The organism is Clostridium beijerinckii (assembly GCF_018223745.1).
GTDB lineage: Bacteria > Bacillota > Clostridia > Clostridiales > Clostridiaceae > Clostridium > Clostridium beijerinckii.
Genome location: NZ_CP073653.1, coordinates 1,059,387 through 1,117,057, shown reverse-complemented (window position 1 = coordinate 1,117,057; position 57,671 = coordinate 1,059,387). Strand labels below are relative to the sequence as shown.

The 57,671-nt window shown below is 29.4% G+C and carries 43 protein-coding genes and 1 riboswitch (2 of these 44 cut by a window edge); of the genes, 8 read left to right on the top strand and 35 right to left on the bottom strand.

The window, feature by feature from the left end; genetic code table 11:
- The 11 genes from KEC93_RS05175 to KEC93_RS05125 form a co-directional block, all read right to left on the bottom strand.
- Nucleotides 1–95, bottom strand: partial view of an SIS domain-containing protein gene (locus KEC93_RS05175; RefSeq protein WP_011968302.1) — the 5' portion only. The gene continues 904 nt to the left of window position 1, outside the view; the window shows 95 of its 999 coding nt (coding positions 1–95); the start codon lies at nt 93–95; the stop codon falls past the left edge of the window.
- Nucleotides 96–162: 67 nt separating this feature from the next.
- A complete protein-coding gene (locus tag KEC93_RS05170) occupies nt 163–1,002 on the bottom strand; it encodes a PTS system mannose/fructose/sorbose family transporter subunit IID (RefSeq protein WP_011968301.1) in 840 nt (279 codons plus the stop codon).
- A complete protein-coding gene (locus KEC93_RS05165) occupies nt 989–1,753 on the bottom strand; it encodes a PTS mannose/fructose/sorbose/N-acetylgalactosamine transporter subunit IIC (protein ID WP_011968300.1) in 765 nt (254 codons plus the stop codon). The genes KEC93_RS05170 and KEC93_RS05165 overlap by 14 nt, the downstream gene beginning before the upstream one ends.
- A gap of 14 nt (nt 1,754–1,767) precedes the next feature.
- The gene (locus tag KEC93_RS05160) at nt 1,768–2,238 is read right to left on the bottom strand and encodes a PTS sugar transporter subunit IIB (RefSeq protein WP_011968299.1); all 471 of its coding nucleotides are present in this window, start codon (nt 2,236–2,238) and stop codon (nt 1,768–1,770) included.
- A gap of 14 nt (nt 2,239–2,252) precedes the next feature.
- On the bottom strand, nt 2,253–2,675 hold the full coding sequence (locus KEC93_RS05155) for a PTS sugar transporter subunit IIA (protein ID WP_011968298.1): 423 nt from the start codon (nt 2,673–2,675) through the stop codon (nt 2,253–2,255).
- Nucleotides 2,676–2,797: 122 nt separating this feature from the next.
- Nucleotides 2,798–5,554, bottom strand: coding sequence for a sigma-54-dependent transcriptional regulator (locus tag KEC93_RS05150; protein ID WP_242997587.1), 2,757 nt, complete (start codon nt 5,552–5,554; stop codon nt 2,798–2,800).
- 172 nt (nt 5,555–5,726) lie between these two features.
- Complete coding sequence (locus tag KEC93_RS05145; RefSeq protein WP_011968296.1) at nt 5,727–8,426, bottom strand: sigma-54-dependent transcriptional regulator; 2,700 nt, start codon at nt 8,424–8,426, stop codon at nt 5,727–5,729.
- Between the two features lie 199 nt (nt 8,427–8,625).
- Nucleotides 8,626–8,964 (bottom strand): PTS lactose/cellobiose transporter subunit IIA, encoded by a 339-nt coding sequence (locus tag KEC93_RS05140; RefSeq protein WP_077868365.1) that lies wholly within the window; start codon nt 8,962–8,964, stop codon nt 8,626–8,628.
- Nucleotides 8,965–8,977: 13 nt separating this feature from the next.
- On the bottom strand, nt 8,978–9,286 hold the full coding sequence (locus tag KEC93_RS05135; RefSeq protein ID WP_011968294.1) for a PTS sugar transporter subunit IIB: 309 nt from the start codon (nt 9,284–9,286) through the stop codon (nt 8,978–8,980).
- A gap of 50 nt (nt 9,287–9,336) precedes the next feature.
- Complete coding sequence (locus KEC93_RS05130) at nt 9,337–10,593, bottom strand: PTS sugar transporter subunit IIC (protein WP_011968293.1); 1,257 nt, start codon at nt 10,591–10,593, stop codon at nt 9,337–9,339.
- Between the two features lie 1,079 nt (nt 10,594–11,672).
- Nucleotides 11,673–12,473, bottom strand: coding sequence for a chitosanase (locus KEC93_RS05125; protein ID WP_011968292.1), 801 nt, complete (start codon nt 12,471–12,473; stop codon nt 11,673–11,675).
- Nucleotides 12,474–12,933: 460 nt separating this feature from the next.
- Between KEC93_RS05125 and KEC93_RS05120 the strand changes: the two genes are divergently transcribed.
- Nucleotides 12,934–13,569: a hypothetical protein gene (locus KEC93_RS05120; protein WP_011968291.1), complete on the top strand. Its 636-nt coding sequence runs from the start codon at nt 12,934–12,936 to the stop codon at nt 13,567–13,569.
- 286 nt (nt 13,570–13,855) lie between these two features.
- Here the strand turns inward: KEC93_RS05120 and KEC93_RS05115 are convergent, their stop codons facing one another.
- The 4 genes from KEC93_RS05115 to zapA all read right to left on the bottom strand — a co-directional run bounded on the left by KEC93_RS05115 (nt 13,856) and on the right by zapA (nt 21,624).
- On the bottom strand, nt 13,856–14,584 hold the full coding sequence (locus tag KEC93_RS05115; RefSeq protein ID WP_077868366.1) for a 2-thiouracil desulfurase family protein: 729 nt from the start codon (nt 14,582–14,584) through the stop codon (nt 13,856–13,858).
- A 175-nt stretch (nt 14,585–14,759) separates the two neighbouring features.
- Complete coding sequence (locus tag KEC93_RS05110) at nt 14,760–17,120, bottom strand: endonuclease MutS2 (protein ID WP_077868367.1); 2,361 nt, start codon at nt 17,118–17,120, stop codon at nt 14,760–14,762.
- Nucleotides 17,121–17,282: 162 nt separating this feature from the next.
- On the bottom strand, nt 17,283–19,643 hold the full coding sequence (locus KEC93_RS05105; RefSeq protein WP_077868368.1) for a U32 family peptidase: 2,361 nt from the start codon (nt 19,641–19,643) through the stop codon (nt 17,283–17,285).
- 16 nt (nt 19,644–19,659) lie between these two features.
- Complete coding sequence (gene zapA / locus KEC93_RS05100; protein WP_039773905.1) at nt 19,660–21,624, bottom strand: cell division protein ZapA; 1,965 nt, start codon at nt 21,622–21,624, stop codon at nt 19,660–19,662.
- A gap of 274 nt (nt 21,625–21,898) precedes the next feature.
- Here zapA and KEC93_RS05095 point away from each other — a divergent pair, with 274 nt between their 5' ends.
- From KEC93_RS05095 to KEC93_RS05075, 5 genes are all read left to right on the top strand, one after another.
- On the top strand, nt 21,899–23,257 hold the full coding sequence (locus tag KEC93_RS05095; protein ID WP_039773906.1) for a Mur ligase family protein: 1,359 nt from the start codon (nt 21,899–21,901) through the stop codon (nt 23,255–23,257).
- 18 nt (nt 23,258–23,275) lie between these two features.
- A complete protein-coding gene (locus KEC93_RS05090; protein ID WP_011968285.1) occupies nt 23,276–23,998 on the top strand; it encodes a type 1 glutamine amidotransferase in 723 nt (240 codons plus the stop codon).
- A gap of 165 nt (nt 23,999–24,163) precedes the next feature.
- Nucleotides 24,164–25,486, top strand: a complete 1,323-nt coding sequence (locus tag KEC93_RS05085) for a D-alanyl-D-alanine carboxypeptidase family protein (protein ID WP_023975281.1) — start codon at nt 24,164–24,166, stop codon at nt 25,484–25,486.
- A 105-nt stretch (nt 25,487–25,591) separates the two neighbouring features.
- Complete coding sequence (locus KEC93_RS05080) at nt 25,592–26,176, top strand: flavin reductase family protein (RefSeq protein ID WP_017209861.1); 585 nt, start codon at nt 25,592–25,594, stop codon at nt 26,174–26,176.
- Between the two features lie 260 nt (nt 26,177–26,436).
- Complete coding sequence (locus KEC93_RS05075) at nt 26,437–27,486, top strand: galactose ABC transporter substrate-binding protein (RefSeq protein ID WP_077868369.1); 1,050 nt, start codon at nt 26,437–26,439, stop codon at nt 27,484–27,486.
- A gap of 167 nt (nt 27,487–27,653) precedes the next feature.
- Here KEC93_RS05075 and KEC93_RS05070 read toward each other — a convergent pair whose 3' ends face one another.
- From KEC93_RS05070 to KEC93_RS05045, 6 genes are all read right to left on the bottom strand, one after another.
- Nucleotides 27,654–28,790, bottom strand: coding sequence for a hypothetical protein (locus tag KEC93_RS05070; RefSeq protein WP_039773908.1), 1,137 nt, complete (start codon nt 28,788–28,790; stop codon nt 27,654–27,656).
- Nucleotides 28,791–29,125: 335 nt separating this feature from the next.
- Nucleotides 29,126–29,839 carry an LrgB family protein gene (locus KEC93_RS05065; protein WP_023975285.1) on the bottom strand — a complete coding sequence of 238 codons (714 nt, stop codon included), beginning with the start codon at nt 29,837–29,839 and terminating at the stop codon, nt 29,126–29,128.
- Between the two features lie 39 nt (nt 29,840–29,878).
- Nucleotides 29,879–30,235: a CidA/LrgA family protein gene (locus tag KEC93_RS05060; protein ID WP_077868370.1), complete on the bottom strand. Its 357-nt coding sequence runs from the start codon at nt 30,233–30,235 to the stop codon at nt 29,879–29,881.
- A 303-nt stretch (nt 30,236–30,538) separates the two neighbouring features.
- The gene (locus tag KEC93_RS05055; RefSeq protein WP_172462753.1) at nt 30,539–31,375 is read right to left on the bottom strand and encodes an ABC transporter permease; all 837 of its coding nucleotides are present in this window, start codon (nt 31,373–31,375) and stop codon (nt 30,539–30,541) included.
- A complete protein-coding gene (locus KEC93_RS05050; RefSeq protein WP_017209855.1) occupies nt 31,362–32,129 on the bottom strand; it encodes an ABC transporter ATP-binding protein in 768 nt (255 codons plus the stop codon). Before KEC93_RS05050 ends, KEC93_RS05055 begins: the two co-directional genes overlap by 14 nt.
- A 34-nt stretch (nt 32,130–32,163) precedes the next feature.
- Nucleotides 32,164–33,180, bottom strand: coding sequence for an ABC transporter substrate-binding protein (locus tag KEC93_RS05045; RefSeq protein WP_077868371.1), 1,017 nt, complete (start codon nt 33,178–33,180; stop codon nt 32,164–32,166).
- A 328-nt stretch (nt 33,181–33,508) separates the two neighbouring features.
- Between KEC93_RS05045 and putP the strand changes: the two genes are divergently transcribed.
- Nucleotides 33,509–34,984, top strand: coding sequence for a sodium/proline symporter PutP (gene putP / locus KEC93_RS05040; protein ID WP_023973980.1), 1,476 nt, complete (start codon nt 33,509–33,511; stop codon nt 34,982–34,984).
- A gap of 107 nt (nt 34,985–35,091) precedes the next feature.
- Here the strand turns inward: putP and KEC93_RS05035 are convergent, their stop codons facing one another.
- The 6 genes from KEC93_RS05035 to KEC93_RS05010 form a co-directional block, all read right to left on the bottom strand.
- Entirely contained in the window at nt 35,092–37,200 is a 2,109-nt protein-coding gene (locus tag KEC93_RS05035; RefSeq protein ID WP_023973981.1) for a methyl-accepting chemotaxis protein, read from the bottom strand.
- Nucleotides 37,201–37,235: 35 nt separating this feature from the next.
- Nucleotides 37,236–37,970, bottom strand: coding sequence for an acyltransferase (locus KEC93_RS05030; protein WP_023973982.1), 735 nt, complete (start codon nt 37,968–37,970; stop codon nt 37,236–37,238).
- Between the two features lie 343 nt (nt 37,971–38,313).
- Nucleotides 38,314–38,404, bottom strand: a riboswitch (cyclic di-GMP riboswitch).
- A gap of 281 nt (nt 38,405–38,685) precedes the next feature.
- Nucleotides 38,686–39,591, bottom strand: coding sequence for a metallophosphoesterase family protein (locus KEC93_RS05025; RefSeq protein WP_023973983.1), 906 nt, complete (start codon nt 39,589–39,591; stop codon nt 38,686–38,688).
- Nucleotides 39,592–39,849: 258 nt separating this feature from the next.
- Nucleotides 39,850–41,850, bottom strand: coding sequence for a methyl-accepting chemotaxis protein (locus KEC93_RS05020; RefSeq protein ID WP_077868372.1), 2,001 nt, complete (start codon nt 41,848–41,850; stop codon nt 39,850–39,852).
- A 473-nt stretch (nt 41,851–42,323) separates the two neighbouring features.
- Nucleotides 42,324–43,556 (bottom strand): ammonium transporter, encoded by a 1,233-nt coding sequence (locus KEC93_RS05015; RefSeq protein ID WP_023973985.1) that lies wholly within the window; start codon nt 43,554–43,556, stop codon nt 42,324–42,326.
- Nucleotides 43,557–44,140: 584 nt separating this feature from the next.
- On the bottom strand, nt 44,141–45,007 hold the full coding sequence (locus KEC93_RS05010; protein ID WP_077868373.1) for a DUF4261 domain-containing protein: 867 nt from the start codon (nt 45,005–45,007) through the stop codon (nt 44,141–44,143).
- A gap of 292 nt (nt 45,008–45,299) precedes the next feature.
- On the opposite strand from KEC93_RS05010, the gene KEC93_RS05005 reads away from it, so the two are divergent.
- Nucleotides 45,300–46,190, top strand: coding sequence for an SDR family oxidoreductase (locus KEC93_RS05005; protein WP_077868374.1), 891 nt, complete (start codon nt 45,300–45,302; stop codon nt 46,188–46,190).
- Nucleotides 46,191–46,253: 63 nt separating this feature from the next.
- Here the strand turns inward: KEC93_RS05005 and KEC93_RS05000 are convergent, their stop codons facing one another.
- From KEC93_RS05000 to KEC93_RS04965, 8 genes are all read right to left on the bottom strand, one after another.
- The gene (locus tag KEC93_RS05000; protein ID WP_017211802.1) at nt 46,254–48,422 is read right to left on the bottom strand and encodes a type IA DNA topoisomerase; all 2,169 of its coding nucleotides are present in this window, start codon (nt 48,420–48,422) and stop codon (nt 46,254–46,256) included.
- Nucleotides 48,423–48,732: 310 nt separating this feature from the next.
- Nucleotides 48,733–49,617 carry a beta/alpha barrel domain-containing protein gene (locus tag KEC93_RS04995; protein ID WP_077868375.1) on the bottom strand — a complete coding sequence of 295 codons (885 nt, stop codon included), beginning with the start codon at nt 49,615–49,617 and terminating at the stop codon, nt 48,733–48,735.
- A gap of 66 nt (nt 49,618–49,683) precedes the next feature.
- On the bottom strand, nt 49,684–50,643 hold the full coding sequence (locus KEC93_RS04990) for a D-2-hydroxyacid dehydrogenase (RefSeq protein ID WP_077868376.1): 960 nt from the start codon (nt 50,641–50,643) through the stop codon (nt 49,684–49,686).
- Between the two features lie 317 nt (nt 50,644–50,960).
- Nucleotides 50,961–53,321, bottom strand: coding sequence for a glycogen/starch/alpha-glucan phosphorylase (locus KEC93_RS04985; protein WP_077868377.1), 2,361 nt, complete (start codon nt 53,319–53,321; stop codon nt 50,961–50,963).
- Between the two features lie 2 nt (nt 53,322–53,323).
- The gene (gene malQ, locus KEC93_RS04980) at nt 53,324–54,811 is read right to left on the bottom strand and encodes a 4-alpha-glucanotransferase (RefSeq protein WP_077868378.1); all 1,488 of its coding nucleotides are present in this window, start codon (nt 54,809–54,811) and stop codon (nt 53,324–53,326) included.
- Nucleotides 54,812–54,903: 92 nt separating this feature from the next.
- Nucleotides 54,904–55,920: a LacI family DNA-binding transcriptional regulator gene (locus KEC93_RS04975; protein WP_077868379.1), complete on the bottom strand. Its 1,017-nt coding sequence runs from the start codon at nt 55,918–55,920 to the stop codon at nt 54,904–54,906.
- 410 nt (nt 55,921–56,330) lie between these two features.
- Nucleotides 56,331–57,275, bottom strand: a complete 945-nt coding sequence (locus tag KEC93_RS04970) for a PucR family transcriptional regulator (protein WP_011968205.1) — start codon at nt 57,273–57,275, stop codon at nt 56,331–56,333.
- Between the two features lie 30 nt (nt 57,276–57,305).
- Nucleotides 57,306–57,671, bottom strand: the 3' portion of a protein-coding gene (locus KEC93_RS04965) for an ABC transporter ATP-binding protein (RefSeq protein WP_011968204.1). It continues 744 nt past the right edge of the window; only the last 366 of its 1,110 coding nucleotides appear in the window; its start codon lies off the right edge, out of view; its stop codon occupies nt 57,306–57,308.

Below are 57,671 nucleotides of genomic sequence, written 5' to 3'. Positions count from 1 at the left end.
TCTGTTAGCTTGTCTGCTATTTCTTCAATAGCCTCCCTTTTACTATAGATATATTCTCCATTTTCTAGCATCTTTTTTTCATCAAATTTAATCATAATATCCTCCTAATTTTTATATATTGATATCTACGTAATAAATATTTATATAATTGCATCTCTAATATTAAGCTGCAAATATTCCTAAAAATGTGCCTAATATGCCTAATGCCATTAATCCTATTAGTATATATATAACTTTTAATTTCCTCTGCAATAATGAGTAAATTATAGTAGTAAGCCCAAGAGGAAGAATATATGGCATTATTCCATCTATTATCTTCTGTATTTCAACAGCACTATCTCCAGTTCCCATCATTCCAGCAATTTTAATGTTCACCATTCCAGGTATCATTGCTCCTATTATAATTAATCCAATTATTGAAGCCCCATATGTTAACTTAGGCATTAATCCAGAGTCTTCTATTTTTTCAAGAAACTTCGTTCCAAATTTATATCCACTTATCATACAGACATATCTAACAATAAATTGTGGTATATTAAATAATAGTAAAAACAATATTGGTCCTAAAATATTTCCTTGTAATGATAATGATGTTCCAACTCCTGTAGCTATTACCCTTAATGTTCCCCAAAAAAGCGAATCTCCTATTCCTGCTAAGGGACTCATTAGAGATGCCTTTACGCTGCTTATTGAAGATGTATCAAAATCTTCATTATTTGCGTTACTCTCCTCCATTGCTGTAGATATCCCTAATACTAAAGTTGATACATATGGTGTTGTATTGAAGAATTCCATATGCCTTTTTACGGCCTCTATTTGCTCTTCTTTTTTCTTATAAAGTTTCTTAATAATCGGCAGCATAGCATAGCAATACCCCATATTTTGTTGGCGTTCATAATTCCATGAATATTCTAAAGCAAGGCCTCTCAAAAACATCTTCTTAAGATCATTTTTAGTAACTTTAACATCATTTGATTGTTCTAAATTATTAGAAATCTTCATCTAGCATTACCTCCTGTTTCTTTACATTATTGTTTTGTAATCCCACAAGAACTATCGCAATGATAGTTGCAAAAATTGCAACACCTAGCATAGGTATTTTTAAATATGCACTAATTGCAAATCCTAATACAAAGAATATAACCAATTTTTTTGTCAAAATCATTTGTGCTAGAAGTGATATTCCTAAAGCTGGAATAAATCCTGCTGCAACTACTAGCCCATTTTGTACAAATTGTGGAATGCTATCTAGAACGGCGCTCATAAATGGGCTTCCTAAATATAATGCTAGTGCAACAAAAATTCCTCTTGGTAAGCTCTTTACTACAAATCCCCCTAAAAAGTGCATCCTACTTACACCGTTGAAATTTCCCTCTTCTACATATTTATCTGCTTTATGAAGAAAAAATGGCATTACAAAAAGTGTCATAACATTATCAACTAATAGAAATAGCGTTGCTATTGGAAATGCCAATGTCAATGCAACTTCTGCTCCTTGCCCTGTTGCTATCGCAAAAGCTGTACCTAAGATCCCTCCTGTTATAACATCTGGTGGAACTGCTGCACCTAATGTAACTGCTCCAATAAATGCCATTTCAAGAGTTGCTCCCATTATAATACCTGTTTGTAAATCGCCCATAACTAATCCTACAAGTACTCCTGTTACTATTGGCCTTGTTATTAAGCATGATCCTAAACACCATTCAAACGTAACAAACATTGCAATCAATCCTACTAAAATAGCTTGAGTCATACAATTTTACCTCCTTATAATACGTTTTTAACTAAAATTTTCTTATCACCTGGAACCTGTCTTATCTCTAATTCAATATCTCTATTTATTAGTTCTTGTAATATTCTTTCCTCCTCCTTTGATATTGGAACTGATTTAGTGATTGTTCTTGTCCCTTCTCTAGGCATAACACCTCCTATATTAATTGATTTTATATCAGGCAATTCATTGCTTAATTTTGCTGCATCTTCTATTGTTTCTACTATAATGAATAACTTATATTTATCTGTAACTCCACTTTTTATAGCCGCAATGGAATCCTCTATATTCTTAATTACTAATTTAACCCCATTAGGTTTAGCCAACTTTATTGTTGTCTTCTTTATCTCATCTTGCATAAGTTTATCATTTGCAATTAATATACAATCTGTGTTAATTTGTTGAGTCCATGCTAATGCCACTTGTCCATGTAACAAACGATAGTCTACTCTTAATAGTTTAATCATATAAAATCACTCCTTTAAAATTCTTCGTCTCTAATTGATTTAGCCGTATGAAATGTTTTATTACAATATCTTATATTCTCTTGCGTATTTTTAATTGTTTCTTCGATTAATTTTTCTGTACTCTCTTCTTGGCTTGTTATTAATTCAATTACAAGTGGTAAACACATACTCGAAATAATGTGTAAGTTTTCATAATTAATGTATTTCATAAACTCATTATTTACACTTCCTCCGAAGATATCCGTTATTACTATTAACTCTTCCCCATCTTCTAAATTATTTATGACCTCCTTTACTTGTTGGCTTAAATTTTTTTCGCTGCTTATGTATGCACAAAGTGTTGATATATTATCTTGTTTTCCTATTATTATCTTTACAGATTCATGCATTCCATCTGCAAGTCTTCCGTGACTTGCTAATAAAAATCTTCTCTTCAAAATTTATCATCTCCATCCAAACTCATGATATTATAAATCTTATTTCACTTCTCATAGCATTATAAAAGCAAGAAGCGTGCCAATGTCTGGCACGCTTCTTTATTCTTCACTATCTCTATCACTTAAAACTCAGTATTTTCAGTACTTTGATACATCAAAATATCATAAATAAATCCTATCTCTGGTAGATTAATTTTGACATTATATATTTTTTCAATGACACTAAATGAATTTTCTATAGTTTTTATCATATCTTTTTGACACTCTATAAAGTTTTCTAAGTTTGGATATGCATCTATTTCTTCGTGCCTTATCAGTCTTTCTACTAAACAACTTATGTGAACTAATAAAGCAATTTTTTTCTCATTATTTAATTTCTTTTTCATAGCTATTTCTAAGTTATCTAAGCATTCCTCTATATTTCTTAGCAATTTATCTGTGTCTAATATAGTTAATGTATCTATTACCCTTCTTAATGTAAAATTGTGAACTATATTATCATTAATAGTTTTCAAGTCATTTTCATCAGCTATTTTTTGGAGTATACGTCTTAATTGATTTTCCCCTCTTCCAGACATTAAATCTTCTAAGGAAATATAATTAATATGTTTAATTTCCGGATCTGCAGTACCTACTATAGTTAAAACATCATACAATTGGAATAATGCTTCATTCATTCCAAAAGTTTTTAGCCTCTCATAGTCATGTGCTATGACCTTAATCTTAAGTTTTTCTGGGATACTGTCCTGCAATAACTTCTGAAGTTGTAACGCAGTTCCCATCCCAGTAAAACAAGAAGTTACGATTACCTTTTTCTTATTTTCTTCAGGGTATAGAATTTTATAACTTGTTTCATTATGTTCTTTTAGATTTTCCACAAGTTCTTCAAGATAGATTTTATTTTTTAACATTTCACCAACAAATAGCGCCATTTGAGTAGACACATTATTAATAATTACTACTGGACCATTTATATAACTATTTATGCTTTTATATATATCATTTAGCGAACCCATATCAACAAGTATTACCAATCCTTTAGATACATCATTTTCTTCAATAAAATTTATTAACTTTTTTGCTATTTCATCCATTTTTATATCAATAGGCATATCAAAAGCTTCAAACATATTCATTTCTAACATTCTATTTGCTACATTTGCAATACTACTAGCTGTTGCATAACCATGAGCCAAAATTACAGTTTTAGTTCCGTTATTAGATTGCTGAATGTTTAAGCTTTTCAAATAAAAAGATAAAAAAATCTTATCATATATCGTAAACTTAATATCCATCTTGCTCTCAATAAGCTTAATTAATTTAATTGCAATCTCATGTTCTAGCTTATTGTTTTTTAAAATATAGTTATACAAACTATCTCTTAATTTTCTTTGTTCCTCATTCCATTCTAATGAATCTTCACTCTTTATATATAAAAAATATGATATTGCATAAACGCTATTACCATTAAATTTTATATTATAATTTATCTCCATGTATCTAAATATCTCTTGAATACTCGCTGTTATGTATTGAATCATAACATTTTTATTTTCTTCTTTTCTTTCAAATATTAATTTATCAAACAAAGCATATACTTCTTGAAAAACATTAGTCTCAAAATACTCAATGCTTACATTTTTCTTTTGAATATCATTAAAAAAACTCATTATTTGAATATAAGTATTCTTTATTAGTTGCTGCCAATTCCCATCTTTTTTTAATATCATTGGTACAGTAGTATCTGGTAAAATTAATATATATTCACTTTGTTTTATCTTTATATCAGATTTCTTAATTGAGTCTTCCAACAACTCTTCTGGAAAATCCAATACCCCTAACTGTATCATTTCTGAATTTATTTTTTTAGTATAAGATTTAGCACATACATATTTAACTGTGTTTTGCAGTTCACCTATATTCCCTTTAAAGCTATAATTCAACATTAGATCTATAGCCCTATTTGAAATTGAAATCTTTTTATTTAATATTTTCGCTTCTTTTATTAAAAATTGATATATAAATTGAAGTTTTTCATCGGTGCCACGCTTATCTAGATCTGGTATTGAGACTGATATAGGAATTCTTCTTAAAAAAGTTCTCAAAAAATTTTCTGATAGTGATTCTGTTGTAGCAAAAACTAGTCTAACGTTTGCTTTATGCCATCCTGAGCTTTCACCCATTCTTCTAAAAACCCCTTGATCCATAAATGTGAATAACTTCTCTTGTCCTTCCTCGTTTAGTCTATGCACTTCATCTAAAAAGAGTATTCCTCCATCAGCTTCCTTAAGCATCCCTTCTTTTACGCTTTCTGCCCCAGTGAAGGCACCTTTTATATATCCAAAAAGATTTGCCGATAATAATTCAGGGTTATTATAATATTGAGCACAATTAAATACAATAAATGGGGAATCTTTTGATATTACTTGTTTTTCTACCGAATAATTATATATATACTTTGCTAAAAGACTTTTACCAACTCCAGTTGGCCCACTAAGTATAATCGGTAATCCGTTATTAGGATAAAATATAGATGTTTTTATTTGTTCTAACGCTTTTTCTAGACTTCCTTTAAATCCAATTAGCTCTGAAAACTTGTCCTTTTCTTCATCTAATGGTTTTTGAAAAAATAATTCTTCAATGCTATTATATTTGTTGCCTTTTATTCCAAAAAAACACTTTTCAAATTGACTATAATGCAAAAAATAAACAGGTCTTGTATTAATTTTTATTATCTTACCTTCGTCAACCATTTGATTTAAATAATGGCTTACAGTATTTCTCTTAACATCAAACTTCTTTGCAATTTCGCTAGCTGTAAACCTAGAATTATCACCAGCTCTTCCAAAGTAGCATGTTTGCTCTTCCAAATATCCCATTATATAGTCTAACAACATATTTATCACCCTTATATATTATTTTTGAGAAATGAAACAAGAGTATATAAATAAAAAACTTTTTTATATTATACTATATTTTTCTACATTAGAACTATATCTTAACTTTATATTTAAATATTTTTACATGACCTGTACTTTCCTTTTTTATAACTTACAAGAAATATATAGTCTCAAGAATAATTAAGTACTCTTTTACAGATATTTCTATATTAAATGCTTCTTCCATTGGTTTTAATATTTCTCTAACAAAATTATATTTATCTTTATTCTCATCTAACATTTTCTCACTATACTTACGATATATAATTTTTTCGCCACTCAACATACGCTCTATTACACATGCAATGTGTAATATTAACCCTATTAATGCAGAACTATTAAGTTCAACTTTATTATTTACAAGACGTATGTAAAAGCTCCTAAAACACTCGATATACTTATATGAATCTATATTTACATTTTCTCCAATTACTTCTCTCATATCATATATCTCTTCTATTAGACTTAATCGTGATTTTAGTAGTTCTACTTTTTTCTTATCAAAAATATCTGATGTTGATATATACAACAAAGACTCATCATCTGGTTTTACTGCACTTACCACTGCCAATATATCCTTTTCTGCCTTTATTTTTTGTATATTATGATTGAATTTTTTCTTGTTTACTATGTCTATATTAAGTATGTCGATGTCATTGCTAGTGATTTCTAGTTTCTTTTCCACAATTGGCTTGAGTTTTATAGCAGTTCCTTGTCCTGTGATGCAAGCTGTTATAATTACTTTCTTTTTAAGTGTTGAATTTATACTAAAATTATCTGCATAACTTCGCACTATATGTGGATTCAAATTTATGCAGCAATCATAAATTTCCTCCAATGAGGCTTTTAATGTTGCTTTTCTTGTAGCTTCAAGAACAATAGGTGTAGACACCATTTCTATTGTTTTTACCGGTACCTTTGTCTTTTCGTAAATCATATCACCAAATAAAACAAGAGATCCCATATCTACTAACAGCAATACTCCTCTACCTTTATCTATTTCTTTTACTATTTCTGTTAAATTCTCTAGTGCAGTCTCTGGTTTCTGATCCAATGGCATATCATAGCCTATAGCATATTTCTCACCCAAAAGTCTATTAGCTACATCAGCCATTGAACTTGCTGTATACTCTCCGTGCATAGCAACAATAATTCCAACACTACTCTCATTTTCATAATCCTCTTTATCTATACATAAAAACATAGTTATAAATCCAACTTCATCTTCTGGAATTCTAATATGAAATGTGCTTTCAACTTTTTCTTTCAAATCATACGAAATTTCATATTCCCTGGAATGCATCTTTTTAATATCTTCAAGCTGATGATTTTTAATTTCTTTTCCATTTAAAATTCTTTCAACTGTACTTGCTACATGCATTGATAGTCCATATAAAATTTTACTATCAAACTGCATTAACAATTTTTCACTAGCCTTATTTAAAAATTCACTAACTAGATCTACAATTTTTCTATCAACTACTTTATATAATTCTTCTAAACTATCCTTATCTATATTCAGTATATATTTTTTAAAATACGTATCTATATCAAGACTCATTATAAGTTTTATGTCCTTTTCACTTATTCCATTAGACTCCAAAAGTTTTCTTTTTTCTTCTAATGCTCCATAAAAATCAACTATTTTTATATCTTCTTCTTCTCTTACATTATTTTCATCCAAACAAAACTTTATAACATCTTGATTTACAAACCTATCAATTTCACTTCTTTTCTCTTTATACTTAAATAATCCGCTAAGTACATACTGAGGCAAGTATTGACTATGAATGCATATATTCTTATCTCTTTTCATCATATTCTCAAGAAAAGCTTTTGAGCAGCTTAGTTTTATATCGCTTTTGAGTTGCCCAATATTATTAGAACAATTGTATAGTAAAAATGCTTTTAGCGCATTTGCTGTAATACTTATGCTCTGCTTAATGCAACTCACTTCTATCTTTAAAAAGTTTTTAATAAGTTCGTATCTTTCTTCTATAGTCCTATCTTTTAATGCTGGTAACCGTATAATCATAGGAATCCTTCTAGTAAATGTTTTCAATAATGCCGATTCAACATTTTCAGTAGTAGCACATATTATAAGTAGTTTAACTTTATACTCTTCCTCAGAATCTCCAAGTCTCCTATATATGCCCTTATCAATTATAGAAAATAGCATTTCTTGACCTTCCGATGGTAATCTATGAACCTCATCCAAAAATAATATTCCTTCATTAGCTTTTTCAACTAATCCTATGGTATCTCTGCTAGCACCAGTATATGCCCCTTTCTTAACACCAAAGATGTGACTCACTAGTAGCTGTGGATTATTTGCATAATCTGCACAGTTAAATGAAATAAATGGCGCATTGGCTTTTATTTTGCCAATTTCTTTAGCATACTTATACATAACTTCTGCAAACATTGATTTTCCTGTACCAGTTTCCCCTAAAAGAAGAGTATGAAGTCCATTGGGAGGATATATTATAGCAGCTCTGGCCTGTTGTGATGCGTTTTTCAGACTGAAGCTAGTTCCAATGATGTTATCAAAAGCATCTTTTAAAACTTTTTCTGTGCCTTGCCCTATCTGAATATCCTCCTCCTTTATTTTATATAGTACCGGCTTCTTCAATATCTTTTCTATTTTTCCATCTCTATAAAGTTTATTTAAATCACTAGATACGTTTGTCCTTTGAATATTCATTATTAATGAAATTTCTGTAGCTGAAAAACCGTTGATGCATCTACGTTCATTATATTCCTTACTACACAGATCCCTTAGAACTTTATAAATATTATCAATCCTTCTCATTGCTTTTCCCCTCATATCCTATTCGTATAACTCTCTTAACGTTAACACTCTAGGTACGTAAATTAAATTTAAATATCTTTAACTAATAAGCTTATTATACATGATTTACCATAGAATTTGAATAAACATATCAAAGAGTGGATTATTCAAGTTTTATTAAATAACCCACTCCATTTTTACTATTTGCTGTTTTTACTTATTATACATTGCATGCTATTTCTTTTTCTTTAAACTTTTCTTCATACATTTTAATAAGTTCACAGATAAGATCTTTAGCTAAAGATGCAGTCATTAAATGATCTTCTGCATGCATCAGTAATAAAGATAATTCTTGTTTATTACCTGCGGCCTCTTCTTGAATTAAGCCAGTCTGTATATTGTGAACTAATGAAAGTTCTTCTTTAGCTTGTTTCATACATAGATTGACTTTATCAAACTCACCATTTCTAGCTAAATTTAAAGCCTCAAAACAAGCTGATCGTGAATTACCTGCGTGACTAATTATAGTGAAAACTATTTCTTCTAATTCCATATTCATTTTAAATCCTCCATTATTTATCCATTAAGTTTAGTGCAAGTTCTAGAACACTTTTTCCATCTATTCTTCCATAAAGTTGTACTGGTATGCAGGCATAAGGCTTACCTTTTTCATCAACTATTTCTTTAACCCATTTTTCTTTATATTTAACTTGAGGCCCAAGTAAAAATACATCATAATCATCAACATTTTCATCCAAATCTTCTACTGGTTCAGCATTAATAACTAAGTCCTTGTGACCTATTTCCTCTGCATATTTTTGCATTTTTGTTACTAGCAAACTTGTTGACATACCTGCTGCACACATTAATAATATCTTCATGCTAAATTCCTCCTAAATTTCATTCTATAAATATTTTTCTAATTAATACACTAAGCTTGTACTGTATTTAAATTTTCTTCTTTCCCTTCAATTTCTAATTGTTGTTTTTCAGCAAATTTAAAGAATGGGTAGTAAATTATTGCTGCTATAACCATTTCTACAGCAGACCAAACTGCTGCTCTCCAATCTCCACCAGTTGCAATAAATGGTCCTATAATAGGGGGCATTGTCCACGGAACCATAGCTACTGGTCTACCAATTATGTCAAAATACATCATAAAATAAGACAAAGTAGTAAGTACTAAAGGTACCACTGTAAATGGAACTAGAATAACTGGATTTAAAACTACTGGAAAACCAAATATGACTGGCTCGTTTATTTCAAAACATGCAGATGGAAATGAAACCTTTCCAAGTGATTTATAAAGTTTGCTCTTTGAACGGATCATTAATAAAACTAAACAAAGAGTTGCACCTGTTCCTCCTACATTAACAAACAATGAGTAAAATCCTGATGCTGTAATGTATGGAATCTTTTCATGTGCTATAAAAGCTGCTGTATTAACAGTTAAAAATTGAATATATATTGGATCTGCTATACCTTCAAGCGTCATGTCTCCATGAATACCTGCTGACCAAAGTAATGTAACTAATGCGCTATATATTAATATTCCCGGAAGAGTATTAAGGGCAAAAACAACTGGACTAAATATCATAGTAATAAAATCAGTTATATTAAATCCTATAACTACTCTTATTAGCCAAACTGTAATCATAACTACAAGAGCTGGTATTAACGCAATAAATGAATTTCCAACTGCTGGCGGAACTCCCTCTGGTAATTTAATAACAATATTTCTCTTTACGAAAAATCTTAATACTTCTACTGCAAACATACAAACTATTATAGCAGTGAAAAGTCCTTCTGCTCCAAATTTACTAGTATCTAATTGAAAATCCTCTGTCACTTGTGTAAGTAAAAATGCTACAAAAGATATTACTGATCCTGTAATTGGATCTAATTTATAGCTTTTAGCTAAGTGATATCCTATTCCAAGGGCTGCTAAAACGCCTAGAACTCCAAATGATGAATTTACAACTACATTCATCTTTGGGCCAAGCTCTCCAATATAATCTGCCCACCAATCAAATGGAAGGTTACCTAAAATAAGAAATATACTTCCTACAATAATGAATGGAATTGTAATAGCTAATCCATTACGAATTGCCATTAGATGCCTTTGATTACCGACTTTAACTAATGGTGGTATCATCTTTTCTTGAAAAAAATCCATAAATCTTTCCATAATTTCTTCTCCTCCATAATTTTTTCGTTCTGTTAAGCTGCATAAACATCTTTCAATTCTATTTAAGTAGTAATCGCAAGCTTGCTAAGTATTGAATATCTCTGCTAAAGTATTAAATAATAGAACTGAAGAAAACAAACATAAAAATTTTCTATCTTACGATAAGTTATATAAAACTAATTTTAATAAACATTATATTCAAACAATGTATTATGAAAAATGAAATCCATAACTTTTGCATAATATTATTAATACTCAAAAATGAAAATAATTAAATCACATAATTATTTCAGCATACTAAAGTAATCGTTTTTATATGTTACAGTATAATTTTAATATTTATAAATGTATAAGACAAATATAATTGAATTATTGTTTATTATTACTATCACAATATAAATTTTCACTCAATATATAGGCAAAAGATTACGTTTATTTTTTATAAAATACAAGAGATTTGAGGTTTATGGTAAATAACTAAGTTTGTTTATTAAATTTATGCTTAAGTAGGATTAAACTAAAATTATATAATCGCTAAATAGTAAAATTTCTATGAAGTATTAAATTATTTCTTCTAGCAACTCACAGAATGAATTTATTTTTACATAGAATTATATAAGCAATTACCATGCCAATACTCTAAAATACTGATAAAACTCAGACTTAATTGATTCAGTATAAAATCAATACACATTTTACAGTTTTCTAAAGATATAATACACGTATGTGTATTATATCTTTTCTACATTTCGTTTTTCATAACTAAAAGGCTTAAAATACTGCCATATATAATTAAACGCCAGTATTATGCCATTAATTGATTACGTAGCCTACTAACGCTTTGAATATAAATTTGTTATCACAACATATATGCATACAAAATTAATATTTAAAAGTGCAAAAATCTGTATAAACTAAAAAACAATATTAATACTTGTCCATATTAATACTGTTTTTTATCTTTATTTATATAATTTTATTGCATAGCTAAAAATCTAATTACTATCCTGTTTACATTAATTTTAGTAGCTATCACAAATTAGTATAAGAAAAACCTGTTCTTAAACCATTAATTAATACTAATAAACATCACCATCTATATTGAAAGTATCTCCATAAACTGTAAAATTAAAGTCTGGTTTCAAATCTACATTACCTGCTTTTAATAATTTTCTGTATGCATTAACTCTATCCGAACCTTCTGGATCATCATCTTTAAGGAATGCATATCTATAATCCATTACACTAGAAAGAAATTTATTTTCATCTATACCATCCTTAGGTAATCCACCTAACTTTTTCTTAGCCGAATTAATATATTCTTTTGCTCCATCTTCTCCATGATTTACACACATATCATATATAAATGCTAAAGTTAGTTGATGTTTAGCGCCAATGGAAGTTGCTAGAGATACTGCTGGTTTCCAATACATTTCATCAAGTTCATATAATTGAGCTTTCTTAAATAATGAATCATTACATGCCTTTACATCTTTTATAAAATTATCTAGGCCTTTAATATCATCATTTTTTCCATCCTCATCATGTTCTTCCTTGTCTATTCTATCTAATGCTGGAATATACTTTGCCAAATTATTATTGGGATTTAGCTTAGTATAATAATGTATTAATATATTTCCATCGTAAGTTCCTGTAGTAAATCCTATACATCCAAATGTAATTCCTCGTCCATCAAATGAGCCAAGCTTCTCTGCATAATTATAAACAAACTTTGTTTTACTATTTTCACATACAGTCGTTAACTGAAGGTCCACTGCTTTTTGTTCAGAATTTGCAGTAATGGCTAATGCTGCTGAAGAGAATGAGAGACACATAGTCAAAGATACTGCTAAAGTAACTAATTTTCGTAAATTTTTCATATAAAAATTCCCCCTAATAATTATTTTATCTCAATTATATATAAAGCAAATATTATGCCAATTATAAAATACAAATAATGTATATTGAAAACAGATGCTTTATAGATAAATAATACATATTATTTAATGTGTATTCTAAAAATACATGTACAATACACATAAATGTATTAATTACATAATATGTAAATCGCATATAATCTTAAAAAGTAAAAGCTTTGTATTGAATTACTTGATCCTTTTAAATATTAATAATTCAATACAAAGCTTAATTATTATGAGAATATAATTTTCTAATCTTCAAGGATAGCAGCTACAATACTTGAATTTTTCAACATAAAGTTTTTTTATCTAAAATTAAAACATTATCGTAACGTTAACACTTTTGTTTACATATAATAATTCATGGTAATAGTTCAAGAATATATATCTTAAGATAAAATAATATTATGGAGGAAAACAAATGACTAAAATATATGAAGGAGACGCTATAAATCAATATACTGGCGTAAAACCAACTGAATTAATGCAGGAATCATCAAATCTTTTATTTAGAGTTCCTGTATTCCTAAGCCATCCAAGTAGATTGAATTCTATTCAACAAGAATTTGTTGATGCTATAATATCTAAAATAAGAGAGGCTTTATTATTTCCACGTACCCTACCAGTAACCGAACAATATCCCGAAACTCCATTAACAAATATCAGAAGAATGATGCTATCTAGTTATGGATTTATTTCACTTAATCTTAATCAACGACAGGTATATATAATTCAAAATAATCTTGGTCAACCTCAAAATCAGTTTGCTCTTGAGGGTAGTCCTTTTGCTCAAATTGAACCAGCTATGGCTTATCAATACGGTCTTCCTATTCTTCTTATAAGAGAAGCTGGAGTAGAACAAAGTGGGATTTGGTCATTTGGTATAGGTCCATTTCTAATTTTGGAGTGGGATCCTACAAGGCCACTTGAAGATTTCTTTACAAGCAATGCGTGGCTAGAAATATTTCAAAATTGGATATCACAGGTAAGAAACGGATTTTATCTTCAAACTCAACCTGAATTTAAATATTCTTGTAATAACACTGATGTAAGGTAAATTAAAAATATTTCTTAGTTTTTATACTCCATCTAAAAGATATAAAAAAGCTGTTACATCACAAAGAAATTCTTTATGTAACAGCTTAACTTTTCTTTTAACTGACATTAAAGTACTTTTTAAACACGATTCTTAATTGTTCATTATAATCCTTATTAAGCCTCCAAAACTTCCACACGCTAAAAATCCCCATGATAATTTAATCTATCATGGGGATTAAACAAATACTAGTAATATCTGAATTAACAAAATCAACATATATTAATTAATATCTATTTGCTTCTTATTATTCTTCCTCTAAAATTTCTTCTACTTCCTCTACACTAAGCCCTGTGGCTTCTGCAATTTCATCAATTTCTTCAAAGCCCATTAAATCACGAGCTAATGAAATCATAAGCTTTTTCACATTTTCTTCAACACTTGGTGGAAGCTCAGACATATCAGTTAAATTTTCTGTTAAATCAAAATATTCTTCTCCATAAGACTCGTCTTCTTCTCCTTGTTCAAAAAGTCTTCTTTTCTTAGCCTTTTCTCTATCAAACTCATTAAGGTATACTAACTTACTATTGTTTACTTCTAAGTCTTCATCTGAAAATACTGTTATACCTTCATTCTCCAATAAAAGAGCTGTAATTCCTTTGCCTTCTATCTTATTACCTGTAAAAGTACCATCATAGACAAAGTTAGCTCCACATGAAGGACTTCCTTCTTTTAATATAGCTTTTGTGGCTCCAAGTTCTTTCGCAATTTTTAATGTTTCATATGCACCATCTATAAATTGCTTAGTAAAATCCTCACCTTTATTACTTAATGCTTTTCCATTCCCATCTAACACTTCACTTGCTGCACTATTTAGCTCAACAGGATTTCTTGGAGTTGGTAATCCGCCTAATTGTTCTGGACAAACTAGAACCGCTCTTCCTTCTCTAAATAATTTTAAACATCTATCATTTAGATTATTTTTACCACTATATTTACAATTAACTCCACACAAGCATGCACTTATTATGTACATATTATCACCTCTTATCTAACGTACACTTAACACTATAAAACAAAAACTTAAGAGAAATTTAATTATAGCTTTACTTAATTATACATTAATATTTGTATAATATTCTTACTAACAATAATTTTAATGATATTTTTAACTTAAATAAGTAAAAATATTAGGTATATGAAAAAAATAACTACCCCTTAAGTTCTACCATAGTAACTCCGTCTCCACCTTCACCATATGCACCTAGCCTATATGATTTTACATGTGGATGTCTCTTAAGCATATCATTTATTGCTTTACGAAGTACTCCAGTTCCTTTACCATGAACTATTGTTACTTCCCCTAAATTAGCCATATATGCATCATCTAAATATTTATCTGCTTTGTAGCACGCTTCTTCTGCATCTAATCCCCTTAAGTCTACTCTAGATTCTACATTACTTAGATTAAGCTTTACTTCTCTTTTTCTTCTTACTTTTTCTTCTTTGGTAACTTGAGTTTTTCTTAAATCTTTAAGCTTAACATTTACTTTCATTATTCCAGCTTCAACTTGAACTTCGCCTCTGTTATCTGGCATAGAAACAATAATTACTTTTTGATTTAATGAAGGCAGGTAAGCTTCCATTCCAAGAGTTACATTAGTTATAGATTCCCCCTCATTTTCCTTCATCTTGTGAATTCCTTTTTCTCTTTCTTCTAAACTATCTTTAAGTTTCTTCCTCTCTTCTTCAAGTCTTTGCCTTCCGCCACCTGCTATTCCAAGCTTTTCAAGCTCTCTCATAGCTTTTAAAATATCATCAGCTTCATCTTTAGCATTTGCAATTATCTCTTTAGCCTCACGTCTAGCATCCATATAAGCTTTTTCCCTAGTATTTTCTAATTTTTCAAGCTTTTCTTCATACTTCTTTTTAAGATCTTCTGCTTGATCTCTAAGTATCTTAGCTTCCCTTGCTTCTTTTTTAGCTATTATACTTTTTTCTTGAAGTTCCCTGATTAGATTTTCAAATTGAAGATTTTCCTCGGACATATATTCTTTTGCGCGTTTAATGACACCTTCTACAAGTCCTAATCTCTTAGAAATCTCAAAGGCATTTGATTTACCTGGAACACCAATTAATAATCTATAAGTTGGCCTCAAGGTTTCTATATCAAATTCAACAGAAGCATTTTCTACACCATCTGTTTTTAATGCATAAGCTTTAAGTTCACTATAGTGAGTTGTTGCGATTAGCTTTGCGCCTCTATTTCTTAAAGTTTCTAATATTGATACTGCAAGAGCTGCTCCTTCTGCTGGATCTGTACCTGCACCAAGCTCATCAAATAAAGCTAAAGACTTGTCATCTACATGCTTCATGATATTAACTATATTAGTCATATGAGATGAGAAAGTAGACAAGCTTTGTTCAATACTTTGTTCATCACCTATATCTGCAAATATTTCTTTAAAGAAGGCTATAGATGAGTTATCTCTAGCAGGAATTAATAATCCGCTTAATCCCATAATATGAAGCAAACCAACAGTTTTTATTGTAACTGTCTTACCGCCGGTATTTGGTCCTGTTATCATCAAGGTTTGAAATTCTTCCCCTAGATATATATCTGATGGCACAACTTTATCGCTTTCTATTAATGGATGCCTTCCAGAGAATATGCTAAATGCTCCATCTTCTCTAACTATAGGCTTTACAGCATTTAATGCAGATGCATATCTTCCTTTTGCAAATATAAAGTCAAACTCAACAAGTACCTTTAGGTTACTTAAACATGAATCTCCATTAATTTTAACTTTCAATGAAAGATCAGAAAGTATCCTCTCTATTTCAGCTTTTTCTTTTAAAAACAACTCTCTTATTTCATTGTTTAAATTTACTAGACTCATAGGCTCTATAAAAAAAGTTGCTCCAGTTGAACTTTGATCGTGTACAAGTCCTGGAACTTGACTTTTATATTCTGATTTTACAGGAAGCACATATCTATCGCCTCTCATAGTATATAAATCATCCTGTAAGTATTTTGAATTACTTCTAACAATAGAACTTATTTTTTCCCTAACTGAAGAATTCTTTTCTTTTAAGCTTCGTCTGATATTATAAAGAGTTTGGCTAGCTTTATCACTAATTTCATCCTCTGATACTATAGCTCTTTCTATTTCGTCTTCTAATGCTTTTACTGGAGCTAATATGTAAGCTAAGTCTTCAAGTTTTGGATATGACTTTTCAACTTCTTCTCTTTTAAAGAATTCCTTCATATTTCTCGTAGCTTTAAGCATTCCACCAACTTTTAATAATTGTCCTGGTGATAAGGTTCCTCCCTTTTTAGCTCTTTCTATACCTTCATGTATATCAGCTAATCCTTCAAGTGGTGGATTCCCCTTTGATATTAAGATTTCAAGAGCCTCGTTTGTCTCTTCTAACTTATTATTTATTTCATATAAATTATCATAAGGCTCAAGAGCCTCAACTTTTACTTTAGCAGCATTTGTTCTTGCATATTTTTTAATTTTTTCTTTTATCTTATTAAACTCTAAAATTCTTAGAGATCTTTCATTCATTATCCCACATCCTAACAATCAATCGATCAATCAATAATTGACAGCATATAAGAGATAACTAAAACTTTATACTTATAAAACTTAAAATACTCTCTTTCTAATAAGTTTCAAAGTAATTTTCACCTTAATTATCAATTACAAACCGTCAACTATTCCTTGGTATTATTCTACTCCACGTTTATAGTGGCCCTTAGTATATTTATTATTTTCATTTTTTGCTTTACGAGTAATTTGATTTAAAACATCTTTTACTTCATCATAACTTTCATCTTTAAAGTCTACTCTAAAATTTGAAATATTAAAAGACTTAAGTTCTTCCATTTCATCAATTAAATTTGTAGATATTGAATTTAAAATATAACTTCTACAGCTATTATCACCCAAAACAGTAAAACTTTCGTTCATTCTATCTATTAACTTAAAGTTGTCCTTCATACACACACCACTACATTCTTTTTTAGATGACTTATTGCCAAAAGTACTTCCCATAGGACAATATTCACTAATCATAAGCTCAGTTTTTCCATAAATATTTATTCCCATGTTGCAGTTAGTGTGCTTCATTAATTCTTTTATTTCTTTTCGATTTAGTTCAAGACTTAAGAATGGAATGTCAACGTCTTGCGCATAAAATCCAGCCGCTTCTTTATTAAATATATTTAACTTATAATCTCCTATTATAAATAGTTTATCTTTATAGATTTTTATTATTCCAGCATTAGATGTAATTATTCCCTTTATATAAGATTTTAGTTCATCTATTATCTTTACTATGCTATTAAATTCCTGCTTAATAATACTTGGAACTTTTAAATATATATTTTTATCTTTTGAAGTTTCATATAAATTCTTTAAATCATTTTTATTCAACGCATGTTTTTGCCTGCTGAAAAATATATCTAACGCTATATTTTGAGCCTTATCATCCTCAAGTAGTGCCTTTAGTTGATCTTTTGTAATACAACTATAAATATAGCCTAAGTTTTCCTGACATTTTGCATTATATTCTTTAATAGTTCCTTCTGTTCTTTTCCTTCTATATGAACTTATTTCTTCTTTTAAAATCTTTTCAAATAATTCTCTTCTTAGATTATTTATAGATGAAATTCTTATAAATCCATCGTCAAAAACATCAAAAATTATCTTATCAAATTTATATGGAATTTCTCCTGATTTTCTTAAGGCTTCCTCTACTCTTTCTCTTGTTAATGGTTTATTCGTTGCTTCTTCAACCATTTCTCCATAAACTCTATATTCTTTTTTATTGTATTTTGCTTTAATACAAAGAGGTGCATTAACTTTAAATTCAATCTCTCCAGTTAAATTTATCTTCCTTTTATAAGGTTTTAAATCATCATTTAACTCATCATAAAGTTTTTTATCAGACATCTTATATAGCTTATAACCTTTTTTGTATCCCCCAGTTGGAAATAATTTTACTGTTTCACCCTTAAAAGCTTCCTTAACTTCATTATTATTATTTAAAATTTTACTTAAAGTAAATCCATCGTCATTAAACCTTATACCATCACCCAAAGATACACTTGATTCTAGTTTAACTTCTCCACTGTTAGACACCTGACCTATATATACACCAGTATTTTTAGGGTAATTATAACTCATCATATCTTTTCCTACATTTTTATATAGATATGCTTTAGCAAAACCTTCTCTATTAAATAGCTGTGCTAATTCTTGTCTTCCCCTTTGTAAATCAAACTTTGTATTTACTAATACCTTATCAATAGCTTTTCTATAATTCCTTGTAACTCCAGCAACATATTCTGGCTTTTTCATTCTTCCTTCAACTTTTAATGACGAAGTTCCACTCTTTATAATGGCGTCCATATCATCAATAAAACATGTATCCTTAGGACTTAAAAGATAAGCCTTTCTTTCTCCAAAATTTTCACCCTTTAAGGTATACTGCATTCTACAAGGTTGTGCACACCTTCCTCTATTTCCGCTTCTTCCGCCAATCATAGAACTCATTAAGCACTGTCCTGAATAACATACACACAAAGCACCATGCACAAATATTTCTGTCTCAATTCCTAAGTCTTTTGAAATATACTTAATTTCATCTACTGTAAGCTCTCTAGATAAAACTATTCTCTGCATTCCTTTTTCTCTAAAATATAAGGCTCCCTCTGCATTATGAATTGTCATTTGTGTAGATGCATGAAGTTCAAAATCAGGATACACATCTCTTATTAATTTTACTAGCCCTAAATCTTGTATTATTATTGCATCTACTCCAATTTCATAAAGGTATCCTGCATATTTTAAAGCTTCCTTTAATTCACTTTGTTTTAAAATTGTATTTATAGTTACATATACTTTTACATTATAGCTATGAGCATAATCAACAGCCTTCATCATTGTTTCATTATCAAAATTTGATGCATAAGCTCTAGCTGAAAATTTATTTCCACCAAGATATATTGCATCTGCTCCATTATTTATAGCAGCAATTAAACTCTCCATGCTTCCTGCTGGAGCCAGTAATTCTATCTTATTCATATTTCTCCTTCATTGATTATCTTTTCTTTTTTACAATAGGACCTACTTGTTCTTTTTTAGCTCTTGCAATTTCTATTTCTTTGTTTATTATTTCTGCTTGTAGCTCAAATAACCTATTGTGAAAAGTTCTTGCTTCTTGATTAAGTTTATCATTTTCATTAGCTAATTCTTCTTTTTCTTTAGCTAGTGTTGACATCTTTCCTTGTAAATCATCTATTGATACCTTACTTGTATTCAAATCTTTTTCCTTAGCTTCTATTTCTCTTTTTAATTTTAGGAAAATCCCTTCTTTATCTTCCAATTCCTTTTCTAATCTAGCTAAAGCTCTCTCTCTACTTGCTAATTCTTCTTTAATTCTTCTTAAGTCATTTTCTTTACACTCTAATGTATTGCTTACTTCCTCAATCTCTTTTACCTTAATGTTAACTTCTACTTCTTTTTCTTCATGAACTTCTTTAAGTTCACCTTTTAGCTTTTCATTATCATTTCTTGTTATTTTTAATTCCCCTTCTAATCTTTCTTTTTCTCTATCAGAATTCTCTATTTCTTGTGATAATTTATCGTTAGTATCATTGATATTTTTAATTTCATTATTTAAAATATCTTGTTTTTTATTTAATTTATTAATTTCGCTTACTAAAGTATCCTTTTCTTCATTTAATAAATCAATTTGACTTACTAACCCTTCATTTTCTTTATTCAGCTTGCTCAATTTTTGCTTACATTCCGTAATCTCTTTTTCTGATTCTTCAAATAGATCATTAAGCTGTTTATTAAGATCAGCTTTTTCCATATTATTATCTTGAATTTCTTTTGTTAATTTAACAGCATTATCTTTTTCAAGTTTTAAACTATCATTTAATTCCTGCTCTCTTTCAAGTAATTTTTTAATTTTTTTATTTAATTCTTCTTCACTTAGTAACAATTCTGTAATTTTATTTTTTAGTATTTCTTTTTCTTCTCTAGCTTTAGAAGTTATTGCATTATTAGTCGTAATTTGATTTTCTAACTTTTCCTTATACTCCGCAAGTTCTTTAGCACATTTATGATGCTCCTCATTTAATTTTTCTAAATTTGCTTTACATGAGGTATATTCTTTGTTTATAACCTCTTTATTACTAATTTCATATTTTAAGTTTTCGCTTGCTTTTTTTAATTCCTTACACACATTATTATAATCAGCTTCTAGCGAGATATTCTTTTCTTGTAATAGAAGCATCTTATTTTCTAAATTTAACTTAGTTTGAGTAAGTTCTTTTATTTGCTTATCTAACTCAAAATTTACAGCAGTCATTTCGTTTAGTTGTTCAGTCACCATATCTTTTTCTTTGCTAACTTTAGTAAGTTCGCTAGTTAAACTACTTACTTGTTCATTAGCTTGTTGCACTTGCTTATCTAATCTATGCTCTTTGTTTTTGGCCTCATCTATCTTCTTATAAAGAATCTTGCTCTTCTCTTTATAGTCGGAAATATCTTTTGTTAAGGCTTCATTACTATTCTTATTTCTCTTATTCTCATCAGTTATTAATTTATTTTCTTTTTTCAGCTTTTCATTTTCAATTTTCAGTTTATTAATTTCATCACTTAATGAACTAAATTTTACTTCTACATTATTATATTTCCCATGTAGTTCTTCTTCTTTCTTCTGAAAATTATTTTGAAGTTCTGATTTTTCTCTATTTATATTTTCTAATTGCAAGCTAAGCTCGTCTACTTTCTTCTTTAACGAAGAATTTTCACCACTAATGGCTTCTTTTATTTTAATTGCTTTATCTAATTCTAAATCACACTCGTAAAGTTCATCAGCTATATTCACCGCCGCTAAAACAGAAGCATCTGTTGTACTAAAACTAGCTTTCTTAGACAGAATTTCTTTAATTCTTGTATCAACAAAATTTGCTACCCCAAGCAAATATTTTTCGTCTTTTTCCCCTTTTAAGTTATAATTCATACCATTTATATTAACTGTTACCCTAATCATAATAATAGCACCTCGTAAAATTCTTTATTACTTCTAATTATATGGTATATTCACTAATAAAACAATTATGTTAGGTTAACTGAACCTTGAATTCTTGCACTTTTTCTTTAAATTTACGAAAAACAACCTATATCTATTCAATTGCTAAAAAAGTTTTCGTACTTCTTAAATTTTATGCTATACTTATTTTGATTATTTTATTGTTTAATTGTATAAAAATGATTAATATTACTTTATTGTGTTAATCATTCTTATATATAACTAGAATTGGGCGGTGAGTGAAATTAATATTAAATCTATTTTAAGCATATTACTATCAAAAATTACTGCGTTTTCTGCAAAACACATTGTAAAAGGTGGAAGTAATTTTCCTGGTAAGATAGCTTTAAAAATTGATAAATCAATCTTAAAACATGTTAGTAATGGATACAAGGTGATTCTAGTTACTGGAACTAACGGAAAAACAACAACTACAAGCATGATTTATAATATCCTAAAGGAAAATAAATTACACGTTATAACAAATAGCACTGGAGCCAATTTATACCCAGGTATCGTAGCTTGTTTTGTTTCCAACTATTCTTTTTTTAAGAAAAAAGAAAATCCTTATGCGGTAATAGAAGTTGATGAGGCTAATGTAAAATTCATTACAGAACATATAACCCCTGAAATAATAACTGTAACTAATTTATTTAGGGATCAGCTAGATAGATATGGAGAGGTTTATACAACTCTAGTTAAAATTTTAGAAGGTGTGACTAAAGTTCCTGAGTCAAAACTAGTTTTGAATGGTGATGAATCTTTACTCGGAAAGTTAGATATAAAAAATCCAGTAGTATATTATGGTTTTAATACACCTATTAAAGAAGATACTACATTGGAAATAAATGCTGATGCAAAGTTCTGTAAGTTCTGTAAGGCACCTTATTCATATAATCTAGTTACTTATAATCACTTAGGCGATTTTTACTGTCCTGAATGTGGTTACAAGCGTTCTGAACTTGCTTATGCTGTAAATAAAATTTTTGATTTAACACCTGAAAACTCTTCTGTATTAATTAATGACACTGAAGTTTTCATAAGCCAATCAGGTGCTTATAATATTTACAACGCCTTATGTGCATTTGCCATTTCAAAAGAACTTGGAATAGAAGACTCAGTAATTAAAGCTTCTCTTCAAAATCAAAGTTCAAGCTTTGGCAGACAAGAGCAAATATCTATTGATAATAAAGATGTACAAATTATATTAGTAAAAAATCCAGCTGGATATAACCAAGCTTTAGACACCCTTGCTCTTAATACGAGTGAATTTTCAGCAGTTTTCATGTTAAATGATAATTACGCTGACGGACGTGATGTCTCTTGGATTTGGGATGTAGACTTCGAAAAAATATCTAGTTTAAAAATAGAAGATATTTTTGTATCAGGAATTAGAATGTATGATATGGCAGTAAGATTAAAGGTTGCTGGATTAAATGTAGATAAATTTATTTTAAAAGAAGATTATGAAGAGCTTACAGATAAAATTAAGGAATCTGCATCTAAAAAAATATATATATTAGCAACTTATACTGCAATGATTAATTATAGAAAATATCTTCATTCAAAAGGTTATATAAAAAAACTTTGGTAAGATAAGGAGAATACTATTATGGAATTAACTATTTGTCATTTATATCCGGATTTACTAAATGTATATGGTGACGTAGGTAATGTACTCATTTTAAAACATAGAGCAGCCCTTAGAGGAATTGATGTAGATATAATAAATACTTCAATAGGTGAAAACATAGATAAAGACAATGTGGACATCATCTTCTTCGGTGGTGGCCAAGACTATGAACAGTCTATAGTCTCTAATGATTTAAATGAGATAAAGAAAGATGCTTTAACAAGTTATATTGAAGATGGCAAAGTTATGCTAGCTATATGCGGCGGATATCAATTATTAGGTAAATACTACACTGCTCCAAATGGAGAAAAAATAGATGGACTTGGTATTTTAAATCTATATACCGAAGGCGGGGATACTAGATTTATTGGAAATACAGAAATATTTAACGAAGAATTTAATGAAACTTATGTTGGATTTGAAAATCATTCTGGTAGAACATATATAAATGACCATACTCCCCTTGGAAAATGCATTCACGGATATGGCAATAATGGTGAAGATGGATATGAAGGATGTATCTATAAAAATACATTTGGTTCGTATTTTCATGGCTCTTTTCTTTCAAAAAATCCAGAATTTGCAGATAGGCTTCTAACATTAGCTTTGAAGAACAAATACGGAGAAGATGTAAAATTAGAAAACTTGAATGATAATTTCGAATTAAAAGCAAAAAATTCTATAATACAAAGACTAAAGTAAATATTACAAAATTGTAAATTCTCATATATTGTTTGTAACTTTTTACATAACATTTATTGTTATAGCATTACATAAATGTTATACTTAAAATGTTTTATTATACTTAAGGCATGTTAAAAAAGATTATTATTTTATATATGTTTAAAAGAAGTGGAGAGATTTGACTTGAAAAAAAATTTAATTTTAAAAGCATTTGCATTAACCCTTTCTCTTTCTTTATTTAGTCCATTAAGTATGGCAAGTTATGCAGCAAGCAATTCTGCAAAACCTAATACTGAAACTTCATCAGAGAACTTACCAAACATTAAAGCTGAAGCTGCTTTAACTATGGATTTAGAAACAGGAGAGATAATTTATTGCAAGGATGCTGACAGCAAGAGATATCCTGCTAGTACAACAAAACTTTTAACTGGCTTATTATTAGCTGAAAGCAAAGACAAAGCAGATCAGCTTGAATATACTAAATCTGCAAAGGAACAACCTGAATACTCTTTAAATTTAAATTATATGCATAATACTATGCAGCCTGGTGACAAAGTAACTGCCGATGATATAATGAAGGGCTTACTACTTTTTTCTGGTAATGATACTGCATATGTAATAGCAGACAATATTTCCGGAGATGTTAAATCATTTGCTGAATTAATGAATAAAAAAGCAAAAGAACTTGGAGCTAATAATAGTAACTTTGTTACTCCTAATGGACTTCATGATCCAAATCATTACACTACAGCATATGACCTTTCAATGATCATGAAGGCAGCTTTTGCAAATCCTTGGGAAAGAGAAACAATGGAACTTGAAAAAGCTCCTATAAATTTAAAAAATTCTAGAATAATTTTAGAAAATAGAAACTTAACACTTGGTAAAAATGGTAACCTTGCTGGTAAAACTGGTACAACTAATGAAGCTGGCGGTTGTTTAGCGACTGTTTATGATAGAGATGGGCGTCAGTTAATTGGTATTGTTCTTAAAAGTAGACAAATTGATAATGCAGATATGACAAAATTTAATGATATGGATGCTATTATGGATTATAGCTATGGTGCTAAAAAAGAAGTTTATAAATCAAATGGTGAAAGTGTTGGAACCGCTGATGTAAAATATAAACCATTTATATTATTTGGGCCTACAAAAACTATCTCTGTTCCAATTAAATTGACTCAAGATGTGAACTATTATAAAAATGCTATAAACGATTCTGAATCTCAGATTACTTATAAAGGAACAGATTCTACTGCATGGAGTTTACTATTCAATAAAAATACTAAACTTACTTATAGTACAAGAAATCATTCTGAAGAAGTTACAGGTTCAGTTGATATTTCACTAGGTTCAATAATTAAAGATAATTTAATTATCTACATTTCTACTTTAGTAGGTTTGGCTATTATCGTAACTCTTATTGCTCTTATTAAAAATGCTGCATCTAATTCAAGACGCAAGAATAAAAATTACTATAGCCGTTCTAACAGAAGAAGAAGATAATTAAATAACTTTACTTAATTTCTATAATATATCTTAAGCATCTTCAAAAATAGGTTGTATTCTTCCTAGGTATTTGAAGATGCTTTTATTTAAGGAGTAATTAACATGAATAAATTGAATTTTAAAGGCAGTGTTATGCTTAATCCCACGCCTGTAGTACTTGTCACATCAAAAAACAAAGATGATAAAGTTAATGTTTTTACGGTTGGCTGGGTAAGTACTGTTTGCACTAAAGAACCTATAATAGCTATGGGAATACGACCTGAGAGATTATCTTATGATTACATAAAAGAAAGTGGTGAATGCGTTATTAATTTGCCGACTAGAGAAATGGTTAAGATCGTTGATTATTGTGGAGTTCGCTCTGGAAAGAAAGAAGATAAAATTAAACATTTTGGTTTGCAACTTAATAAAGGTGAAAGTATATCCACACCTTCATTGCAAAAATCGCCGATAGCTTTAGAATGTAAGTTAAAATCAATTACGCCTCTAGGTACACATGATCTATTCCTGTTTGAAGTAACAAACGTAAAGGTCGACGAAGACTTAATTGATTCAAATGGTAAGATATGCTTTAACAAAGCCAACTTGATTTGTTATAGCCATGGTGAATATTATGGCCTAAACGCTAAACCATTGGGCACATTTGGATATTCAGTAAAAAAGAAAAAAAAAGTACATAAAAAATAATAATCCTCAATTTATTTTTATATTTATATGTTGCAATTCACAATTCATAATTTCAGCTAAAATTTTTGCGATATTTTTATAATTATGATGAATAATTATTTTGCAATATATATATTTAAATTTAAAGCAGTTACAATGTCTTTCGCTATGTAACTGCTTTCTTGTTTATATAATATATTTTCAATGTAGAATAAATTTAATATTAAAAGACAATCTAATAGTAAATCTTACAATTTGAAATTGTCATATGGAGGATTGAAATGAAAATATTAAAAAAGATACTATCGTTCATAATTATATTAGCTATTATACCTACTTATAATCTTAAAACTGCTTTATATGCAAATGCACAAGTTCTTCCAGAGAAGCCAGTAAAGGTAGCCACACTGTTATTTGCTTTAGATGATCCTTATATATCTTTAGTAAGAAATAGCCTTGAGGAAATTCAAAATAAAAGCAAAGATTCTATTAGCTTTACTTTTTTGGATGGCAGAAGAAATCAAGGTATACAAAATGCTTTATTAGATTCAGCGCTCCAAAGTGATTACGATCTTTTATTAATAAATTTAGTAAGCTTAGATAGAAATACTGTAGAATCAGTTATTAGAAAAGCAAAACAAAGAAATATTCCTGTGATTCTATTTAATACAGTACCTTTTGATACTGAACCCATCAAATCTTATAATAGAGCTCTTGTTGTATCAACAAATGCTGATCAATCTGGGATTTTGCAAGGAAATCTAATTGTTAAAGAATGGAATTCCGATAAAAAAACTATGGATAGAAATGGTGATAACGTATTACAATATTTTATGTTAAAAGGTCCAAATAATAGTACTGTAACAAATGCAAGAAGCACATACTCTATATCAACTATTAATGATGCTGGAATTAAAACACAAGAAATTTTATCTAAATTCTGTTATTGGGATGAAATATGCGCCAAAGATTCTACTGAATTACTATTTTTGAGATATGGAGATAAAATCGAGGCAATAATTTCAAATAATGATGCCATGGCTATAGGTGCAATTGAAGCATTACAGAAATACGGATACAATAAAGAAGATAAATCAAAATATATACCTGTTTTCGGAATTGATGGAATACCAGCAGCTAAAGACCTAATTAATAAAGGTGTTATGACAGGCACTGTTTTTCAGGATCCTAATCAAACAGCTGAAGCCCTTTATTCCATAGGAATGAACTTAGTTAGTAATAAAAATCCTCTTGAAAATACAAATTATAAATTTGATGAAACAGGAGTTACAATTCAAATGCCCTATCAAGAATATACTCCTCAAAAATAACACTATACACATTCTATTAATTAATAAGGCTGTTTTAAAGTAATTAAGATATATATATACCCAATTAATTTAAAGCAGCCTTATTATATGTAAATTTACAAATTAAAATAACCCAGCTCATCCCTATGTCCGCCAAGTAAATAATTAATGTAATTTTATGAACTTACTTATAATATAAAATGTTTTTCTAATTCTTCAATCATTTTAGATTTAAAAGCAGTAAATTTATTATTATATTTACAAATTACTTTTTCATGCTTCTTGTCATATACCACAAAAGAAATATAAACTGTATCATTATCATAACAAAGCAAATATCCTAGTTCTGAATTTTCTTCTAAATCTATTTTTTTATACTCATTGGATACTATTTCATATAAATTGGTTTCTTTTTTTTCTAAAATAACATATTGTGATCTCTTCTCATCATTTTCATTCATATTACAATATCTTTCATCACTTAAGTTTATAAAAATATTATCATCATTATATTTCCCAAATGGAAGATACAAATACCTCTTCTCTTTAATGAAAGAAATAACAGAATCTTTTATTTCGTCTTTTCTCCCCTTGTATTTTCTTCCATCCTTGTTGATTGAAAACATTAAATCCGTATACTTTCCATCCCATTTAAAATATTTCCTTTGCCATTCCTCAAGAAACAATAACATATTCAAGAAATCTAATTCACTGTACTTCTTTTTTATTAAATAGTCCTTCTTAAGTAAATTCTCTAACTGCTCCCCTACATTTTTATCTATTTCTTCTAAAATAGTAGCTTGTCCTCGCTTACTCAAAAAATCTCCAAATTCATCTCCAAAACTACTTGTTAAAATTATCTTAAGAATCATTTTGTTATACTTCAAGGATTTTTCTTTAATATTCTTAGCGTATGTATTTTCACTACAACTATCTAAATATTCTTTAATCAAAGTTGAATCTTTTTGAATATACCCTTCTTTTCTCAGCCTCATCTGGCTTAGATCCTTTTTTACATACTCATCCATAAGATGATTCTGCTTGTCCACATCTTTGGCTTTTATCGATGTAATTATAGGTATAGTCTTTGATACTTTTTCTTCTAAAGCTTCTTCCACATTAGTTAAGTAGCTTTTAGGAAATTTCAAAGCACATTTACTATCTAACTTTTCTTTAAATTTGTTAACTATATTTATTTCTTCCATAATATTTACTTCTTTTTTAGATACAACTTTTTCCTCTACTTCAGATATAATAAGCAATTTACTTCTTTCAAAAGCATACCCTAGTCCATAAGTTATAAGAACTTCATCATCGTGAGCCATATTTAATCTTCTCCTACACCAGCATTAATTTTTTAATATCATAAACTATCATTTTTTAAATTATTCATAATTACTCTATCTTAAATAATTATAATTTGCTTTTCTTCCTATAATCAACAAGTAAATATTACTAAACCTCTTTTATAGTCCCATTATTTATAATATACATGTATAAATATATTTTTTGTAAATTCTAATACTTATATTTACCTTATAATCTACCTATTCCACTTCATATATTGCCACTTATAAGAAAATAACGGATTATTTCTAAATAATTTCTTTAGAATAACCCGTTATTTTTACTGCTAACTTTTAATAGTCTTTTTAAGCTTTTACTTTATTATATGATATATGTATAATGCTAAATTATATACTAACGGAGCAATCATCACTGTCATTATTCCTGCAATGCCAATTGATAGACTACTCATTGCCCCTTCTACTTCCCCAAGCTCTAAAGCCTTACTAGTACCAACTGCATGAGATGCCGTTCCTATAGATACACCAACTGCAACCTTATCTTTTATCTTAAAAATTTTACATATAGTCGGTCCAAATACAGCCCCAACTATACCTGTGATTATAATTGCAAGGACTGTTATTGGAACAACTCCTCCTAATTGACTGCTTATTGATATTCCTATAGGAGTTGTTACTGATTTTGGAACTAATGATTTTATTACACTTGAATTAAGTCCAACTAAATAAGATATTCCTATTATAGAAATTATCCCTATAGCGCTACCAACAAATATACCTGTTAAAATGGCCTTAGCATTCTTTTTCAAAAGATCCAGCTGTTTATATAAAGGTACTGCAAGTACAACAGTTGATGGTCCAAGAAACATATTTATAAATTGACCACCTTTATTATATGTATCAAAATCAATATGAAATGCAAACAAAAAACATATTATAATTCCTATTGCAATTAATAGTGGATTTAAAATTGGTATTCTTGTATTTCTGTTAATGAATATACCAACTTCAAAAGCCGCAAGTGAAAGTACTAGTCCAAATAAAACATTGTTCGTTAATATTTGCATATATTCTCCTCTTTTCTTATCACTTTATCTGTACGTAAACTAACTATTTTTCCTTGGCTTTCTTGAAACAGCCTGCACGACAATACCAGTCACTCCAATTACTATTGTAGTCGTCAATATACATACTAATAATAATTGCCACCATGTCGCTTTTATTATTCCAAGCGACGTCATTAAACCAACTCCTGCTGGAATAAAGAAAAACGCCAGATGGTCTAGTAAAAAATTTGTTATATTTGAAATGCTCTCCACTTTAATTACCTTTGTGTATAATAATATAAATAATATTATCATTCCTAATATATTTCCTGGTATCGGTAGATGAAGCATTGATGATATAAATTCTCCTAATAGATAAATTCCAAATATAATTAGTGCTTCTCTAAATAACTTCAATTTTATCACACTCCAATTATTTAAGCATATTTGTTAAAAAACCAACTTCTCTCTATTCTTAATATGACCTTTACAATTTAATTTACCATCATTACATGGATAAGTAAAATTCCTTTACACTTTAAGTAAAGGTTACCTTTTTGTTAAATATCCTTATATTTTCAGTATTATATATTAATTGCACTTTAAATATAAGTTTCTAAAAATATGTTTAATTTTATTCATTATAAAAATTAAAACGACTTATTTATTTTATAAATAAGTCGTTTTAAGAGAGTATTTGTAAAGTTTAATAGTATACTTTTAACTTCTATCCTTTACTAGTTTATTTTCTACTATTGCAACCACCTCATACATGATAAATGCAATTGCTGATAATATCACAATGCTCATCATTACCATATCTAGCTGAGCCACTTGTCCTCCATATACTATCAAAAATCCAAGACCATTCTTCGCTACTAAAAATTCTCCCATTATTACCCCAACCCAAGATAAACCAACATTTATCTTTAGAGCTGATATGAGGATAGGAACAGAGTATGGAAATATTAAATATCTTAATATCTGTATTTTTGTCGCTCTAAAAGTATTCATAAGCATAATTTTCTCTTTATCTATTTCATTAAATCCAGTTAATACACTTATAATTGTTGTTATTACTGATATTAAAAGAGCAATGACTATTATTGCTGGAATACCATTTCCAATCCAAAATATTATTATTGGGGCCAAAGCAACTTTAGGAAGTGCATTTAAAACTACTAAATATGGATCTAGTATTTTTGATACAAAAGGACTCCACCATAAGATTACTGCAATTAGTGAGCCTAGGATTGTTCCTAAAGAAAATCCTAAGATAGTTTCATAGCATGTGACTGCGATATGCTTAATTAAACCTCCACCTTCATATAAAGATACAAATGATTCAATTACTCTAGTTGGACTAGATGTAAGAAACGGATCTATCCACTTAAGATTTGCAGCTATTTGCCATAAGGCTATAAAAATAACCAATATAAGAATTCTAGTAATTAAAATTTTTCTTTTTGTTTTCTTTACCTTATTCAAATATATTTCGTGTTCCTTAGATATATTATTTGCTTCACTAACATTTACACTTTTCTTAGCCATTTCCATCATTCAACTCCTTCCATAACATGTTAAAATATTCACTAAACTCTGGAGCTCTTCTCTTTTGGAAAGGAGTTAATTCTTCATCACTAAAATGTATAGGAATTTCTGCCTTCACACTAGATGGTCTCTTAGATAATACTATTACTTTTTCAGACAAAGAAATCGCTTCTGCTATATCATGTGTCACCATTATTGCTGTCTTTTTTTCTGTTTTTATTATCTTATAAACATCATCACATACCAAAAGTCTCGATTGATAATCTAGTGCTGAAAATGGTTCATCTAAAAAGAGTATCTCTGGATTTAATGCTAAAGTCCTTATAAGTGCAACTCTTTGCCTCATACCACCTGAAAGTTCACTAGGATGATGGTTCTTAAATCTCGTTAACCCATAAGCATCTAATAATCCACTTACTCTTTCTTTTGATTCACTATTTAGCTGCTTTTTTATCTTTAATCCTAAGATTACATTTTCCCAAACCGTATTCCACTCAAATAAATGATCCTTTTGAAACATATATCCTATCTTATCCAAATTCTTTTTTACATCTTCACCTTTGTATAATACGCTCCCATTAGATGGTTCTAACAGTCCACTCATTATATTTAATAATGTAGATTTTCCACATCCTGACGGTCCTAAAATAGAAATAAATTTACCATCATCTACTTGAAAATTAACATTATTTAAAGCCTGTGTTTCACCTTTAATAGAATGATAATTCATTGATATATTTGATATTTCTAACAAGCTCAAATAAAATCACCACCTTTTCATCTTTATGTGACCTTTATTTAGCTGCTTTTTCAGCAAAAGAATTATCTACGATCTTGCTAAATTCAGGTCTTTGCGGCATTAAGCTTGAATCATAATCAGTAATTATATCCATAAGTCTATTTAAATTTTCTTCTTTAATTTCTGGTGTATGAGCTATAGCATCAATCTTTTTATAGTTATCTATAACTGTCATAATTGTATCTTTATCTGTACCTGGGAAATAATCAATTATGCTATCCGCAACTTCCTCTGTACTATGACTAAAAAACCACTGCTGACCTTTATAGATAGCATTTGTAAAACCTTGTATTACTTGTGGATTTTTATCCATATAGGATTTTGTTGCAAAATAACAAGTATAAGGAATTAATCCTGATTCTTCACCAACAGATGCAAGAATATATCCAGTTCCCTCTTTCTGAATTGCAGAAGCTGTAGGTTCAAAGAGAGCCACATAATCACCTGTACCGCCCTTAAATGCACCTGCAGTTGCAGCAAAATCTATATTATTTACCATATTGACATCTGTTTTTGGATTAATATTATTGTGTTTCATAGCATATTCAAAAGCCATTTCTGGAACACCACCCGGTCTTCCTCCTATAATATTTTTCCCTTTAATATTTTGCCACTTAAAATTGTCTTCCTTAGTTCGTCCAACCACGAAAGAGCCATCTTTTTGGGTAAGCTGTCCAAAAAGTACTGGGTAGTCTTCTCTTCCTTGATTATTAATGTAAATAGTTTGTTCTGGTCCACAAAAACCAATATCTGCTGATTTACTTAAAACTGCTTGCATAGTTTTATCTGCGCCTTGACCTGTTTGTAAATCAATTTCGATTCCATTCTCTGCAAAATAGCCTTCTTTCATTGCAACATACATAGGAGCGTAAAAAACTGAACGTGTAACTTCATTTAAGCGTACAGTTACTTTACCTTCCTTAGTTTTATTATTGCTACTACAGCCAAACATAGATATGGCAGTTATACTCGAAATCAATAAAGCAGTTAATACTTTTAACTTTTTTTTCATTAAATAAAGCATCTCCTAATACTGTTTTATGATGTATCATATGATATTTAATCAAAGATTGTTCTAATATATATGCTCTATTTGCTGGATACAATAAGTCTTAATTTATATAAACTATTTGGGCTTAAAACTTTATTTTGTAAACAATTCACATTTAACAATTTTAGCTTAAAGCAACGCACAAAGTATAAACTTCTAAATTTAATTGTCGATTTTTAAATAATATGATAATATAATCATATCGTTTTTATAAAAAAGGTATTTTATCCACTTATCATTTCTAAGAACAATATCAACAACATTAAATGTATAGAAAGGGGAATTTAATATGAAACTATGGTCCATTATAGCAATAGGAGTATATTTACTTATTTTGCTTACAATAGGATACTACTCTTACAAAAAAACATCTAATCTTTCAGATTATATGATAGGAGGAAGAGGACTCGGACCTCTTGTTACAGCATTATCAGCAGGCGCAAGTGATATGAGCGGTTGGATGCTTATGGGACTTCCTGGAGCAGTTTACCTAACTGGTATATCTAATATTTGGATAGGAATTGGTTTAACCGTAGGTGCCTACTTTAACTACCTTCTACTGGCTCCAAGATTTAGAGTCTACACAGAGATTGCAAATGACTCTATGACAATTCCAGACTATTTAGAAAATCGTTTTAAAGATAAGTCTAACATACTTAGGCTTGTATCTGGTATCGTAATACTTGTTTTCTTTATTCTTTATGTTTCATCAGGACTTGTTGCTGGAGGAAAATTATTTGTTGATACATATAAGCTAACTTATACAATGGGTGTAGTTGTCACTCTATCTGTTGTTGTTCTTTATACGTATTATGGTGGATTCTTAGCAGTTAGCCTTACTGACTTCTTCCAAGGGACTTTAATGTTTATATGTTTAATCACTGTTCCAGTTGTAGCGTATATGAATATAGGGGTAGATCCTGGAACATTTGTAAATAAGGTAAAAGCAATTGATCCTAAATTATTTGATATATTTAGAGGGACTAGCATAGCTAGTATTATTAGCCTTCTAGCTTGGGGCTTAGGCTATTTTGGACAGCCTCACATTATTGTTCGTTTCATGGCAATAAAATCTGCAAAAGAATTAAAATCAGCAAGAAGAATTGGTATTGGATGGATGGCAATAGGTCTTTTAGGTGCTGTTGTAAGTGGTATTATAGGTCTTGTATATTTTACTGAACATAACACTCCATTAAGTGATCCTGAAACAGTTTTTCTTAGACTTGGTGATATATTATTTCATCCATTTATTACAGGAATTATATTATCTGCAGTACTAGCTGCTATTATGAGTACTATCTCATCTCAGCTTTTAGTTTGTTCAAGTTCTATTACAAAAGATTTTTATCTAGCTTTCTTTAATAAAGAAGCTTCCGAAAAACAACAAATGGTAATAGGTAAATTAGCTGTATTAGTCATAGCAGCATTTGCGACAGTACTTGCATACCTTCCAAATAAGACTATTTTAGATATTGTTGGCCAAGCATGGGCTGGTTTTGGTTCGTCTTTTGGTCCAGTTCTTTTATTAAGTCTGTACTGGAAAAGAATGACTAAATGGGGTGCCTTATCTGGAATGATTGTTGGTGGTATAACAGTTCTTTTATGGATTGTTTTAGGTTTATCTAGTTTTCTATATGAGATGATTCCAGGATTTTCATTATCACTTCTATCTGTAATTATCGTTAGTCTTTTAACTAAAAAGCCAGATAGTGATGTCAGTAACCAGTTTAATAAAATGGAAAATATATTAACAGATATGAAATAATATATTTGTTTTCTAAAGGTATAGTATTCAATTAATCTTGTACCTTTAACTTATAAAAAATAACAGTAAGACTAATAATTCTATGGTCTTACTGTTATTTTTTATCCTTATTTGCTTATTTTAAATTTTGATACTAACTCATTTAATCTATGAGCCAATTTAGCTAATTGATTAGCTGAATCTCCTATTTCGTCCATAGTAACAGCCTGTTCTTCAGCTGATGCTGATACCTCTTCTGTTGCTGATGCCGTGTGTTCTGATATAATTGATGTTTCTTGCATTTCTACTACTGTATCTTTTGCTGTTTTAATCATAGATTCTGTAGAATTATATACATCTCGAACTACATCAAAAATGTTTCTTATAGCTTTTTCTATATTATCAAAATGAGTTTCAGCCTTTAACGCTGTTTCCATACCAACAGTAATTTCCTTAGAACCTTCATCCATACTACTACTAATGGTCTCAATTTGATTTTGTATTCCACTTATTAAAGCCGAAATCTGACTGGCAGCAGTAGCAGATTGTTCCGCAAGGGTTCTTACTTCATCTGCAACTACGGCAAATCCCTTTCCTTGCTCTCCAGCTCTAGCAGCTTCTATTGCTGCATTTAAAGCAAGTAAATTGGTCTGACTTGCAATGTTAGTTATAACTTCAACAATCTTACCAATTTCATTTGATCTCTCGAGTAACATTTTACTTTCTTCTAAATTGGTTTTATTGTTTTCAACAATTAATTTCATACTTTCAACAGCTTTATCCACCGCTTCAAAAGCAACCGCACTTATGTTATGTGATTCTTCAGCTGTTTCAAGCATATCATTACATTTATTAACAACAACTCTACTTACTTCTTCCATTTCAATTGTTTTCTCGCTGGCTAAAGTCACTTGTCTTGACTGCTCAGTTGTATTTTCTGCTATCACTTGTATTGCTTTAGCAACTTCTCCAGTAACCTTAATGCTATCATCACATGAATTTGCAAGATTAGTTGAAACTTCATTTACCTTTGATGATTCATTATTTATATCTGTAATTATGCCTCTTAATGCTTCTATCGTATGATTAAACGCTGTAGCAAGATTTCCAAATTCATCTTTGGATTTTACTTCTATTGAACCACTTAAGTCTCCAGTAGATATAACTTCCGCGAACTCATTAAGGCGTACTAAAGGTTTGATCAACTTAGTTGCTGCTGTAAATATAGCTGCTGATAAAATTACAATAATAGCTATAACTATCCCAATCATAATCAGTATCAAATGATTAGATGAAGCAAAAAGTTCATCCTCATAAACAACATTTATAACTGTCCAACCAGAAATCGGTGCCTTTGCATAGAATGCAATTTTTTTCTCAGATCCACTTCCAAATTTAAAAACTCCTGGTTTATCACCTTGAATGGCTTCATTAAGTTTAGTAAGATCTGAATCATTAACTGTATTTATTTTCTCTTTCATGGCCCAATCTTTATTTGGGTGAACTATAAAAGTTCCATCACTTCCTAATAATACTCCGTAACCTTTTTGACCATATTTTAGATTTTTAACTTGATTTTCTACTGCTTCAATAGCCAAACTTGAGGCAGCTCCTGCTGTAACTTTTCCTTGTGCATCTTTATTCCACGCAACCATCATTACAACATTCTTATCATAAGCTTCAGAATATGTAGGCTTAAATATTGCATCATAAGGAACGCCATTTGTCTTTGAATATCTTTCTGAAGCTTCTGTTGCAGCACCTTTAGCCCAATTAGCAGTTGCAAATTTTCCATTGCTTACATTATAAAATCTCGCTTGTAGCTTATTCAAACTATCAGCGTTACTCCATTCACTAGGCTCTAGGCTATTTAGTATATGGACTGCTGCATATTCGTCTGGATATGTATTTTTAATAAAATTAAATCTTGATAAATTTAAATCATCTATTATGTTTAATGATCCATCTGTGCTATTTAAATTTAAACCAGGATTTTTTTCCAAAACTTGTTTAAGCACTGGGCTTTGAGCTGTTTCTTGAACTTCTGCCATTCTACTCGTCAGCCATGTATTAATATGACCAGTTGCTTCTGTTGTTCTTAATGACATGGAATTCACTAATTCGCTTTCTATAATGCTCCTAAAATTAATATATGCAAATCCTGTCAGCGATATCAATCCAACTATTACTAGCGGCAATATTATTACCATTAACTTTGATTTAAATGATATTCTCATGATTAATCATTTCCTCCTTAAGGTGTACAAATTTTTTAATCTTGAAATTCACCGTTATGCAACCATATATGCTTTAATTCTTCCTGATTTCTATCTAATGTTTTTCTCTCTCTCATAGCCTTTGCTGGTATACCCGCTACCAACTCATTTTTTTCAACATTTTTACCGACTAAAGAAGAAGCTGCTACTATTCCTTGTTTTTCAATTGTTACTCCAGGCAATATAGTTGAATTAGAATATATTTTAGCGTAATCTTTAATTACTACTTTTGCATATGTCCTTAATTCATGTTCATGCTCCTCATGAGAATGAGTAAAAATTGTAACGCCTTCGCCAATTCCTACTGAGTTACCTATTGTTATTCCACCTTTTGAATCTAGGAAAGCACCTTTGTTCATAAATACGTTATCTCCTATTTCTATATTGTCAGGAACATTGAAACGTACATTTTCTTCAGCTATAAAATTCTTTCCGCATGACTTAAATAATTTTTTTGCTAATATCTGTCTATAAGGAATAGCAAAATTGGCAATTAAGCACATAGGTGATTTATCTAGTACATCCCATAAAAAATGAAGATATCTTTTTTCTTCTGAAAATTCTAATTCATTATTTTTAGGTAAATAGTCCCCATATAATTTCATTTCATCTAATATTTCGTATGGAAAATAACATTTTAGAGAATTTAAAATTTCTATTACGCCCTCTTTATTTATCCCTTGTTTTACTATGACTTCTACTTCATTTAATAATTCGTCTATTTTACTCATATCATTTCAGATTATTAAAATCGCAAAAAATAATCTTTTCGCCTCCTTCATAGTCAAACTTTCAACGCGATTTTATAAGCAACATTAAGTCAAACTGTTTGTCCAACTTATTTTAGTTTTGCTACTAATTACTATGATTATATTTTATTAGCCTTCTCCACTCCCTTCTGATCTTTTAATATTATTTATAATTCAAACTTCGAATCTCTAGCAGCAAATACTTTGCACTTGAAAAAATAATAAAAATAGCTTTCTTATTGTAAGTTTTAAGAGCGCAAAAATGGTGTCTACATAATTGTGGACACCAAAATTAAAATATAAAATTTATTATTCATAGATACATTTTGGCAACCTGACAATCATAGAAAATTAAATTTTTCCTTAGACTCATAGCTTTGCGACCCTATTTTTCAATAAGTGTGCCTATTGATATTATATTTTTTTCATTTTTATTCTATTATTACATCTTTTACAACATTTTTCAACTTATATACACTAAATTTAAGTTACAATATTGTAAAAATGGATATTATTTAATCGTTTAATTCAATATAATACCATTTATTCAATATAATATATTTATAAATTTAAATATATTATATATATTTTTCTTATCGCCATGCTAATAAATTCATTTAAAAATCAATAATTTTCTTCAATTTCATATATACCAATTCATGAAAATATATCTCCTAAAATTATTCTTTTATAGAATTTACTTTTTAAGTTCTGTATCAAACTCTCTTCTTGTCCAAGTTTTAAAATCAGCTGGATTTTCTTCATTAATTAAAAATACTCTTGCACCACGAGGAATTTTGTCATCTCCATATCCTCCGTATCCAGTATATCCAGCATATCCAAGCCTAACACCATCTAAAGCAGCACAGTAATTATTAAAATGATCATGCCCTACAAATATACCTTTCACATCACCAATTTTAACTATTTTGTTAAATAAGCATAAATTTATCTTGGCACAGCTCTCATCTTCAAGCCTTTCACCATTTACTAATCCAGTCTTACATGCCTTTTTAAACTTCTTTAAAGGTATATGAAAGAACATAAGCGCAGGTATTAATCTTTTATATTTTTTCTTCAAATTTATCGCTGTTCTTTTATACCACCATATTTGAGTAAGTTTTATCCAATCATATCCTCCAATAATGGCAGGAGCGTATTTTCCTGAATCTATCATATATATATTAAATTTAGGCGTTTTATCTTTTGAACTTTCTACAAGAAGATTATAATTACCTATCCTATCAAAAGTTTTATACCCCACTTGACTCAGATTATGTTTAAAGCTCATATATAAATTCATCATTTCTTCTTTCGTCATCATATTATGTTCATCATCATGATTACCAAAAACTATACACCAAGGTACATTTCTATTTTCCATTGGCTCCGCTATATGATTTATAGCTTTTTTTACATCTTCTGCTGTCTGACATTTGCCATCAATAATATCTCCTGATAATATAACCATATTGGGGTTTTCGTAATCTAATATCTTATTTATAAGCTCTATAGATTTGTCTCTGCTCGGTCCTTCATGTATATCTGTAAATTGAACTATTTTAAACTTGCCATTACTATCAAACCTAAGGTTATTTTTCATATATATTCACCTTTCTTAAAATATAATATTATATGAAAACTAGGTTGTATCTGACACTAACTATTTGCTAATTAGACCTTATTTTAAATTGTAAAAGGATCATTGCATTTTGCAACAATCCTTTATATCTTATAAAACATTAAATATATATTTTTTAATTAAATTTCTACATTTATCAATTAATTTATCACTTGGCTCACTAGAGTCTTAAACGTAAATTTATTATTACAACATATATATCATAATGATTTTATATTTTTATAGTTTAAATTCTTCAATTTTTTCTTTCAATTCCTCAGCCATATCTTTTAAATTATTAAAATTATCAACAAAGCTTTCTGTTGACGCTGTCACTTCTTGCGCTGTCGCTGAAACTTCCTCTGTTCCCGATGCTGTTTCTTCTAATATCGCTGATAAGTTTTCTACTTTTTCAACTACATCATCCTTCATATTATTTATGTTACTCACACCTTCAGCTATTTTACTCACCTTTTCTGTTAAACTTTCTATAGCTGTTACTATTTCTGTAAATATCACTTCTGATTCTTTAACTGCATGCTCTTGATCATCTACTGTTCCACTTGTTTCTAATACCCTGTCAACTGCTAATTCTGATTTACTTTTTATTTCTTTTATTATTTCATCTATTTGTTTGGCTGAAACTGATGTCTCTTCTGCAAGCTTTCTTATTTCATCAGCGACTACTGCAAATCCCTTTCCTGCTTCTCCTGCTCTAGCTGCTTCTATTGCTGCATTTAAGGCTAAAAGATTTGTTTGCTCTGTAATCGCACTTATTGCCTTATTCATGGTGCCTATTTTCATTATACTTTCCGAAACTTCACTTACAACATCTTTTACTGATTCAGTACTTTTTTTAGTTTCATATGATTTATTTATAACGGTCTTTACAATCTTTATTCCATCTTTACCTAAATCATTTGCTTTTATTGCCATACCATTTACACTTTCAGTCGCTTCTTCTATCTTATTCATAGATTGAGATAGTAAGTCCATGCTGTGTGATATCATTTCTAAATTGTTAGAAGACTCCATAGTTCCACTTGATATTTGATTTATTGTCTCACTTACCTGATTCATCGATATTGCTACTTCTTTGCTCATACTAACTGAATTTATAGCATTTTTATTAACATTTATTGCCGAATTATCAACACTCTTAATTAATTTTGCAATATTTTTCTGCATTTTATTAAAACTATTTTCTAGAATTATAAATTCGCGAATATGATTATTTATAATAATTTCTTTGTTAAATTCTCCATTCGCAGTTCTTTCCATTCCATCTTTTAAGGAATTTACTCCTTTACTTATTCTTCTAGCAATAGCCATAGTTATAATTAATGTAATTACCGCTATTGCAAATATAATTATAATTGATGCTATAGTTGAATCATTTTCTGATTTCCTTAGCTCACTAGATGGGATTTTTAGTATTAACTTCCATCCAGTAAGTTCCGAGGTCTCAAAATACCCCTCATATGTACTATTATTATAATTGAATTTGATTTTACCTTTATCACCAATTGATATCTGATTCCAGCAATTGTATTCAGTTGGCTCTGTTCCAGCAATTTTAGTTTTGTCATTGTCAGAAATAACTACACCATCTTTATCAGTAATAATAAACTCTCCGGTTTGTCCGTATTTTATACTTGATAACTGATCTGCTAGTTCACTTAGCTCTACATCTATAGCCATAACGCCTACCGGTACATTATTTTTAATCACAGCCTTATATATTGTTATTGCGCTTTTTCCAGTTATTTTATCTTGATAAGGACTATGAATAATATATTTATTCGGATTCTCTATAGTCTCTTTAAACCAGGATTTTTCTGTAGCGTTATAATCATCTGGCAATTTACTATCAAGTATTTGAAATACTTTTCCAGTGTTGTCTGAATAATATATATTTAAAATACTTTCATCAGTCTTCTTAATTAATTTCATATCTCCATTCAATTTATTATATGGTGATTCTTCAATATTAAAATTATTATTCTCAATTAATGTTTTCAATGTATCTTCATAATATGTAATCTTATTATTTATTATTTCCTGTCCTATATTTGAGAGTAAAGTTCTATTTTCATCAAAACTCTTTTCATTACTCCTCCTTGATGTCGTTGTAGAAATGATACCTAAAATAACTACTGGTATTATTGCTAACATAGCAATTGTAATCAGTAAGTATAACCTTATACTTACTGATTTAATTTGACTTTGTGCTTTATGCATATTTTCCCCCACCTCATAATTAACTTCAATTCATATTATATCGCAAAATATGCCAAAATATCTCATTTTATATTCTTTTTATGAAACTATGCTCAAAAATGACATTTTTTTGACATTAGTCATGTTTATTAGCAATATTTTAATAAATCTTCTTATTTATTATCACATTCTCATTTAAATTGACAAATTTATATTTATTTTTGATAGAAAAAATTAAAACTCAACCTTTTTAGGTTATACCCTCAATTTTACTGGAATATAAATTCCTAAAGAAGAACAAAAGTGGCTGCGCCACGCTCTTTCTTTATACCATTTTTTACAGGTCAATATCCTTATACCCCATTGGTATCACTGGCTTTCAAAATCAAAAAATTCTATACTTTCCTAGACAATAAAAAAACAAAATCCAAGTTATATTAGTAACCTGGATTTTGCTTTCACTAAATTCTTATACATTATTTATTATTATGTTTCTACATATTTAATCCTGAATAAGCTTCTTCTCCATGTAAGGAAATATCTAATCCCTCTGCTTCCTGTTCTGAAGTAGCTCTTAAGCCCATTACTAAACTCATTACTTTAAGTATTACAAATGTCGCAACTGCTGCATACAAGGCAGTTGCACAAGTAGAAATTAAATGAGCTTTTAAAAGTGCAAAGTTACCATATATTAATCCATCACTCCCTGCTGGATTAATTGCCTTTGATGCAAAGATAGCTGTCGCTATAGATCCCCAAATTCCTGCTACTCCATGACAGCCAAAAGCATCTAAGGCATCATCGTATCCTAATTTCCTCTTCAATATAGCTATTGCGAAAAAGCTTAATGCTCCGCCAACTGCTCCAATAAGCACAGCTGATATAGGGCTCACGAATCCTGCCCCCTGAGTTATTGCAACTAACCCGGCTATAGCTCCACTTACTGTTCCTAAGGCTGTAGGTTTTTTATAGAGCAACCATTCACAAAGTACCCATGCAACTGCTCCTGCAGCCGCTGAAGTATTAGTTGTAAAGAATGCATTTACAGCTACATAATTCATTGCAAGAGCACTTCCTGCATTGAATCCAAACCATCCAAACCATAAAAGCCCTCCACCTAATATTGCCATAGGTATATGGTGTGGTTCAGGGATCGCTCTCTTTCTTTTACCAACAACAATTGCCGCAACTAGTCCAGAAACTCCTGAGTTTATCTCTACTGGATTTCCTCCAGCAAAATCAAGGACTCCTAAATTCCTTAACCATCCATTAGCTCCCCATACCCAATGAGAAATAGGATCATAAACAAATGTACTCCACAAAATAATCAATATTATAAACGCCGGGAAATTCATACGTTCAGCAACAGAACCTGAAATTACAGCTGCAGTAATCGCAGAAAACATTAACTGAAATACTACAAATTCTAAATGTGGTATTGTGCCTGCATAATCCGCATTAGGCGCCATTCCTATACCTTTTAGGAAACTCCAATCTAAACCACCTATTACTCCTTTTACATCTGGACCGAAGGCTAAAGTATAACCTATAAAAATCCATTGTAAAGATATAATAACAAGAGCTGCATAACTATGTACTGTAATACTTAATACATTTTTGCTTTTAACCATACCTCCATAAAATAAAGCTAATCCTGGCACCATTAGCATTACTAACGCTGCACTAATAATTACAAATCCCATATCTGCGCCGTTTAATAATTCCATTTTCTATTCCCCCTTGAATAAATTTAATTAAATTTTGAGTACAATTGCTTATTCTAAGTTGTTAAAAAATAAAAAAGACGCTTCACTCCAAAGAAGGTATACCCATACTAGATATATCTTTTTTGAAATGAAAACGCCATTGTTTTCTACATATTTCTTTAAATTTTTAAATTACTTTTATAAGTTTACTATCCCATGTTTTATATGTCAATATAAAATGATAATTTATTATTAGTTATTTTTAAATATGAATTATTTTTTTCATTATACATACGGGCCAGGTAAAATAACAAAATCTCAGACGACTTTGGCTAAGTTCAATATTGTGCTTCACACTCTTTTCATATATGTAGATTTTTTTACGCATTTGCCTTTTTAAACACATGTGAGAGAAATTTGGCAGGCGAATATGATTTATTTTTTATTCTCTTTGCAAACCATAACTTTCTGAGTTAGTCTTTTCCATAACTTATCCACAGATTTAACTTGAATATGAATTCCTAGAGAATAAAAAACTCTCTTGTTTTTACATTAAATCAAGAGAGTTCTAATTAAAAATTAAATTCTTATATACATATTATTGATTAATTTCTATATCCACATGAAAAATCTTCTCCAGGATTTATATCTAATACAACACGTTCGGGTTCAACAAGCGCAACTTCATGTCGACATTTCCACTTGCTATTTTCCGTAATTCCTTCTATGGTGTCTATTTCTTCAAGAACATCGCTATTTTCAAAAATGTAATATCCATAAGAATATAAAATATTCGATATTTCGTCTGGATCTAAATTTTTAAAATGGCATTGTAAATCACATAAACCTACTGATGATAATCCTAATGTATCCATTACATACTCATTCTCATTGTTTTCAATATTAAATAATCTTACATTTAATATACCAAGTAAAACATCATAATCATCATTTAGAGGATTATTTTTTAAATACTCTTCCCTACTTATTACTTGTTCAGTAATATTAAAATGAATGCCTTCACATGGAATTAATTCAACTATAGAATAAAGCGTTTTTTGAAAAAGTTTTATTCTTTCAGCATAATTTAATCCTATAGCCATTATATCTGTAACCAAAACTCTAACCTTACATTTTTCAAATTCTTCTTTATTAACATAGTCAAATGATTGTCCTAATGATTTTCTCAATTTATTAATTTCAGGTTTTTCTTCAATAACGCTAATAACAATTCCAACAGGCGCATTTACATTTTTATATTCTAATATATGATCCATAAATGCAAATGAAATATTGTTATCTCTATTAGATGTAACTTTAACATTTTTAAAATACTTTTGTATATTTCTTAGTAATTCATTTTCCAGAATAACAGGCTTTTCTTTCATCAAAAGTTCAACACTATATATTTCTGAAAAAGCATCAGCTACATTTTCTACCTTTCCATTTTTACTTACTTCATATCTTTTCATTCTATACAAACCCTCTTTCTTATTTTTAATTTTAATTGAAATAAATTCTTTATTCTTTGCTCCAAATAAAAAAGCTGTCTCAAAACATAATTAATTTTGAGACAGCTTTGTCTATGTAAATATTTATTAATTATAACACACTATATATAAATTTAATATACATTCACTTAAAATGTATGTATTATTATAATTATTTTTACATTTTCATTTAATTTGAAAATTAATTCATTCACAAATGGTTTGGTAAATCCATAATATTATTAATAGTATAGATATATTTAAGGAGAAAGCTATGCCCTTAAAATACAAGAACCACATAGACTTTGATAAATTACCCAAAAATTTTCCTCCACAACATCAGGATTGTCAACCAGGAATTGAAGCACGTATGGATCCACCGCCTATATTTGATAATCCTGATTATAAAGGAAGTGATAAATTAAAAGGTAAAGTAGCACTAATCACAGGCGGTGATAGTGGAATCGGAAGAGCCGTAGCTATTGCTTTTGCTAAAGAGGGAGCTGATATAGTAATTTCATATTTATATGAACATCAAGATGCAATAAAAACCAAGCAATATGTTGAAAAATATGGCAGACACTGTCTTCTCATGCCTGGTGATATTTCCTACAAAGATTTCTGCAAAAAACTAGTCGAATGTACAATTGAAAAACTAGGGAAAATTGATATTTTAATAAACAATGCTGGTGTTCAATTTCCTCAAGATAGTATAGAAGAACTATCATCTTCCCAATTAAAAACAACATATTCAATCAATATATTTCCAATGTTTTATCTAACCCAAGCTGCATTGCCACACATGAAAAGAGGAAGTACAATTGTAAACACGGCTTCTGTCACAGCTTACCAAGGTAATAAAACTTTAATTGACTATTCTTCAACCAAAGGCTCAATTGTAACCTTCACTCGTTCTCTTTCCCAATCCATAGTAACCAAAGGAATTAGAGTTAATGCTGTAGCTCCAGGCCCTATTTGGACGCCACTTATAGTATCAAGCTTTTCTGCTGAAGAAGTTGCTAAATTTGGATCTGACGTTCCTATGAAAAGAGCTGGCCAACCTTTCGAATTGGCTCCAGCATATGTATATCTTGCATCTAATGACTCCTCCTATGTTACTGGGCAAGTACTTCATGTAAATGGTGGAACTATGGTTGATAGTTAGAATAAATTTAACAACCGAATATATTCTTTAGGGCACAATAAATTAGGGCTTGTTAACAAGCCCTTACTTATTGTCTATAAATTCAATCTTCCAATTAAAGTATCCACTCTCCTCATTTTTCTCATATTTGAAATATGCCGAAAATGTATTACCTTTTTTACTCTTAAGATTTCTAAATCCTACTTTTCCATTCTTAAGCAGAAGTTCAACCATTTCTTTAGATATTTTCTTACCGAAAGATGCTATATATCTATCATCTTTCCAAATCGTATATTTGCATCCATTTTTCCAGTTACTGCATCCAAAACTCTTTTCACCTTCAATTACTGGATTTCCACAGACTGGACATGGTCCTATATTCTCACTATCTTTAGGTATTTCTACTTTAAATCTTGATAATGCAGCATCATCTTTTTTTATCAATTCTACGGATTGGATTGTGAAATCTGTTATAAGTTTAATAAATTCACTTTTAGCAAATTTTCCTTTCTCTATATCTGAAAGAGTTTTCTCTAATCTACCTGTATACTCCAAGTCAAATAATTCTTTTACTGGAAAAGTCTCAACCAAATTTCTCCCAAGCTCTGTACACATAAGATTTTTACCTTTTGTCTTTAGGTATCCTATATCCTTTAATTTCTTTATTGTTTCTGCTCTAGTCGCTGGAGTTCCTATGCTAAACCCACTTAAAATTGCCTGCATCATTTCTTCTGAGTCTTCATCTTTTCCTTCAATACCTTTTCCGCAAGTCTCCATTACTCTAAGTAATGTTTTTTCAGTGTGATACTTAGGTGGCTTCTTAGTAACAGAATTCACTTTAGAATCTACAATATCTACAGTTTCATCTATTTCAATTTTGGGTAGAATTACATCTTTACTTTCTATTTTCTCTACTACTTTCCATCCCTCTACAAGCTTTACTTTCCCTTTCGAAACAAAAATTCCATTCATTTCTGAAACATTAGCTTTTAATGTAACTTTTGTTTCTTCAAATTCAGCTATAGGCATAAACTGCATTATAAATCTATTTTTAATAGCATCATATACTATTTTTTCATCAGACGATAAGCCCGATGGCTTTATATATGTTGGTGTTATAGCACTGTGACTCTCAACCTTCGAGCTATCAAAAATTCTTTTTGATGTACTAAATTTAATATCTTTTTCATATGGCAATCCAGCTTTTAATGTATCTAAAACTTTTTTCGCTCTATCCTTTAAACTTTCTTCTAAAACCACACTTGCCGTTCTTGGATAGGTAGTAAGCTTCTTTTCATAAAGAGACTGTGCAACTTTAAGAACTTTATCTGATGTCCATCCCTTATATTTACTAGTTATATGTCCCTGCAGATTAGATAAATTAAATAAGTATGGTGGATATTCTTTTTTTAATTCTGTCTGCTTATCAATAATCTTAGCAGTTGCTCCTTCAAGCCTTGAAATAAATTTATCCAAATCTTCCTTTTTCTCAAACTTTTCAGAATCATTCTCATAATAAAGTCCCTCAAATTCTTCATTGGCTGAAGTTTTGAAGTTTGACACTAGCTTATAATAAGTTGTTGCTGTAAAATTCTCTATTTCTTTATCTCTATCATAAATAATCTTTAAAGTTGGAAGAAGCACTCTTCCTATATTAATAGTCTTGTTTTCTTCAAATTTATATTTCAGTGTACTTACAGATGTTAAATTAATTCCAATTATCCAGTCACTCCACTGTCTTCCTATTCCAGCATCTTGCAGTGGCTGCATTTCCTTATTATCTTTTAGTGATTCCATTCCGCTTTTAACTTCATCAGGTGTCCACTCGTTTAAAAGTAATCTATATATAGGCTTTTTCACCTTAAAATAGCCAAACAATTCATCAGCTATAACCTGCCCTTCCCGATCGAAGTCAGTAGCTGATACAATGCCATCAACATCTTCTTTATCAATTAAGGATTTTATTATTCCAAGCTGTTTCTTTGCACCCTTATCTTCAACAGTTCTGTCTACACTATCACATTTAACCTTATATAAAAAATGCTCTGGAATGAAAGGAAATTTCTCAAACCTCCACCCCTTCATATTTTCATCATAGTCTTTTGCATCATATAATTGTAAAAGATGCCCAAACGCCCACGTTATGTAATAGCCATTTCCTTCAAAATAACCATCTCTTCTAGTTTTTACATTAAATGCATCTGCAATATTTTTAGCAACAGATGGTTTTTCCGCAATAATAACTTTTGCCATGATATATTTTATTATCCTCCTTTAAGCACAATTAAAAAAATAATGGACCATCATATCTGCATGTTCTGCACTTTAGGTCTATTATTTCCTTTCAGGTGCCTTAGTTATTACTTGTAGCACTTATATATATTAACACTAATCAAAAAATAAAACCAGCTGAAGTTCTTTATGTAAATATCAGGTATCAAAAATAGACAAATACTCTCATATTAATTATTTCCTTTACATATTAAAAGAAGGTATAAATGAACAAATCATTTATACCTTGCATCTAAATTATTCAAGCTTTTCTCACTAATAATATTTTAACTTATTCTTTTCTTTCAATACACAATGCTTTATCTGCTTCTTTAAGCATGTTTTCTATAACTTCCATTGAAGAATATCCTAATTTATTATTAAATATTTCTGTACCGCATACTAAAAACTCGCTTCCCAATTTAATGGCTGACTTTATAGTTTCAGTAGTAATTCCGCCTTGCATCTGCACTGTTCCATCAAAGTTTCTAGTAAAATAATTAATGTAATCTGCTATTTCTTTCGAATTCAACATCCCAAATGAATTACTTGAACGTGCACCTGTAGCCTCCACTTGAAATGTTAACATTCCAATCTTATCTTGAAATGGCGATATAAATTCCAGTATTTCTTTCTTAGTTTTCGGAATAAATCTATCCGTTCCGACAACCTCAATCACAGGGCTTACGCAAGCTCCCATTTCAATTATCTCATCTATAATTTCCTTTAATTCCTGGCGATCTTTCACTACTTCTAGCTGAAAACATACAGCCCCAACATTTATGTGCTTAATATCTTTTATATGAATCTTAGGATAATCCGTAAGTAAATGCACATTCAAAAATACCTCATATAATCCGGCTATCGTATTTAATCTTTCAATAAAGCTTATGTTAAAAATATGAGAATTAACGCTTGGACTATCACTTCCAAAATTGCTATAATCATCGAAGTTTATATCCACATGTAATGTTTTTATATTACCTTGTTTTAGCAAAATTTCTACTTCTTCAATCACCTTACCTTGAATTGTATCAATATCAAGTGATTCATCTAATTTATCCAGTATAGTAATTAATGCAGGGTTTATTTTTATAACTTTTCCATTTATAACATCTTTTTTGTTATAAAATCTTAATGCCGATGTCCCATAAAAAATTTCCCTATTATTCTTCATTAAAGCCTCCCGCTAATTTAAGCTTTTATTAGTTTATTCTTATAATTTATCCCAAATTGGTAATCTTTAAATATCTACTCTATTTCTTTTTTCTCCTCTATTATACGCACTTATATTTTCTAATAAATCTGAAAACAACCTACTTCTAGCTTCTTCACTTGCCCACGCTACATGAGGTGTCAAAATCAGCCTATCTTTATTTTTTACTTTTAATAGTGAGTTTTCTACTGGAATAGGTTCCTCTTTAAATACATCCAGAGCTGCACCTCCTATTATCTCCTCATCTAAAGCTCTAGCTAAATCTTCATCCACAATTATAGGACCTCTTCCAACATTAATTAAAACAGCATCTTTTTTCATTTTTGTAAATGCATCATAGTTTAATAATCCTTCAGTTTTTTCATTTAAAGGAGCATGTATTGAAATAATATCACATTGCTTTAACAAAGACTCAAACTCCACTCTTGCAAAATCTGAATCCGAATTTTTTCCTGAAGTTGAATAGTATACTACTCTTGCACCAAAAGCTTGAGCTATTCTAGCCACTCTTTTTCCAATGGCTCCAAGTCCAATTATTCCCCATATCTTACCACATAAATCTTTATATGGTAATTCTAAATTTGTGAACATATCATATCTTGAATACTCTCCAGATTTAACAAAGTTATCAAAATAGCTTATATTATCGTATAAATGAAGTAACATAGCAAAAGTATGTTGAGCTACAGTCGTAGTCGAATATCCTCTTACATTAGTTACCGCAATATTTCTTTCTTTAGCATATTCTATATCTATATTGTTATATCCTGTAGCCATTTCGCATATTAATTCCAATTCGCTCGCATCTTTTAAATTTTCCCTGTTTAACTTAACTTTATTAGTTAAAACAATATTAGCATTTCTAATTCTTCCTGCAACTTCTTCTTCAGATGTCAAATCATAATAAATCACCTGTCCAAACTCATTTAATTTAATATAGTCTACATTTCCTAAAGTTCTTCCATCCAATACTACTATTTTCTTCATACTCAATCTCCTTTTCCAACTTTAAAATAATCCTATTTACTCTATAATGATAAAAAAAGAAGTTCTCAAAAATTATGATTTTACTTGCTAACTTTATGAATACATACCTTATTTTTCTATATTAATAATACCGTAAACAAATTTAAATGTAAACTTATACGTAATTATTTTACAACTCAACCAATACCGTATTCATGTGTTAAAAATTTATTTTAAGTAATTAAAAATGACTATAATACGTAAAAAAAATAAAGAGTTATGGATATAAAATTTTTCGCTCTCCATAACTCTTAATTATTTTATTCTTAAATCAATAATCATTTAATAGGGGCTGGTTTTATATACCAAATTTCATCTGCATATTGCTTTATAGTTCTATCACTTGAAAATATTCCTGAACTATATAGATTAGCAAAACATTTTTGAGCCCATTTCTTTTTGTCCTTATAATCTTCAAACACTCTTTCTTGAGTCTGCTTAAACGAGTCAAAATCTGCAAGTACATAATACTGATCTCTTTCCTCTAACAAAGCATTATATAAGTCTTCAAAGTATCCCGTTCTTCCATCGTCTAGTGTACCATCGATTAAAGTATCAACTACTCTCTTAATACTTGGATTTTCTCTATAATACCATTTTGGATCATAGTCATGCTTAATTCTTTCAATATCATCTACTCTAAGTCCAAATATATAGTTATTTTCCTCTCCGCTTTCTTGAACAATTTCTATATTAGCACCATCATAAGTTCCAAATGTTGGAGTAGCATTCAACATAAATTTCATATTTCCTGTCCCCGAAGCTTCTTTCCCAGCCGTTGAAATTTGTTTAGATAAGTCTGAACCTGGAAATAGTTTTTGAGCATAAGACACCCTATAATTATGAACAAAAACAACTTTTATTTTCTTAGAAACTTCTGAGTCATTATCTACAAGTCTAGCTATTTCATTTATAAATTTTACAATCCCCTTGGCTCTTCTATATCCTGGGAATGCTTTAGCTCCAAATATAAATGTTGTTTTTGGTATATCTAAATTTGGATTCTCTTTTATTCTGTAATATAAATCTAAAATGTATAAGGCGTTTAATAACTGCCTCTTATATTCATGTAATCTCTTAATCTGAATATCAAAGAATGAATCTGGATCTATATTAATTCCCTCTTCTTGTTTAATATAATCTGCTAGTTGAACTTTCTTCTCATGCTTAATTTCCATAAGTCTCTCAAGTACTGCATCATCATCTTTAAATTTCTCTAGACCCTTAAGAAGCTCTAAATTTTTAATCCAATCTTCACTTTCTAACAAATCTGTAATAAGCTCGGATAATTCTGCATTGCAGAGCCTAAGCCATCTTCTTGGTGTAATTCCATTAGTTTTGTTTTGAAATTTATTTGGATATAAATGATACCAGTGATTTAATTCATTTTTCTTTAAAATTTCTGTATGAAGTGCTGCAACACCATTTACAGCTCTCCCAACAAATATAGCTAAATTGGCCATTCTCATCTGATTATTTGCAATAATTCTAAAATTCCATATTGCACCTTCGTCATATCCTTTTTGTCTTAGCTCATTCATTAATGCTTCATCAACTTGATATGCAATTTGAAGTATTCTTGGGAATAATCTTTCTATTAATCTTATATCCCACTTTTCTAGTGCCTCAGCAAGTATTGTATGGTTTGTATATCCAAAAAACTCTTTAGCTATTGATAATGCTTCCGAAAATTCTACATACTCTTCATCAACTAATATTCTTATAAATTCAAGGATTGATATTGTTGGATGAGTATCATTTAATTGTGCTACATTGTATTTTACAAATTCAGAAAAATCCGCCCCAAATTTAGCCTTATGTTTTTTTAGTATATCTTTCATAGACGCACTTGAGAAGAAATATTGTTGCCTAAGCCTTAATATCTTTCCTGCCTCTGCTGTATCATTGGGATATAATACTCTTGATATATCCTCTGCTTTATTTCTTGCTGATACGGCTTCAATATATTGTTGGTTATTGAACAGATTGAAGTCAAATTCTCTTAAAGCCTCACATTGCCATAATCTTAAAGTATTTATATTTTTAGTTCCGTAACCAATTATAGGTACATCGTAAGGAACTGCTTTTACTGTCATATCTGAATATCTAATTATTTGAATTTCATCATCTTTCCTAACACTCCATGAATCCCCATATTTTAACCATGTATCTTCACATTCAGTTTGAAACCCATTTTCAATATTTTGTTTAAATAACCCGTTGCTATACCTAATTCCGTATCCAACTAAAGGCATGTTTAATGTCGCTCCAGATTCCACAAAACATGCTGCAAGTCTTCCAAGCCCACCATTACCAAGTCCTGCATCTTCTTCTATTTCTTCGATTCTATTTAAGTCTATATTTAACTCTTTTAAAACATCCTTAACTTCATCGTATAAACCTAAATTCATTAAATTATTACCTAGAGCTCTTCCCATTAAATATTCTGCTGATAAATAATATGCCATTCTTCCTTTGTTATAAGTTTCACTTGTTTCATTCCAATTATCAATTATCTCCTCCAAAATAGTTAATGAAAGCGCATTAAAAATTTCATAATCCTGAGCATCCTTCAACTTTACTGCATGTTTTACTTTTAAATATCTTTCTATACCATTTCTTATTCTTTGTTTATCCACACTTACTCACACCTTCCATAAATTCTAGTTAATCTATATATTTTATTTGCTAACTCATTAGTAAAAACACCGTCTTTTGCTCTCCATGTCCAATTTTCTCCAATAGTAGACGGTAAATTTATTCTAGTTTCATTTCCAAGATTTAAGAAGTCTTGCATAAGTGCAATAGATGTATCTGCAACACTGCTCCATATTCCTCTTATAAATCCCCAATTATACCCTTCTTTTTCTGTAAGATTTAAATATTCAACTGCATTCTCAACTTCATTCTTACTTCCTGTCGTTTGAATCCAGCCTTTTATAGTATCATTATCATGAGTCCCTGTATATGCCACGCAATTTCTTTCATAATTATGCGGTAGATATGGATTTTCACAATCACCTGAAAAGGCAAATGCTAATACCTTCATACCTGGAAAACCAGTCTCTATTCTAAATTTTATAGTATCTTCAGTTAATAGACCTAGATCCTCAGCTATAATCTCTATATCTCCAAGTTCTTTTCTTATTGCATTAAATAATTTCATTTCTGGTCCTTTTACCCATTCTCCATTTACAGCTGTTCTCTCTCCATAAGGTATGGACCAATATGCCTCAAATCCTCTGAAATGATCTATTCTTATTACATCATAAAGCTTTAAGCTCTGCCTGATTCTATTTATCCACCATTTATAGTTTTCTCTTTCTAAATACTCCCAATTATAAATAGGATTTCCCCAAAGCTGCCCAGTTGAAGAAAATGCGTCAGGTGGGCAGCCTGAAATTTTTATTGGAGTTAATGTTTCTTCATCTACTAAAAATACTTTTGGATTACTCCACAAATCTGCGCTATCCTCTGCAACATATATGGGTATATCACCTATAATTTTAATTCCTAATTCATTAACATAATTTTTCAAGTTTGTCCATTGTTTAAAAAATTCGTATTGAACAAATTTCCAGTATTGAATTTCATCTTTAAGTTCTTCTTTATAGTTCTTTAAAACATCATTTTTCCTTAATTTAATATCAGCATCCCATGTTTGAAAACTTTTTAGGTCAAACTTATTCTTTAAGGCCATAAATGTAGCATAGTCATCAAGCCACATATCTTCTTCTTTTTCAAAATTCTTAAAATCCTCAGATTGCTTCTGCTTAAAATTTTCATATGCCAATTTTAATACTTTCAATTTTTCTTTAAATAACAATTCATAATTTATACGCTCTGGATTATCACCAAAATTTATTTCATCATAATCGGACTTTCTTATCAAATTTTCAGACTCTAAAATATCAAAATCAATAAAATAAGGATTTCCAGCAAATGCCGAAAATGACTGGTATGGTGAATCCCCATAACTAGTCTGTCCTAAAGGAAGTATCTGCCAAAAACTTTGACCCGCTTTCTTCAAAAAATCCGCAAATTCATATGCCTCTTTTCCAAATGTTCCAATTCCATATCTACCTGGCAAAGATGCAATATGCATAATGATTCCACTACCTCTTTTCATTCTCATTCCTCCACCCTCTAGGAATATAATAATAACTTAAATTATTATATATATTATTTCCCTTTTTAATATTCTTTAGATATCAATAACCATTACTTTAACAAATTGAAGCATGAATCCCTCTCAATTAAATTAGTTTCTAATAATATGTGTTGGTTTTCTTTTCTTTCATTAATCTGAGATATTAATAAATTTATACTCATAGTTGCCATTAGCTTGTCCGGCTGTTTTACTGTTGTTATACTAGGATTATAATATTCACTTTCATCCATGCCATCAAATCCGATTATTGATATATCCTCAGGAACTTTTAACCCACTATCAAGAATTGCTTTAGCAGCACCTATAGCCATAATATCTGAAAGAGCAAAAAATGCAGTAATATCCTTTCTTATTTTCAATAATTCCAGTGTTTCATTATATGCGCCTCTGCTTGAATATCCACCAACAATAATTAACTCATCATCAATTTTTATTTTACTTTTTTCTAATGCTTCCCTATATCCTTGCATTCTTAATATGCTTACGCCTATATCATCAGCTTCTCCTAAAATTAATGCTATTTTTTTATGACCTTTTTCTATCAGATATGAGGTTGCATCATATGAACTTTTAACATTATCTATACCGACAGATGAATAATATTCCTTGCCTTGTTTTGAAACAGTATTGACAGAAGTTAGTACTATAGGGACATTTATTTCTTTAAAACAGTCATCTGTAATATCAGCAAAATTACCGCCTAAGCAGATAATTCCTTGTAATTTCTTCTCTTTTATAAAAGCTATTAAAGTTTCAACCTCTTGGTCATTCTTATAATCATTTTGATGCAATATCATTGTATATCCATTTTCATTTATTATATTTCCTATGACATTAATCATTTGAGAAAAAAATGGATTGAATACGCCTTTTACTAAAACTCCTATATTTTTTGTGTTTTGTTGTTTTAGTATTCTAGCACTATTATTAGGTATATAATTACTTTCTTTTATTAATTCCAAAATCTTTTGTCTTGTACTTTCTTTAACATCAGGATGATTATTTAATACTCTTGAAACAGTGCTGACTCCAACCTGTGCTAATTTTGCTATATCCTTTATATTCATATTTATCTCCTGCATCACTATTAAATTATAATAGCTCGGTATCGTTACCTTAATTTCCTGTTAATTTAAAAATCTTGATTAAATAGATATTTAAGCATACAATATTATATTCGTTTTATTCGTAATCATGTTTATATAACAATTCAGTTATTTAATTAACTTTAATAACATTTTAACAAACGCGGAATATTTATACAATAAATTCCTGAAATTATATTATATTTTCTTAATTTTCTATTTATGATTACATAATGGCTGTCTTATTAAGTATTTTTTTGTAATTACGATACTTATAAACCAACAATTTTTTTATTTATTCTTACTTGTTTATATTTATATGACTAAAAATAAAAAATCTTATCTGAAGATTACTTTTAACGATCTTCAGATAAGATTTCTAGCTATATCTATTAAATTTTATTCTTTTGAATCCAAATAAAGAAGGCTATCTTGAATAATGCAGCATCATTAAATTTCCTTATATCGTAACCTGTGTATTTTTGTATCTTATCTAATCTATAAATTAGAGTGTTTCGGTGAACATACAATCCTTTTGAAGCTTCACTTAAATTTAAGTCCGATTTAAAGAAAACCTCTATAGTTTTTAACATATCTTCATCTAACTTCGAAAAACTTTCATTAAAGTTATTTAGTATTTTTTCCTTAATATCCTGATTTAAATTATCCATAACTTCTTCAAATAAAAGGCTGTTACATCCAAATACCATTTGAGATACATTATACTTTTTAGCTAAATTAATTTTATACATATTTTCATTATATAACTTGTTCAATAATTCATAATCCCCAATATGACAATAACTTATATAACACTTTTCGTAAAGTGAGAAGTATATTGTTTCACTTATACTAGATACATGCTCCTTTATATCTTCAAAAATTCCAATTAAAATGATTGTATCTTCAAATATAAGAATGGTTACATCATTATTATTATAAACATTTTTTAACGCCTCTAATGCCTCTGTTACTTTTTCTTTTAAATTTAAAGTAACTAAAAATGTTTCTTCTTTTATTGGCGGCATAATTTCCTTAATCTTTTCCTTAGATATACTTAAGCCTTGTAATAACTCAGAAACTATTTTTTCTTTTTTGTTATAACTATCTTTATACCTATCTTTGATACAAAATACTAATATTCTTATGAAATCCTTGCGGTCCCCTTCTGTTTTTATTTTGAAACTTTTGGGTCCAATAAAAAATGTATCTTCAAGTATATTTTCGCTAAAAGAATTAGGATTAGCCTTAAATATAATTTCATCGTCCACATAAACTTCAAATGGTATTTCACAATCTTCATATATTTCTTGTAAATATTTCACTAATCCCTTCATTCCCTCACCTCAATTGTCACTAATTTAATACTAGCAAATTCTCAACTCTGTTTCTTTGTCAAAAACATGAATATTTTCATGTTCTACATATAATTTAATCTTGTCTTTAGGTTCTGCTTTAGTACTTCCATCAACTCTTGCAGTCATATTATTATTTCCTGACTTAAAGTAAATGTAACTTTCAGCACCCATACGTTCAACAACTTCTACATCTCCAGTTAAAGTTGCTGCAGGGTTATTTTCAATTATTTGAGCATTATCATCTAAATGCTCAGGTCTTATACCAAATACTACTTCCTTATTAACATATCCTTTTTCTTTTAATACTTTAGCTTTTTCTTCTGGCAATAATATATTATTTTCATCAAATTTACAATATAACTTTCCTTCCTTTTC

What these genes read in the sequence shown, in the direction of transcription:
- KEC93_RS05170 (WP_011968301.1), bottom strand. Translation starts at nt 1,002, where the DNA reads ATGAAGATTTCTAATAATTTAGAACAATCAAATGATGTTAAAGTTACT.
- KEC93_RS05165 (WP_011968300.1), bottom strand. Translation starts at nt 1,753, where the DNA reads ATGACTCAAGCTATTTTAGTAGGATTGATTGCAATGTTTGTTACGTTT.
- KEC93_RS05160 (WP_011968299.1), bottom strand. Translation starts at nt 2,238, where the DNA reads ATGATTAAACTATTAAGAGTAGACTATCGTTTGTTACATGGACAAGTG.
- KEC93_RS05150 (WP_242997587.1), bottom strand. Translation starts at nt 5,554, where the DNA reads ATGGGATATTTGGAAGAGCAAACATGCTACTTTGGAAGAGCTGGTGAT.
- KEC93_RS05145 (WP_011968296.1), bottom strand. Translation starts at nt 8,426, where the DNA reads ATGAGAAGGATTGATAATATTTATAAAGTTCTAAGGGATCTGTGTAGT.
- KEC93_RS05140 (WP_077868365.1), bottom strand. Translation starts at nt 8,964, where the DNA reads ATGAATATGGAATTAGAAGAAATAGTTTTCACTATAATTAGTCACGCA.
- KEC93_RS05135 (WP_011968294.1), bottom strand. Translation starts at nt 9,286, where the DNA reads ATGAAGATATTATTAATGTGTGCAGCAGGTATGTCAACAAGTTTGCTA.
- KEC93_RS05130 (WP_011968293.1), bottom strand. Translation starts at nt 10,593, where the DNA reads ATGGAAAGATTTATGGATTTTTTTCAAGAAAAGATGATACCACCATTA.
- KEC93_RS05125 (WP_011968292.1), bottom strand. Translation starts at nt 12,473, where the DNA reads ATGAAAAATTTACGAAAATTAGTTACTTTAGCAGTATCTTTGACTATG.
- KEC93_RS05120 (WP_011968291.1), top strand. Translation starts at nt 12,934, where the DNA reads ATGACTAAAATATATGAAGGAGACGCTATAAATCAATATACTGGCGTA.
- KEC93_RS05115 (WP_077868366.1), bottom strand. Translation starts at nt 14,584, where the DNA reads ATGTACATAATAAGTGCATGCTTGTGTGGAGTTAATTGTAAATATAGT.
- KEC93_RS05110 (WP_077868367.1), bottom strand. Translation starts at nt 17,120, where the DNA reads ATGAATGAAAGATCTCTAAGAATTTTAGAGTTTAATAAGATAAAAGAA.
- KEC93_RS05105 (WP_077868368.1), bottom strand. Translation starts at nt 19,643, where the DNA reads ATGAATAAGATAGAATTACTGGCTCCAGCAGGAAGCATGGAGAGTTTA.
- zapA (WP_039773905.1), bottom strand. Translation starts at nt 21,624, where the DNA reads ATGATTAGGGTAACAGTTAATATAAATGGTATGAATTATAACTTAAAA.
- KEC93_RS05090 (WP_011968285.1), top strand. Translation starts at nt 23,276, where the DNA reads ATGGAATTAACTATTTGTCATTTATATCCGGATTTACTAAATGTATAT.
- KEC93_RS05080 (WP_017209861.1), top strand. Translation starts at nt 25,592, where the DNA reads ATGAATAAATTGAATTTTAAAGGCAGTGTTATGCTTAATCCCACGCCT.
- KEC93_RS05075 (WP_077868369.1), top strand. Translation starts at nt 26,437, where the DNA reads ATGAAAATATTAAAAAAGATACTATCGTTCATAATTATATTAGCTATT.
- KEC93_RS05070 (WP_039773908.1), bottom strand. Translation starts at nt 28,790, where the DNA reads ATGGCTCACGATGATGAAGTTCTTATAACTTATGGACTAGGGTATGCT.
- KEC93_RS05065 (WP_023975285.1), bottom strand. Translation starts at nt 29,839, where the DNA reads ATGCAAATATTAACGAACAATGTTTTATTTGGACTAGTACTTTCACTT.
- KEC93_RS05055 (WP_172462753.1), bottom strand. Translation starts at nt 31,375, where the DNA reads ATGGAAATGGCTAAGAAAAGTGTAAATGTTAGTGAAGCAAATAATATA.
- KEC93_RS05045 (WP_077868371.1), bottom strand. Translation starts at nt 33,180, where the DNA reads ATGAAAAAAAAGTTAAAAGTATTAACTGCTTTATTGATTTCGAGTATA.
- putP (WP_023973980.1), top strand. Translation starts at nt 33,509, where the DNA reads ATGAAACTATGGTCCATTATAGCAATAGGAGTATATTTACTTATTTTG.
- KEC93_RS05035 (WP_023973981.1), bottom strand. Translation starts at nt 37,200, where the DNA reads ATGAGAATATCATTTAAATCAAAGTTAATGGTAATAATATTGCCGCTA.
- KEC93_RS05030 (WP_023973982.1), bottom strand. Translation starts at nt 37,970, where the DNA reads ATGAGTAAAATAGACGAATTATTAAATGAAGTAGAAGTCATAGTAAAA.
- KEC93_RS05025 (WP_023973983.1), bottom strand. Translation starts at nt 39,591, where the DNA reads ATGAAAAATAACCTTAGGTTTGATAGTAATGGCAAGTTTAAAATAGTT.
- KEC93_RS05020 (WP_077868372.1), bottom strand. Translation starts at nt 41,850, where the DNA reads ATGCATAAAGCACAAAGTCAAATTAAATCAGTAAGTATAAGGTTATAC.
- KEC93_RS05015 (WP_023973985.1), bottom strand. Translation starts at nt 43,556, where the DNA reads ATGGAATTATTAAACGGCGCAGATATGGGATTTGTAATTATTAGTGCA.
- KEC93_RS05010 (WP_077868373.1), bottom strand. Translation starts at nt 45,007, where the DNA reads ATGAAAAGATATGAAGTAAGTAAAAATGGAAAGGTAGAAAATGTAGCT.
- KEC93_RS05005 (WP_077868374.1), top strand. Translation starts at nt 45,300, where the DNA reads ATGCCCTTAAAATACAAGAACCACATAGACTTTGATAAATTACCCAAA.
- KEC93_RS05000 (WP_017211802.1), bottom strand. Translation starts at nt 48,422, where the DNA reads ATGGCAAAAGTTATTATTGCGGAAAAACCATCTGTTGCTAAAAATATT.
- KEC93_RS04995 (WP_077868375.1), bottom strand. Translation starts at nt 49,617, where the DNA reads ATGAAGAATAATAGGGAAATTTTTTATGGGACATCGGCATTAAGATTT.
- KEC93_RS04990 (WP_077868376.1), bottom strand. Translation starts at nt 50,643, where the DNA reads ATGAAGAAAATAGTAGTATTGGATGGAAGAACTTTAGGAAATGTAGAC.
- malQ (WP_077868378.1), bottom strand. Translation starts at nt 54,811, where the DNA reads ATGAAAAGAGGTAGTGGAATCATTATGCATATTGCATCTTTGCCAGGT.
- KEC93_RS04975 (WP_077868379.1), bottom strand. Translation starts at nt 55,920, where the DNA reads ATGAATATAAAGGATATAGCAAAATTAGCACAGGTTGGAGTCAGCACT.
- KEC93_RS04970 (WP_011968205.1), bottom strand. Translation starts at nt 57,275, where the DNA reads ATGAAGGGATTAGTGAAATATTTACAAGAAATATATGAAGATTGTGAA.